Here is a 54909-nt window from a genome sequence, read left to right on the forward strand (position 1 = left end):
ACGAATGACGAGCCCGTCATCCTCAAGGGTCACATCAATCTTCGCGTCCGCGAAAGCCATGATGCCACCGTCGACTGCCTGCATAACGGCGTCGAGCCCGTTCTGAAGATATTCGCGAATAGCGCTGCGAGCCTCTCCGTAGAGCCCAATCGTCAGAGTTTCCAAGACGAAGCCGCCAAAGAATGGGTTGATCTCTATCGGCGCAGGTGTGCCGCCCGCCGGTGCCGCATCAGTCATGATTGGTCTTCCATACTATTTCTAAGATCCCCTTCGGCAGCAATCCCGACGGTACTTCCGAAAGCGACCTCTCGCTCGAAGGCCTCATGCGCCATCAATTGGTCAAACGGTATGCCCAGAGCGTTGCACACATCTTTGACGACATCGCCGAGAACGACGGTCGTTACTCCTGGAAACCGGTTGGCCAAGCGAAGTCCTGCATCTTCCTGAGCTTCCACGATTACGCCAATCCCCCCAATCTGTAGACCTGTCAGGCGGGGCGCGGTGCCGGTAGCCTTCGCAAGTAGTGGTTTGACCGACAGTGCAGGTCGATCCGCGTCTGGCAGATAGACTGGGCGACCGGGCCAATCAGCGACAATGTTCCGGAACGCGTCGATGGCCCCCTTGGCACGCGGTTGCCCTTGAAGCGCTAAGAGCCGAGGCAGCCAAGGTGTGCGGGGAATTGTCTTGAGCGATGACCCATCAACGTAGGCCGACGCCAGGAGGCCAAGGTAAAGGTTAGTTGCTGTCCTCGGCGGCAGCCGCTCGAACACGCCGAGCAAGTCCGTCGTGTAGGTGGTAGCTAGGGCATTGCCCTCGATGGATCTGGTGCCCAGCGATCGACCGAACCAAACAGCCGCCCGGCCGTCCCAGTTAGCCAACGCTTCCTTTGTCAGGAATGCATCTAGGCCTAGTCCTTCCGCATCATTGGCAAGCATGTGATCGAGGAGAGGGCCGGATTTCTCGTTTGCGTCCGAGCTGCTGGCACTGAACGCAAGCCGAAGAGCGAGAGGATTGTCAGCAATGCCAGAAGCGTCATCCACTGGCAGGTGCTTTGGCGTGTCTCTCTGTGGCTCTATTCCGCTCGCGACGGAAGTTCTGCCGGTCGCTTGGTCACGCGCTTGCTTCCGAATGGCCTCGTCTTCTCGGTCAGGGGAGGGAAGCGTGACGTCGATAGCCGAACCAAAGAACCTGTCACTTGGGACGCCGGTGCGGCGCAAGTAGATCGCGAGATATTTCCGATCTACCAGCATCAGTTCTTGAACACCGGCGGACGCTTTGGCCTCATATTCAAGCATCGGTTGCGGCCTTGGGATCGGGGGTAGCTTGCTCGCGATCACCTTAAGTTCCGCATCCAGGTCCGGTTGATCTAGCCCTCCCATGACCCAATCGTTCTTGCCGTCGTTGCTGATGACCACGACGCCTCGAGCGCGCCGTTGACCAGCGTGATGAAGGATCTCTTTCCAGAACATCAGATCGCCGAAGCTGTTGGCTCCCCCTCCGTTCGCACCAGACTTGTTCCGGTCCTGGAAGCCTGGGGGTATGCGGCCTTCGAAACGGGCCTCCTCTACGGATTGGATGTCGCCCATCCAGTCGAGCATCGGTGCGCTTGGAAGGCCGCACTCATTGATGAATTCGATAATTGCTTTAGAATTGCTGTCATAGTGCTGCTTCGTCCACCGCCCGGCGATGGCGGCGACGCGTTTGACGTCAATAAGCACTGACCTCGTCGCGGCAATGATTTCTGCTGGCGACCGGCTGTCGCCTGTGAATGAGGTATCGATGTACGGCCGAAGGTCGTTGAAGGTATTGTTGGCGAGATCGTTCAACGCGGTTTCGATGCCCTTCAGCTTCTTGCCGTGCAGATTCCCCATGTGGTGTCGCAGGTATTCGTGCGCCGCCCACACAGGGACATGCACCCGACCTGCCGCTACTGCCCGCAGCCATCCTGTGAATTCGTTGCGGGCCTCGCACCCGAGGGCAGTTAGCCAAACCAGAAACGAGGTGTCGACATACACGTGGGTTCCGGGCGCACGGATCAGCGCATCCAGACTCGCTATGTATCCTTCGACAGTGTCCTTCTCGAACGGGATTTTCAACGGTGCCGCAGAGTTGATTTGATGCTCGCGAGAACGCCCGGCAGTCAACCAGTGGGTTCCCTGTCTCGCTGCACGACGTAAGCGCTTGATCAAGACGTCCCCCTTAAACCGCCAGCCAACTTAGCTCGTGCGTCTCCGAGGGCAAGAGAAACGGCACATTATAAAAGTCGGAAGATGAAGTCGCTGAGGGTGGTGGCCAATTGGCCTGCCTCAGCTCGTTGGTCGGCTTGCAGTCTTGATATCAATTCGGGGTCCAATTCGGCGTACTGCTTGATCAGATGGCGCAGATGCAACAGCGTCGGTATCTGTCCTGGCTTCGCGCCCTCCCAGGTCTTGAGTTCAGGATCATGCCCCTCTTTGCAAGGGCCAAACACGATCACGAAGAAGGTGCCGAACCCTGCATCCCATCCGACCGCGACCTCAAACAAATCCGCGCGATGGGGCAGCGGCTTTAGCGAATACCGGCTCATCGCGTCACCAATCGCTCGCCAGCATGATGGTCACGACGCGGAAGCTCTGCTGAGCGTCCCAAGGCGTCTCCGATCCCCAGGCGAACGTGCCGTCGTTGGCGTAAACGTCGACCTTCCAGAAGATCTTGTGACCCTGGTATTCCACCACGCCGAAGTCGCGCTCGCCGTGCGGGTCGTTGCCGGGATCGATCGGTGTCTCGTTGATCAGCCGGCGGAGGGCACCCTGGCCGATCATCAGGTTGAGCTGCCGGGTACCCGGATCGGGGTCCTCCCCGGCAAGAATATCCGCGAGCGCCCGCGTGAACACGGTCTTCGAGGTCACAAGCGACCCCGCGCGGGCGGCATCGTTGAGCGCGGCAATCTCGGCGGTGTGGTCGGTGTCGGCAGGGGCGGCTTGGGCAAGTTGGGTCATCAAACTCTCCTTTTGCAATAATCGACCGATGCGCCCCCCTCTCCCCTCCGCCTGCCGGTTGACGGCGCTTGAGCGTTCACGCTACGTTCTTATCTGAAAGGAAATTTCCGATGCCCATCGGCGCCCACACCGACCATTTCGATCTCGACATCACGCTCCGCGATGCCTCGTGCGACCTCAACGTGCTGCCGGCGCGGCGCGCGATTGCAGCCCTTTGCATCGGGGTCGGGGTCGATGACGCCTACTTTTCGGTCCGCGAACTGCGCGAAGCGGTGTCGTTGGTGCATGAAAATGCGCCCGGCGGGCGGGCAAAGCTCGCATCGATCCTCAGCACATCGTGCGACGATTTCCAGCGGGCGATCTATTACAGCCTCGCCGGGCGCGGCGTGGTCGAGATGGCCGAGGCAATGGATTGGCTGCTGGGCATGCTGAAAGCGCGCGGCCGGACCGCGGCCTGGCTCAGCCGTTCGCGGGTACGCCGGAAGGATCTGGTCTCACCCTATGTGGCGGAGGGCCCCGATGGCCCGCTGGTGTCGCCGAACCCGGATTTCGAGCTCGGCCAGTCGTGGTTCGTCGAGCGCGGGCCGGAGCCCTACTGACCGATCAGGGCTCGTCATCGTTGCAGGTAACGACCCGCGAGACAGTGCGGCCCGGCGCGGCCTTGCTCGCCAGCACCACGCGGAAAGGCTGCAGCGGGTTTCCTGTCTTCACGACCGCCGTGTCGGTCAGGATATGCTCGGCAACGCGGGTTGCCACCCGGTTGGCGTTTTCAATGCTGCAGAGGCGCCCACGTTTAGGTGAGCGTTCGGGGGGTGGCTGGTCCGACATGGCGGTGCAAGCTCGCGAGCCAGTCACGTCGCCGAGGGGGCGGCGGGGGCCGGGACAATCGTCCAGGCACGGCTCATCAGCTTGCTGATCTTCACGCCCATCCCATCGTTCATCCGGCGCAGGATGGTCTTCCGGCCCGACTGGACCACCCGGAAGCTGCGCTCGCTTTGCCCGTCAGTGAACGTGAGCGGCTCGGCCAGCACCAGCGTGTCGCCCGGTCGCGGCTTGCGGCGCGAGGTCAGCGCGAGACGCGCCCGGCAGGCCTCGCGCCATTTGGCGGCATATTCGTTGCCGGGAGGGCCCAACAGGTCGAGGATCGAGGCCGGACAATCGTAGTGATACGGCCCCATCGTTTCGGTCAGTTGGGTAGGAGTGGTGCTGCTCCGGGAGTCAGCCCTGTTCCCCCCACCGAACCGCACGTGCAGCTTTCGCTGCATGCGGCTCTCCATTGCGATAATACCATTCATGTTCTCTGCTCCGGTAGTGGGCCACCATGGATCGCCTTGTGGCAAGGGACGCACAGAACCTTCGTCTTGCGCGCTCTGGCTATGGCTTTCCTCGTGGCTTGGTCTCTGTGCGCAACATCGGCCATTCCCCTGACATGATGAACATGGCAGGGGAGGTCGGATCGGCCGCACGCTTCGCATTGCGTGGCGTTCTGCCGGTCGACCCAATCTGTTCGCGAGCCGGAGAAGATTTGCGTCCAAGGTTGGACGTCCACCTTGTCCGGGTCTATCCGGTCACGGTTCAGATCGGTCATTTTCCAGACTTTGACTGATCGGGGCTGGCCGCCGACTTCATAGCCGGCGAGGTATTCCAGCCCTTGCCTCATGCGGGCGGCAACAACTCGCACACTGGATTTGTGCTTGCTTGCCAAGGTTTTGAACATGCTCCAGCGCTGAAGGTATTCAAGCCGGTTGAGCTTGAATTTCACATCGCGCGCCAGAGCGTAGTAGTTCGCGAACCCTCGCAGTTCGGCGTTGTAGGCAAGGACAATCTCGACATCGCTACAGCTTAGAAGGTGGTTGCGGTGTTTGGCCCTCAATCGGGACCATTCTCCGTATGCCTTCCGGGCAACAAACGCAGTGACCCTATCCCACGGAACATTGAGTTGCATGACTTCCGATGGCGGGCGCCGCTTGAAGTGCTGTGTGCCGTTCTGGCTTCGCACTGTCCATTGGCGTCCCGTGTAAGTCCGCACCTCGTATCCGAGGAATTTGGTACCATCGCTTGCTTTTCGAATTCCGCTCTTCTCCTCGGATACGGTCAAGGCCAGTACCTCGGTCAGGAAGGTCCTGACTTCGGCGAAGACCCCTCTCGCATCGTCCTTGCTGCCAATCACACCGATAAGAAAATCGTCGGCGTAACGGCAGTAGCGAAGTCGGCGAAACCCGGCGTCCATGGCGTCTCTCGACGGCAACGAACGCATCTGCTTTGATAAGGTGTTGATTTCGGCCAAGATGGCCTTCACCGTTACCTGATCAGCGTTGTCACTGGCTTCCAGTCGTTTGAGCCGTTCTCGCCGTTTGGCGATCCGGCCCGCCAGTCTCCGGTATTCCGGGTTCGTGGCGCGGGTCTTCCCTTTTTCAAAGGCCGTGATCCGACCCGCCATGAACTCATCGAGTTCGTGCAGGTAGATGTTGGCCAGGATCGGGGAGACGATCCCGCCTTGTGGTGTGCCGCTATAGGTCTGGGTGTGAGCCCTTCCCTCCATGACTCCTGCCTTCAGCATGTCGCGGATCAGGTCGATGAACCTTTCGTCATCGATCCTTTTCCGGAGCAGCTTCAGCAGAATGTCATGGTCGATGTTCTCGAAGAACCCGGCGACATCCACGTCGACAAGCCATTTGACGCCCGTCCAGACAGCCTTCACGTGCTCGAGGGCCGTATGACACGATCTTCCCGGTCGAAATCCATGCGAGGCCTTCGAGAAGACCGGCTCATAGATTCGTTCCAGCAGTTGGCGTGCCACTTCCTGGACGAGGCGGTCGTCTCGCGTGGGAATCCCCAGCGGACGCCGCTTTCCTTTGCCTTTCGGGATGAACACCCGACGCACAGGTTTTGGTTTGTAGGCTCCGGTCGCAACGCTGGCGATCAACGGAGCGAGACGGTCGGGACCGAAATCCTCGAATGTCTTGCCATCGATGCCCGGCGTCATCGCCCCCCGATTGGAGGCAATTTTCCGAAGTCCCTGCTCCCAAAGAAGCGGGGACCTCATCAAACGATGAAGCCCATTTACCCGTTTGCCCGACGCAGAGATCGTCGGAATGGCCTCCAACCGGGCCATCACAGTATCTGGTAGCATCAGCACACCCCATGATTTGCGGTTGAAGTATCGCAACTGCCGCCCTTCTCCCGGTGGTCGCCGGTTTCGGCCCGGTCGCCCGGTCCTTATGCGGTTGCACCGTCTCCCTTCCGGGAGCTGTCCCGGGCATTACCCCGGGCATTTGAATACTATGGCGGCTCCGTACCCATGCAGGTCAGCCGAAGCCGCCTGTTTAGGGCATCCCGTAGTTACGCTGAACGGAGATGCGACGCGTTTAGGTGTCCCTTTCGCCTGCTGAACCCCTGGACAAGGGGCGCACCGGACGGGTTGAGAACAAACGGCCAAGACATGAGACCGTTGCCAACGTCCGGATCTGGCGTGTCAGTCGCTTTCGCCAGCTTCGCGTACATAAAATGCTGCAGACTAGGATTTAAGCAGTTTAGCTTTCACCATGCGCGTCTTGCCCTGACCGGCATCATCCCTTTGCGACTGGGATGCATTCGGCCTTGCTCCAAGCATGCTATGGTCCCCCGTTCCTTTCGGAATTTCAGACCTTTTGGGTCCGAGGTAAGCTTGGCGGGCAGAGGTATCTCAACTCACCTCATCATCTTTGATACTCCGTTTCAGCGCCGCAACGGCGCACTGTCTTTGTAGCCAAAGTTCTCGCCGCTGCGCGCGCCAGGGTTCCATTTGACCAGGCAGATGATCGCGAAGGTCTCCTTTGGACCTTCGGCGTCGTAGCTCTGGCAGGCGGCGTAATAGGCACCGGACCGGACCGTCGATTTGAGCACCCGCAGGCCGGTCTCGCGGCCTTTGTCCAGATCGGGCGGATAGGTGCATTGGTTGTCGAGATAGGCCTTCGGCGTGGCGAAAGGCGACATCCCGCCGCGTGACATGAACAGCCATCCCATGAGGTTTTCTCCTAGAGCAGCGCCTGGCTGCGTGGGTTGATGGAAAGGCCGGTCTCGCGGACGACCAGCGCGCGGAAGCTATGCGGAGCGGCAAGGACGGCGATGTCGCAGAAGTGATTGCGGTCGCCGAGGTAGTCCTGACGGCCCTTGCAGCGGCGGAACATGACTTCGCGGCCGGGCCGGATGCAGGGGATCGAGACCTGAACGTAGATCTCGTCACCATGAAGGGTGATCTCGCCGGAGACGGCGGGCCCGGCGAAATTGCTGCGCAGGTCGTACTGGTCCGGGTCGAGGCCCAGATGGCGGGCAGCGACCCGGAGCGCGGAGCGGGCCTCGCGGTGGAAGGCGCGCTTGGCTTCGGGGTCATAGCCGATCCCGCGCCGGGCGAGCGCGACCATTGCCGGCTTGGACTTCAATTCATCGATCTTGGCGATGCACTGGCGGCGAAGGGCCGTGTCCTCAGTGAACGTCTGATCGGGAGCATGACCAAGCGCGAGGCGGCCAACGTGGCGGGCGAGCAGGATGGTGGCCGGATCGGTCGCGGGATCGATACCGGCGTTGCGGGCGTCCTGCATGGCATCGACCACGGCCTGGGTCGCGGTCGGGATGGTCGCGAGCCCGTCGGGCTGCAACGCGCGGCGATAGCGGAAGTCGAGATCGTAGTTCATGGGCGTAGTCTCCATCGCGCCCCATGGCGCGCCGGGTCCTCACCCCCTCCCCTTCCCGCTCGCCGCGCGAGAGGCCCCAGATCACCGTCAGGCCGCCTCCTTGAGCTCGCCTGTCAGGGCCGGATCGAACTGGCGCAGCCATTTGACCGCCTGCTCAGCTTTGGCTGCGGCATGGAGGATCGCGGTCTTGTCTCCGCGCAGGATCTTCATCCAGTGATGGATGTACGAAGCGTGGCTGTCGTGGAGTTCGTTGGGCAGGCCGTATTCGGCGCACAGCGTTGCCTGGCAAAGTGAGGCGACATATCCTGACAGTCCAGCCCTAATCTGACTTCCACCGCCAATTTTCCGGACGCACGTCATGCCGCCAGCTCCTCGGGCTGAGGTTGCTGGGCGTGCATCCAGTCGGCTGCGGCCTGTGCCTTGCTTGCGGCGGTGAAGATGGCGCGAGGGTCGTCCTTCAGCACGCGCAACCACGATGCCACGTATGCGGCATGATCGGCGCGCGGATGGTGGGCGATCCCGAGGTCGGCGAGCACAAACGAAGCTGTCAGTTCGGCGCAGATCTCCTCAATCGCCAGACTGTCGCGCTTGAACCTCTCGGCAAAATTGCGGTCGAGCCTGTGCTTTGCGCCCGTAGCGTGGCCGGCTTCGTGCAGAAGGGTGCCCATCTGCGCCGTTGCATCCCGAAACGCGGAAAAGGTTGGCATGAAGATGTGATCGAGATCGATCCGGTAGTGCGCATCGTAGGCGCCTTCGGTGATCGGAATCTTCAGAGCCGCCACGAATGCCTCGGCATGTTCGAACCGCTCGCTCTCGGTCAATACCGCGACAGGAGCGGGCTCATAGCCCTCGACCTGTGCGAGGTTGAACACGGTGAAGGCCCGGGCGAACATGCGGCCGGGGCCGGCTTCGCCGTCGTCATGATCATCAACGGCGCGCGATGCAGCCTGCTTCCAGAACACGACGGTGGTTCCGCGCTCACCCTTGCGGACTTGTGCACCAAGAGCTGCCCACTGGCGATAGGTCCCCCAAAGACCACTGGAATAGCTGCTGGCTTCAGCGGCAATCCAAAGCGCCAGCACATTGACACCGCGATAGCGGCGGCGGGAGGTGACGTTCTGCGGCCTGGTCGTGGCAGCGCCATCATGGTGCCAAGGCATGCGCCAGTCGTCGGCGCCTGCTTCGATGGCAGAGACAATCTCGGTGGTGATGCGCGAATAGACGTCGGCTCGCGGCGTCACAGGGTGGGATCGGGACATGGCGGGTCTCCACGACGGGCGGAGGGAAACTCTCTTCCGCACCTTCAGCCCGTCACCCGAAAACCGGCCTCCTCTCCCTCTCCTGCCACACCGGTCCTAGGTGTGGCGGCACTGGGCGCGATCTGTTCGAGGACACGCTCAATCCTTGCCACCTCGGCCTGAAGCGTTACCCGCTGCGGTTCTGGAAGCCGCTTCTCGCGCAGCAACAGCCGCGCCTCGTCAGCTCCGCGCTGCCAGGCCGGGCGATGCCGTTCGGCAATACAGGCATTGGGGCAGCGGACCGGCTCGCACATGGCGATCATTGGGCCGGTCGCACCCGGTTCCGAAATGCGGTTGAGGCACAGGGCAGTTGCCGGATCAAAGAAGCAATCGGCCAGCGGGCCGACATGCAATGTCCGCGCGAGACTGCCGAGCATCGTCCGTAGGCGTGGCCGGTCGGCAATCATGGCGGGTAGCGGCGCCAACTCGTGGGCGGCAGTATCGAGTGCGGCTCCGATCCTGTTCGCGGCAGGTCCGCCAAGGCGCGCACCACCTTGCCGATCGTCGAAGTAGACGAGGATATCGTCGATCTGGCCAAGCGCGCGCTGGGCTTCGATCTCTCCCCGAAATCCGGACCGGCTGCTGCCGGCATAGCCTTCGAACGCCGCAACGCTGGCGTGCTTGTACTGGATCATGCCGGCAATCGTTCCAAAGGGCCGGTTGGCGATGTGCCAGGCAATGGTCCGGCGAAACTGGCGTGTGGTCAGACGCCAGGGCGCGCCATTGGGGCCGGCAGGAATGATCGGTGCCTGCGCCGTTCCGAACCGGTCGTTGAGATGATCGCGAAATCGGTTGAGTTGCCGGACGATCTCCGCAGAAACATGCGTCTTGGTGTTTACCCGAAGCGCGAGGACCGGCCACAAAGTCGTTGTCCCGCGCGCTAGGCTCGCCCGCGCGGAAAGCCGTTCGAGGACGGCGATGGCTTCGGCAACTGGTGCGATCGTGACCCACTCGGTCTCCTCGCCGCCTCCGCGCTTGCCCTTGTAAGCGGTGGACTTGATGCGATGCCGCAAGATCGCACCGTCTTCTGATCTGGTGACGGACAGGCATCCCCGCTTCATCGCCTGGATCTCGCTGTCCCGCATGCCTGAGAGATAGGCACAAACGACGTAGGCTGCCGACTGCAGCATGACCTCTTCGAGAGCCAGGACCTTGGCATCGAAGCGGGTGCGCCAGGGCAGGCCAGTATCGGGATCGGCCGAAATGGGCGTATCCATCCCGCCGATCTCGGTGCCGAGTTCTGCGATGACGGCGGCAATGAGGTCCGGCGCGCCGGTGGTGAGGCCAAGGTGCATGGCAGGTTCGGCCTGCGCATCGATGCCGGCATGGAGGTGGATCAGGTGGTAGTTGATCGGCGGCGTGACTTCGCTGCTTTGCAGATCTGTCCGCGTTGTGCCGTTGTGTGGGGTGGTCCAGATCGGAATCCCGCGCCGTTGTCGCCGCAAGGCGGCAATATAGGTGTTGAGGCGTTGGCGTTGCCGCGACCGTCGATCCGCATGATCAAGACCCGCCTCAGCGGCAACCAGACGGTCGCGCGTTGCTTCGAGGCGATCGAGTTCCGCCCGCGCGGCGAGGATGTCATCTGCATAGCAGGTCACGTAGCGCAGCGACCAGGCGAGCAGCGGGGTGATGATCGCTTCCGGAATGCGCGGCGTCCGGTTCTCTCCGGCGATATGCTTTGCTCCCGCCACCGAAAACGGGCTGCGGCCGGGCCATGGCTCAAAGGATAGGCGTGCGGTCGTCAGATGGTGGCGCAACTCGTGCAGGTCGAAGATCACGCGCAGCCGGGTAGCGACTGCAGCCGGACGCAGCCCGGCAAGGCGCAAAGAGCGGGCGTACCGATCGGCCAAAGGCTGATCGACCCGGCCGAGATCGAAACGACCCAGCTCTGCCTTCACGAAGTCGAAAAAGCGCAAGGTCCGGTTGGCCTCGCCGCGCACCCCCGCCGGCTCAAGCCGTGAACGGTGGCCGGGTAGATCGACATTGAGACGCGCATGAAGAATCTGGCGCAGGGCATCGGCGATGGATGGGTCGTCGATACCGTCAAAATGTACCGTGATATGGCAGCGCCGGGCGTTGTCGCGAAACACGCCGGGAGCCAGATCCCAGACCGGATCGCCGTATCGCGAGATATGCGCGCGATCGAAGCCGGTGCGCAGCGGTGCGGACAGGAGCACCGGGAGGGCATTACGTTCATCGCCGCCCTCCGCCAGAAGCTGAAGAGCCGTCATGCGCGGGCCTCGGGCGGCAGATAGACCGTGGGAGGTTCGGCCGCGACCTGCACCCGGGCCCTTGCCACAACGTCGTCGCCGAAGGCAGGCAGGATCTGCTGAACAATCCGGTCACGGGCATGGCCGAACTTGGCTGCCCAGTCGGCCGCGCTCAGGCCGGCTCGCTGATCATCGACGAAGGAGAGGAACGCGAGGATGGCGGGCAGCTTGCGCGCGGTGATGACCGCGTTGCGGCAATCGAGGCAACCCCAGAAGGGTGTGGGGCACGCGGTACCGGCAGATGCAAAGGGACTGGAATAGAAGTTGCCGCAGCTGGCAAGCCAGACGTCCTGTTCGCCGTCGAGAAGTGCGCGCGAGACGCCTTCATCATCCGGCGCGGGGCTCGCCAACGCGCCGCGCAGACGCTCCTCGTCGGGAGGAGGAAGGATCCTCGGGCCGGTCAGCGCTTCTTCGAGGGCGTCCGCCACGGCCTGCTCATGCAGCGGTCTGAGTGCCGGAATATCGGCGTAGTGTCGTGCCGCGATCTCGACGGTATGACCAACAGCGAAGCGGGCCATGTGCCCTTCGGTCTTGAGGTACCACAGGGCCTTGTGGGTCTTGCGTAGCTGCGAAAGGCGCAGGAGTAGCGGTCGACCGGCGTCATCGACAATGCCGTGACGCAGCGTCCACGCGTCGATCGTCGTGCGCGGATGGCGGATACCAGCAGTGATCTCGTTGGTCTGATAATAGACCCAAAGGTTGTCGCTGGAATTATGCACCCTGGCCTTGGCGGAGAGTGCGATAATCCGCCGGATCAGGCCGCCCGGTGTCGATGAGCCGCCATCACGGACCCGGATGGTCTTGTGCTCGGCACCGTGGGCGCGAAGCTTGGTGTAGGCGACATCGACGGTGCCGCCCGAAGCGTTGCGCAAACAATCGATGGTGAGCGACTTGCAGCACTCCAGCTCAAGCCCCGTCTCCAGCGAGAGCAGAACGAGAAGCGGCACGACGTCGCGTGCAGTAAGGTAGTGGGCAGCATGGAGGCCCAGGTTGAACCTTGCGCCGCTCAGTTCGCGAATCCACCGCAGCTTATACAGACTCTGACATGCGGGATCACGGTGGTGCAGCACGCCGCGCGCTTCGATGGCAGCGTGGGCTTGGCGGTAAGCGCCTTCTATCTCCGGCACCTCATCGAAACGCGACCCCGACCGCAAGCGCGCCTCGATCGCAACAAGATCGGCGCGTGCCGCATCGCGGAGTTGGCGAGCGACATACGGACTGTAGGCATCGCGTGGACGGGGGCGAACGTGGGGGTGCGAGCTGATGTAGCGCAGCCGTTCCCGCAAGCCAGGATCGACAAGCTCCGGACCATCGGCCGCAATGCGGCGAAGGACGGAGACGACCTTGGCGACATAGGTCGGCGCGTGCACGCGCGACTTGCCCTTCGCGGCGAGCCACCTCTCGAACCCGTCGATATGGTCGGCGCGAAGGTCTGCCGGGCCGTTGATCCGGTCGCCTGTCCCGGCAAGATAGGCAAAGAAGCTCGGCAACTGTGTGACGTATGTCTTGATCGACGAACGCACCATGATGGGGCCACGCGGAGCGACCAGCATGAACAGGCCCCGTGCAAAGGCGAGAGCCAGGCCACGGGGCCGCAAGCTGGTGAAATCCACGAGCAACTCGCCGCCGTATGGCGGATCGATCAAGAAGCGCAGCGTGCTGATCTGCGACCATGGATCGGCCTCGGGCGCAGTCGCGGCGGCCTCGAAACTGACCTTGCGCCCTTTGCGTGGAGCAGCGGTCATGATGGAAGATAGCCCGGTACGAGTGCCAACAGTTCTTCGACCGCCGCATCGATGGTATCGGCACGCGTGGCGAGGTGATCGAGATAGATCGAGGTCGTGGCGAGGCTTGAATGGCCGAGCAGTCGCTGGACTTGCTGAAGCGGATCGCCGACCAACTGGCGATAACCTTCCATAGCGCCCACCGGTGCCGCCGCCTCGGCAAGGCGGCGCTGGATCAGCATGGCCAGCATGTGGACCGCGAACGAATGCCTGAGCTGATGGGGGCTGACCCGGACGGGGATGCCGGCATCCATGGAGCGGCGGCTCGCCCGCGCGAAGATCGCTTCCCACGAGTTGGGAAGCACCGGATGCCCGACCTCGGTCAGCCAGAGCACCGCTGCTTCGCAGGGCGTGCCATCGTCAGCGCAAATAACAAGCCTTGCGCGTTCATCCGGTGTGACGACCTCCATATCCATCGTGCCACCGCCAACCAGCTGCAATGCGCGCAGCCCGAATGAGGGGCGGTGTATGAAGATCGGGCGGTCGATGGCTTCCCAGCCACGGCGCCTTGCGAACTTGGCGACGGCTGCGGCTCGCTCCACGGCAATATAGGCGTCAAACATCGGCAACAAACGGCGCGGCAGCAATATGCCACGCCCCCTGTCCCCCTTGGTGAGTGCCGCCGGAAGTTCGACCCGCCGCTGCCGTTCCGCGCGGGCGCCGCCAACCGGAATCTCGGCGGCGAGCAGAAAGGATGCCTCTTCGAGGCGCAGGCCGGTGGTGACCAGCAGATCGGCGAACAGCGCATTGCGCGCGCCATTGCGGTCACGTGCTCCAGGACGCTCGGTTCCCTCTACGGTCAGGCCGCGCAGGCCGACCTCGCGGAAGGCGCGGTAATCGGTGAGATCGATGAAGCGAACATCGGACCGACGGGCCGCGCGTTCATAGGCGTCGTTGCGGCCCGTGACGGCCGCTCGACGCCCTCCGTGCGAACTTCGCCAGACCTGACGGTGGGTAAATGGTGTGCGCTCGATCAGGCCTTCCCGCTCGGCCCATCGATAAAGCTTGTCGAGCGAGGCAATCGCCCGGTTCCATGTCGACGCCGAAACCCGGAACTCAGCGTCACTACGCCGACGTGCCCGATGATACGCACCGACATCATCGGTATCGGCTTGCCAGACAGACTTGCCGCGCGCGGAGGCGAGGAAGCGAACCCAGACCAGGACATCATAACCGTGGGCGCGCAGCGAATGGCGCGAACGCGCCCCGTTCAACGGCAGATCGAGGAAGTAGCGGTCGAGGTCTGGATCGTAGATCTCTCCACCTCGCAGGATTACCGGGATGTAGGAGTCCAGGCCATCCGCCGCCCGGCGTTCCTGAATGACGATCAGCGTCTCTGAAGTATCCACAGCTTGCCAGTCCCTCCCCCGGACCCCCTCCCGAATCCAGATCGCGCACGTTGCGCGTCTGCGGGACGGTGGCCATCAGGCCGGACTACGCCAGCTTATGGATAGCGCTTCATCCGGCCTGATGACCCCCTGCGTTGTGCCAAGAACATACCATTCAATGGTGCGTCAGGCACGGTGCAGACTGTCCAGATAATGCCACGATCTCTTCGAAGGCATAGGCATCGTCGCCGAAGCGCTTGCCGAACTGGCGGTTGAGCCGCTTGGCAGCGCCGGTGGCGTGGCCAAGCTCATGGCAACGGGTCGAGAAGTAGGCCTCGATCGAGTGGAACGCGGAAGGGTTAGGCAGGGTGACCGTATCGGTCCCCGGCGAATAGTGCGCGCTATCGCCGCCATGGACGACGCGGATCGGGATCGCATCGAGAAAATCGCGCACTCCGACCGACAGCTCGCCGATCGCGGTCGGATCGGGAGGCTCTGGGTAGTAGTGCGGCGGCAGGCCATCGATCTGCGACGGTAGGGTAGGCCCGCAATGTCTCGGAGAGAACATCGCTAGGCCCCCCTCCGAACCGAACGTGCACCTTTCAGCGCATTCGGCTCTCCACGACTGCGTGCTGTCCGCCGTTGGCGGTCGGTCGGCTGTCCGGCATGGACATCGTTGTGGCAGCGGGAGCACAAGACCATGCGTTTACGCTGACGGGCGGCCGCCATATGGCGACTGAACCCGGCATGCTGCAATTCGCCGATCCTGCGGACGTGATGAACCTCACAAGGTTGGTCATTGCTACCGCAACGCTCGCATTCGCGGGCGTTGAGCCGCTCGACCAGCTCTGTCCTGCTGAACACGAACTTTGCTGAGGAAGGGATATCGATCCCGCCCCAGGTGCGCGTGTGTCGCTGGAGGTCCTTCAACTGCCACAGTTTTATTGTCCGGGTGGTGTCTCCCACCTCGTAGCTGATATAGAAGTCCGTACCGCGACGCAGTTTGGCGAAGACTCTGCGAGCCGATGTCCTGTGCTTTCCGGCGATGGTTTTCACGCATGAGAGCAAGGCGAAGTAACCTGCCTTGTTCAGCTTGCGTTTCACGTCGTCAGCAATGGCATAATAGTTCGCAAAGCCGCGCCATTCGGCGTTATAGGCTAGGACGATTTCCACATCGCTTGCGAAGCGCAAGGCCGCCCTCCCAACAGGTCTGAAGCTGTCGTAGTCGCCCCATTCCTTTGAGTTGACGAACCGCACGACGCGGTCCCTTGGCACCAGAAGTTTCATCCGGTCGGCCAAGCCTCGCCGCACTGCCGGACGACCATCGAAGATCGCCTTGTGCGGATTGGGATTGGTCATGGTCCGGACTTCGTATCCGAGGAACCGTGCCCCATCCGAAGCCTTGTGGATTCCGCTTTTCTCGGCGGACACGGCCAACTTCAGGTGATCGGACAGGTAGGTCCTGACCTCCTCCATGATTTGTCGTGCTTCCGATTTGCTACCAGTGACGCCGATGATGAAGTCGTCGGCGTATCGGCAGTAGCGCAGTCTCCTGTAGTTCGGATCAAAGGCGTCGCTGGCCGGAACGGCAAGCCGTTCCGCCTTGAGCCGACCGATCTCTTCCAAGAAGGAAGTGACTCTGGGATCGTCGCCGCGCCCTTTGGCGCGAAGTTGATCCACTGTGCGGCGGACATAGGACAGGCGGTTCCTGATGCGCCGGGCATCAGGGGATGGTGATCGCTGCTTCCCTTTGTCGAAGCCAGCCATCTTGGCCTGCATGAACATATCCAGTTCATGCAGGTAGATGTTCGCCAGCATCGGGGAGACGACCCCGCCTTGGGGCGTTCCGCTGTAGGTCTTGTGAAAGACCCAGTCTTCGACATACCCGGCCTTGAGTAGACCCCGGATGAGCCGCACGAAGCGACGATCCGCAATCCGTTTTTCGAGCAGGGATACGAGGACATCATGATCGATGTTGTCGAAGAACCCGACAACATCGACGTCGATCAGCCATTTCACCCCGGTCCAGATGGCGCGGATCGATTCCAACGCCGTGTGGCATGAACGTTTCGGGCGGAACCCATGAGAGTGTCTGGAAAACAGCGGCTCATAGATTTGCTCGAGGATCGTCCGCACCACTTCCTGGACCAACTTGTCTTCCGTGGTCGGCACGCCAAGTGGCCGTTTCTGGCCATTGGCTTTCGGGATATACACCCGTCTTGCCGGTTGAGGTCGATAGGTCCCGTTCGCAAGCCGTTCGATGATGGACCTGACCTTGTCGGGCGAGAAGCCGTCGAATGTCTGACCATCAACTCCGGGCGTCATCGCCCCTTTATTCGGGGCGATCCGCTGGTAGGCATGCTCCCAGAGGAGCGGGCTTTTCAGCAGGCGATAGAGGCCATTGACCTTCCGACCCGACCTGATGACGGTCGGGAGTGATCTGACGGCCCTCTCAATGGTATCTGGCAGCATTAGCACACCTCCTTTTGAGGTCGTCTGATCGCAGTCGCTGCCGCCCTTCCCCCGGTCGGTTAGGCTTTCGCCCGGGTCACCCCGAGCTTATACTGCCGACCGTCCGCCGATTGCTCGGCGGCTGTCCCGGCCATTACACCGGGCATTTGAGTAATATGGCGGCTCCGTGCCCATACAGGTCGCTGGTCTTCCCAGCGCCTGCTTCAGGGCATCCCGTAATTACGGAAATTGGAGATACGACGTGGTTAGGTGCCCCGTTCGTTCACTTACCCCTCCCTATAGAGGGTGCGTCAGAGAGGCTGGCGCGCTCGCGGAAGTCCCGCTCGCTGTGGAGGAACTCAACGCCCTTTCCTCCGTCTCTCCGATATGCCGCGTCAACCATTCTGCGACATCGCCACGTTATCAGCCGCTGCAAACTGGGGTTCAGGCAGTATAGCTTTCACCATACACGTCTTGCCCTGATCCCTCGCGCCTCAAATGGCTTTGGCGTTTCGGGACCTTTTCTGAACATGCTATTGTTCCCCGTCCCTTTCGGGATCGCAGCCATTTCTGGCCGAGGTTAGTCCAGTGGGCATGATCTATAGCCAGCAAGATCAACTATCCATGATAGCACTCCTTAATTTCCGCCGTTACGGCGCACCGTTGAAGACGTGGTTCCACTTCATGAACCGGATCGTCTTCTCGGTGGCCTCACCGGTCAGGCGATCGGTGTCGGTTTTGCGCGCCGAGGCATAGAACACGCTAAACGAGCCGCTCTCGCCCTTGCGGACATGCGCCCCGAGTTCGGCTGCCTGCCGAAACGTCATCCAATAGGGACTTGTGAACCCGCGGCTCTCGGCGACGGCCCAAAGGAAGAAGGTGTTGATCCCCGTGTAGGAAAGTCCGTTATGGCGCAGCGGCCGCGTGGTGGTCGCAGACCAAGGCTTGAGCCACGGCGCGGTACCGGCGGCGATCTTCTCAAGGATCAGGTCGGTGATGACCTGGGCGACATCGGGTTTGGGGTGACGAGTCATTGGTTGGCGCCCTCCCCCGCGACGACAAGGGTGAGGTCATTGCCGCTGCTCGACCAGGTCAGCTGCAGCTTGCGGCCATGCGGGATGCGCCAGGCAACACGGTCGGCGAAGGCCATGCGGATGCCAGCGAGAATGGCGGCGTCATCGCCTTCAAGGATGGCATGGGCCCGCACGGCAGCGTCGTGGCGAAAGCGGGTCTCCTGGGTGTCGTAGCTGTCGGCATCGGAATCGTCCGAAGGCGAGAACACCGCATCGATGATGAGGTCGGTGAGATCGTTCGGATCGAGTTCCGAGCCCCGGGTAACTGCAATCACCGCGCAGTCGGGATCGCCCCAGGAATCGTCGCCCTCCTGGATGACGAAGTCGGTCTCGACGTCGAGGCGGTTGCCGTGCTGATCGGTCAGTTCGATCCGGATAGCGTCCGGCCTCTGGGTCAGGGCATCGGGCTCACTCGCGGCCGCCTGATCGCCGTCGTGCGTGAGGCACTCGCCAGTGCGGATGAAGCAGGACAGGGCGTCATACCACGGATAGCCGATGAAATTGGTGATCGGCTCATGGAACGCACGGGGGTCGGGTCCGCCGAGCTTGTGTGGTTCCCCGCCATTCGAGCGCCGGAGCGCGCGGCCGAACGTCACGGAATCATAGGAGTCCGTGTCATCGTAGATGGTCGCGCCCGGCTCGAGATCGGCGAAGGCCGGGACCTGGCGATAGTCTTCGCGGGCGGTGGACGGCGACCAGAGCGGCAGTTGCCGCGCCGCTTGAGGGAAATCGTCGGAGTAGAACCGTGCCTCGAGCCAGTCCTCAAAACTCAGCCTGTGCAGCGGCTCGGCGTAGATGACCGAGAAGATCGCACGGCGGCACAGCGCGACGAGATGGTCGAGCGCGGTATTGCGGTAGATCTCCTTGCGGGCGGGCAGGACGAGAACAAGGTCCGGGGCATCGACGATATCGACCTGGACGCTCCACTGGGTGTGGTGGACTTCCTTGATCACCGGGAACGCGTGCTTGAGCGTCACCCCGTGGAAATTGAGCGTCGCGACGTGCGGCGAATGCCGGTCGCGGAACACCCCGATCCGGAAGCCATCGCGCTCGATGATCTTGTAGGCATCGGCGAGGAAGTCGGCGCGGGCGATATCCTTGCCGTTGTAAGTGACCGGCAGGGGGAAGAACCGCGCCGCTGCCTCAACGGTCCGCTCGAGCTTGCCATCCGGTCCGGGCGGAAAGTGGAACGCGATTGCCGTGCCGCGCGGACCATCCCACGGCAGCACATCAATGTCGGCCTCGCCGGTCCAGGCATCACCTGCGATCGCCAGCCAGAACGAGCCAGCAGCACTGGTGGAACTGACCACCGTGTCAAGCCCGGCGAGGCTGAAGAAGCCCATGCCGGCAGGGTCCTCACGTGACCGGCATTCACCGGGCCAATCGGATTGGCCGAGCGAGACGAGATCGATGGGATCAGCAATACCTGCGCCGTCGTCATCGACGGTGATCAGGCAGGCATCGTCCAGGTGCTCGGCCGTCACCGCGACGCGTGTGGCGCCGGCGCGCCGGGCGTTCTGGAAGAGTTCGGCGAAGATGTCGTCGAGGGTCCCGTTGAAGATACGGGTCACCTTGGTGATCGCTTGCGGTGAAACCCGGGCGCGCAATTTGGTCAGCGTGGTCATTAGGCATGTCCTGTATGCGGGAGACGTGCAGCCGCAGGCGCATCGGCCTGCGGCTGCTTCGTGGGGGCTGGATCAGGCGTCGACAGGCTCGGCCGCTTCGGCGTCCTGATCTTCGCTGGCCTCCAGTTCATCGCCCTCGCCTTCCGGCGCGGGTTCGCCCCCAGCTTCGATCGGCGCCTGCTCGTCGTCGGTCTCGCTGGGAGAGATGGCGCGGAACCGCATCGCTTCGGGTACCCAGGCGAGTGCAGCTTCCTTGACCTCGGGCGCGACGATGGTCTCGCCGGCGAACAGTTTCTCGCACGACGCCGAGAGGTCGCCCTTCTTCGAGCCCATGAAGCTCGCCGCCATGGTTGGACCGCCGACTTCGCTGACATGGGCGAGCAGCGTCTGCTTGCTGACGCGGTCGAAGTAGTTGGCCGAGGTCGGCCGCCAATGGCTGGCGACATTGATCCCCATCAGCGTCGCAAGGTGATCGTGGAGGTCGATCGGTTCGGGACCGGACTGGCCGACTTTCTTGTCGATGCCCAAGCTCGCTTCGAGTGTCTTGGCCATGCACCAGGCAAGCCAGCTCGCCTTGGCATCATCGTCGAGCGCACTGAACGCGGCGAACCTGTCGACCGTGCGGCGGTGCTCGGTCCAGGAAAGATCGAGCGTCTCGCGCATGTCGGCCATCAGCGTGTGCGCCGGGCTCTCAGGATAGTTGGTGAGATAGAGCGAGGGCGACGGGGCGCGCAGTGTCGTACCGAGAGCCTGGGCGCTGTAGAGTGCGCGAGAATCCGCGATCGCGAAGATCAGGTAGTCGAGCGCGATCGCCGGGTTGGAGGCGAGGTTGATCGCGAGGATGTCGCGGCGCTGGACGGCGAGTTCCTCGACCAGCTTCTGCGACAACGGCTTGGGTGCCGAGGCGGCGCCTGCGCCCTCCCCTGCCCCGCTGTCTGCGCCGCCCTGCGTATCTGCACCGCCGCGCGCCTTGCGCTTCTCAAGCGGCTTGTCGCTGTAGAGGCCGCTGGCCACGGTCGGTTCGCCGTCGGCGCCGATGATGACGAAGCAGCCGACATTGGCCTTCATCTCCTCGGGGATCACCGGCGGTTTGTCGTGGAGCGCATCGTAGGCATTGGTTGCGGCGTCCCAGCGGGCCTGGAATTCGGCGGCAGCCGCTTCATCGTCCTCGTCGACGCCGTCGCTTTCCGCTTCCAGCGCGGAGATCGTCTCCATGAGGCGGTCGGCTTCGGCCTGTTCCTCGTCAGAAAGCGGTGCGGGTTCGAGGTGGACCTGGTGGAGGTCTTCGGTTGCGCCATAGGTCACGCGGGTCTCGAGGATCGGCCGCACCCAGGCGTAACCCGAGGTTTCGGCGATCTGGGTCGCGAAGGCCTGCAGCTTCTCGCCCGCGATGCGCTGGGCAATCTCGGCATCGATCCAGGTCTCGCCGCCATCCTCGGTGAAGAGGTCGCGCTCGATCTTGCCGCCGGCGGCGAGGTAATCTGCTTCGCTTGCGAGCTTCGCCATCGGCGAGGACGAGCGGATCGCGCTGTGGGTGATCATCCGGCGGATGGAATCTGCCTGGTTGCCCTGCCAGGAGTTCGAGAGCTCGTTCCACACCAGCATCTGGCGTTCGTGGTTGGGGGTCGTTGCGTAGGCCTTGGCGACATCCAGGGTGATCTTGCCTTCCTCGAGTGCGGCGAAGATCGGATCAGCGAGGTCGGCGAGGCGCAGGCGGCCTTCGATGAACCGGCGGGTGCGGCCAAACCGCTTGGCAATCGCGTCGAGGTCGCTGCCCTCATTGACGAAGTGCTTGTAGGCCCGGATTTCATCGGTCGGGGTCATGTCGAGCCGGATGACGTTCTCGATCAGCGAGAGTTCGGACTGCTCGGCGGCATCGATGTCGAGCACGCGGCAGGCGACGGGGTGATCCTTGGCGAGCTTGCCCGCCTCGAGGAGAAAGTTCAGTGCTCGCAGGCGGCGACCACCGGCGGTCACATCAAACATGCCCCGCTTCTTGGCTGGCGCCACGATCAAGTTCTGAAGGAGGCCCTTGGCCTCGATGTTGGCGGCGAGTTCCTCGATGCAGAGGTTGCTGTCATTCTTGCGGACGTTGGCCTCGGACAAGCGTAGCTTGCCAAGCGGGATCATCTCGATGTCGTTCATGGGGGGTGCTCCTGAAAGCTGGATTGACCGAGCCCTTCGGCTCACCCCTTCCAGCCCCCCTCCCCTCGACATTTCAGGAACGGCCCCGGGACTTCAGGCCCATGGTTTACGGCGATATGCCAGAGCTGCGGAACCCGGAGCGGAGAATTTGGTTGCGTTTATTGCGAATATTCGATAGTGAATATGGCCATCACGGAGAGAGCCAATGACCCTGCCAGCCAACGCCTTGCCCTTTGGCAACAGGCTGCCCTCGGCCGATGACCGACAGATCGCCAACCAGCTTCGCCGAATTCTTGCCGCCCAGAAGGCCGGCGAGGCGAAGCTGCGCGTGCCCGATCCGAAAACCAGAAAACCCGTTGAAATCGCCCTCACACCGGCGATGTCGGATCTGTTCCTGGAATTGCTGCGTCACATTGGCAGCGGCGATGCCGTCACGCTCGTTCCGATTCAGCAGATGCTGACCACACAGCAAGCGGCGGACCTGCTCAATATTTCGCGGCCCTACCTCATCAAGCTGATCGAAAAGGGCGATATCCCCCATAGCATGGTTGGTAGGCATCGTCGCCTCAAGGCAGAGGATGTGTTCGCCTACAAGGCTAAGCGTGATGAAACGCGCGCCAAGGCTATGGACGATCTGCTTTCGGGCGACGCGGACCTTTATTGATCTCCGGCCGCCATGTTCGCCAATCGCTACACAGCTCTGGTAGATGCCTGCACACTGGTCAGCGCCCCTAGGCGGGACCTGCTCCTCACGCTGGCCGAAGCGGAGTTCTTCCGGGTGCGATGGTCGCAGCGGATTCTCGATGAAACGCAAAACGCACTGGGCAGGATTTTCGCCGAGCGCGGCATCGAAGATTCTGCCTCGCGCGCGGCGCGCTCGGTCGGGGCCATGCACCGCGCCTTCCCGGAAGCGCTGGTAATGGCTCCCACTTCGCTTGCGTCGATGACCTTCGGTCTTCCCGATGCGAACGACGAACATGTGCTGGCGGCAGCCGTCCAGACACAGGCCCAAGCGGTGGTCACGGAGAACAACGCGGATTTCCCCGAGGCAGTCCTGACGCCGCTCAACATCGAAGCACGAACTGCAGATGAGTTCATCGCCGACACCATTGCTCTTGATGAAGGCAAGGCGGTTGCCGCGATCCGAACATTGCGCACTCGGCTTACGCGACCGGAAATGTCTGCAGAGGGCTACCTGAGGTCGCTAGAGGCGCATGGGCTATTCGTCACTGCCTCACTGCTCAACAACCACATCGAATCCATCTGAGGTCCATTCGCGTCTCGATCGCTGACGTGAGGTAGGCCGGTCTAACAGCACAGTCCTATTTAACATCGCTGATGTTAAATGCGCTCAAGGCACCCCTGCGCCGATCAAGGCCTCGGTGAAGCGCCCCCAGCACTTGCGCTCGGAAATCGGCGGCAAGCGCCCCGTGAGGCATAAATCATGGCTTTATGCCTCATAATGAGCTATCGAGTGAGTTATAAAGCGGGAACGAATGCCTCATGAAGTGGAATTGGCAGCAGCCGGACTGGCCTGATTTTCGCTGGAATAGCGAAGCCCTGGCCGTGCACGAGGCCCGTTTCCTGCAGCAATCCGGGATCATGATCGGCGTGGTGAAGCACCTCGGCGATGAGGACCGCACCAGCGTCGTGCTCGACGTCATGACCGACGAAGCGATGAAGACCTCGCAGATCGAAGGCGAACTGCTCAATCGCGACAGTGTCCAGTCTTCGCTGCGCCGCGAGTTCGGTCTCGAAACCGAAGCCCGCCGGATCCCGCCTGCCGAACGCGGCATCGCGGAAATGATGATGGCGCTCTTCCGGGACTTCGCCGCTCCACTGACCGAAGAGGTCTTGGGCGACTGGCATCGCCTGGTCCTGAGTGGGCGCAGCGACATCGACGTCGTTGGCCGTTACCGTGAGCACGAAGATGCGATGCAGGTCGTCTCGGGAGCCTTGCACAAGCCCACCGTCCATTTCGAGGCACCACCGTCGCGCGAAATGGCGGCGGAAATGGCGCGGTTTCTCGAATGGTTCGCGGCTACCGGCCCTGGCGGCGCTACGCCCCTACCCGGCCTAACCCGGTCTGGCCTCGCGCACCTCTACTTCGTGACCATTCACCCGTTCGAAGACGGCAATGGCCGTATCGGGCGCGCGATCGCGGAGAAGGCACTGTCGCAGGCAATCGGGCAGCCAAGCCTGATCGCGCTGTCGCAGACCATCCAGCGGCGGCGCTCGGCCTATTACGACGCACTCGAAGCGGCGAACAAGTCCAACGAGATCTCCGACTGGCTCGCCTATTGGGCTGAGACTGTCCTTGATGCGCAGACCCACAGCCTGGCGCTGATCGACTTCCTGCTGGAGAAGACCCGGTTCCACGACCGGTACCGGGGGAAGCTCAACCCGCGGCAGGAGAAGGTCATTGCGCGCATGTTCCGTGAGGGGCTCGACGGGTTCAAGGGCGGGCTCAGTGCTGCCAACTACATCACGATCGCCGACACCTCGCGGGCCACGGCAACCCGCGATCTTCAGGAGCTGGTCGCGCTCGGCGCGATGGGGCAAACGGGAACGCTCAAGGCCACCCGTTACCACCTGATCCTCGATGCTGTTGCCGGGACAAACCCGCCGGTCAATCAGGCGTAGTCCCTGGGCCCGTCATCGCCTGCAGAATGGCCTCGGCCTTGTCGGTTGGCACGAACACCCGGGTTTTGTAGGCGATGATCTCGGTGAAGCAGCCCATAGCCTTGAGCTCGGGGATGCGGGCCGCCTCGGCGCCGACGATCTCGATCCGGCGCGCCCCGTTCACCCGGGACGTGCGAACGGTGAAGTTCAGCGGATGCGGCGCCTTCCACGTGCCACCACCGAGAATGGCTTGGGCGATCTTGGCCGGGTCAGTCTGCGCTTTGCGCGAGACGCCAAGCTTCTCGAGCGTCGCATCGACGTAGAGGTCATGGATGTAGATTTCCGCTGAGAAGTGACCCGGTAAGGGCATAAATTTCCATTGAGAATTGACCCATGTTTGAACCCGCCCCTGGCTGACCAGTCAGGGGTATCGGGAGTGATCGACATGGATTTATTGAGTGTAATTCGCCGGTGGCGCCTTCGTGATAAGATCCCGCTTCGTGAGATTGAGCGGCGCACCGGTTTGTCGCGCAACACGATCCGCAAGTATCTGCGCGCGGATACGGTGGTGCCGCAGTTCAAGGTACCTGACCGGTCGAGCAAGCTGGACCCGTTTGCTGAGAAGCTGACGGGTTGGTTACAAATCGAGGCTGGCAAATCGCGCAAGCAGAAGCGCACGGCGAAGCAGATGCATGCTGATCTGGCCGTATTGGGCTACGAAGGGTCCTATAATCGTGTCGCTGCCTATGTGCGGGATTGGAAGGCAGGCCGTCTCTTGGCACAGCAGGCCAGTGGCCGCGGAACATACGTGCCTTTGGTTTTCCAGCCAGGTGAGGCGTTCCAGTTCGACTGGAGCGAAGATTGGGCAATTCTTGGTGGCGAGCGTGTCAAGCTGCAGGCGGCCCATACCAAACTATCACACAGCAAGGCGTTCATCGTGCGGGCCTATCCGTTACAGACGCATGAGATGCTGTTTGATGCACTGACGCAGGCATTCCGCGTGCTGGGTGGTGTGCCGCAGCGCGGGATCTTCGATAACATGCGAACTGCGGTCGATAAGATCGGCAAGGGCAAAGCCCGACAGGTCAACGCGCGCTTCACCGCAATGGCCAGCCACTACTTGTTCGAGCCTGCATTCTGCAATCCGGCCTCGGGGTGGGAGAAGGGCCAAGTCGAGAAGAACGTGCAAGATGCACGGCGGCGGCTGTGGCAGAAGTTGCCGAGCTTCCCGGATATCCATGCGCTCAATGCCTGGCTCGAGGAACAATGCATCGCGCAATGGGGTGAGATCCAACATGGCAACTTGCCCGGCACCGTAGCCGATGTACACGCCGCTGAGGTTGGTAGTCTGATGCCGCTGGGGCGGACCTTCGATGGTTTTGTCGAACACACCAAGCGGGTGTCCCCGATCTGCCTCATCAGCTTTGAACGCAATCGGTACAGCGTCCCGGCATCCTTTGCCAACCGCCCGGTCAGCATCAGGATCTACCCCGAGCGGATCGTGGTGGCGGCCGAGGGGCAGATCCTTTGCGAACATGCCAGAATCATTGACCGATCCCACCACACTGGCGGGCGGACAATTTATGACTGGCGGCATTATCTGGCAGTAGTCCAGCGCAAGCCGGGAGCACTGCGCAATGGCGCGCCATTCTTGCAGCTCCCAGAGGCCTTCAAGCAGCTGCAAAGCCAGCTCCTACGTCGTCCCGGCGGAGACAAGGAGATGGCGGAGATATTGGCGTTGGTGCTGCAACATGACGAACAGGCAGTGCTTTGCGCTGTCGAACTGGCGCTGGATGCGGGCGTCGCCACCAAGACCCACGTCCTCAATATCCTGCACCGCCTGATCGATGGTAAGGCTCCACCGGCAGCGCCGATTGACGCACCGCAGGCTTTGCGCCTTGCGCAAGAGCCGTTGGCCAATGTCGGACGTTATGATGCCCTGCGTGAGGGAGGGCTGCGTCATGCGTCATGACCCCGCCAGTGCCGCCGTTGTCGTCATGCTCAAGGCGCTGAAGTTGTATGGCATGGCCCAAGCAGTGGGGGACCTTATCGAGCAAGGCGCCCCAGCCTTCAGTGCCGCAGTGCCGATGGTCTCCCAGTTGCTCAAAGCCGAGATGGCCGAACGTGAGGTCCGCTCGATTGCTTATCAGATCAAGGCCGCCCGGTTCCCAGCTTACAAAGACCTGGCCGGGTTCGACTTCGCATCCAGCGAGGCCAACGAGGCCCTGGTTCGGCAACTCCATGGTGGCGAGTTCATCGACGGCGCTGACAACGTAGTACTGATTGGCGGGCCCGGAACCGGCAAATCGCACATCGCCACTGCGCTGGGAGTTCAAGCCGTCGAACATCACCGCAGAAAAGTGCGCTTCTTTGCCACGGTCGATCTGGTCAATGCGCTCGAACAGGAAAAAGCAGCCAACAAGGCGGGGCAGATTGCCGAACGTCTGCTCAAGCTCGATCTCATCATCCTTGATGAACTGGGCTATCTGCCGTTCAGCCCATCAGGCGGAGCTTTGCTGTTCCACCTGCTCAGCAAATTGTACGAACGCACCAGCGTCGTGATCACCACTAACCTCAGCTTCAGCGAATGGGCCGAGGTATTCAGCGATGCCAAGATGACCACAGCCCTGCTGGATCGGCTAACCCATCATTGCCACATCATCGAAACTGGCAATGACAGCTTCCGGTTCAGGGCCAGCTCTGCCTCACCAAAACCACGAAAGGAAAAATCACCAGCTTGACCCAAAACCCGCTCTGCGGGACATACCATCACCCGGGTCAATTCTCGATGGAAATACCGGGTCACTTCTCAGCGGAAATCTACAGAATGGCCGCGGATCGCGCTCGACAAGCGCGCGGCGCGGCGCATCCGTTACAAGCAGGCACCGGATGACCCGCGCAACCGGCTCTACGCTTCGCGAGAGGGCGCCAACCGGGCGGCGCCTCCTGAGGCCTTGGCCGCGATGATGGCCAGGCTCGATGAACTGCCTGCCCCTATCCCGGTAATCTTCATGATCGGGATCACCACCGGTGCGCGAGCCGAAGACCTGCATGCCTTGCTCTTCGACTGCCTGCGGCCCGATCCGCACGACAAGCGGTTCATGCTGTTCACGTTCTGGCAGAACAAGGTCAGCCGCTGGAACACCAAGCCCTTGCTGGCGACCGATCCCGCGCACCGGGCCATGATCGAGTTGATCGAAGCCCAGCAGGATCGCGTCCGGCAGCGTTACGGGCGCGCCACGAAATACCTGTTCCCCGTCTTTTACGGCAAGCGGGAATCGTTCCTCGGCTACAACTGGACCTTGCAGGAGCTCAGGATGCTGTGCCTCAGGCACGGGATCGTCGATGGCGAAGGCAAGCCGTTCGACTTCTCATGGCATCCGTTGCGCCACCATCGAGGGACACAAATGGCGGCCGAAGGCCACGACATCCTGAGCATCATGTTCGAGCTCGGCCATGCCTCGCCGGATATGGCGTCGATGTACGTCAACAAGCGTCTCGATCTCAAGAAGAACGCCTTGCTGCGAAAGGGTGGCGGCCAGTTCTTCACAATCGCGGGCAAGGTCGACGAAGCGGTCGGCGATCTCCTGCTGCGCAAGGAAACCATGCTGGCCACGCGGGTCTGCGGCGGCGCCTGCACGCTGCCAGGGCAACTCGGCGAATGGTGCGAGCACGCCCACGCCTGCCTGACCTGCCGGTTCTTCCGCGCCGATGGCGGCGACGTGGAGCACTTCCGCTGTGAACGGGCCGGACTTTACGCCGCGATCGAAGGGCTCGAGCAGGAAGCGCAGAACTACGAGGAAGGCGGACAGACCCGCATGGCCGACATCACGCGAAAGCGCCTGCAACGCAATAAGGATGCGGTCCACAACACCGACACCATCATCCGCTCCATCGAGGAGCACGGCCTCTACAAGGGTGAAAAGCAGCGCTACAGGCCGGCCACTGCTCGAGAGGAAGCGACGTCATGACCATGGGACCGGATCTGCGGATCGCAACACTCAACGATGCCCGCAGCCGTCGTAGCGCAGAGAAGCGCGCTGCAGTCGAGGATGCGATCATGCGGCTGCGCGACACCAGGCAGGCTGTGACGTTCGTCTCGGTGGCACGTGAAGCAAAGGTCAGCCGCCAGTACCTCTACAACAACTTCGCCGACGAGATCGGCGAGGAACGCGTCGAAACCCGCGCGGAAACCGAGGTGATAGACGGCAAGAAGGTCCCGCTGCGAACGCCCGAGGAATATCGGCACATCGAAGCGGCACTCCGCAACAAGATCGAGCGCCTTGAGACCGAGCTCCGGGATGCCCGTGCCGAAAGGGCTAAGGCGGACCGAACGGCCGAGCGTGAGCGCGGTAAGGCGGAACACTGGCGTCAGCTCTACACGGCTGTCCTAGCTCGCGTATCACCGGGACAGTCGCCCGAGCCGCTGCCCTCCTCTGAAGACTGAACCGTCACGCTGCGATCGGGTTACGATCAAGCGAGTAGGAAGTGAGCCGCCTACGGCGTCTTGCACTTCCAACTCCCTTGATCGTCCAAATTATGAGCGAAACACAATGGACAGGTTTATCGCCTGCAAACCATTGAAACTAGGACACAAGACACGAATTGGTGTTGATATATGTTAAATGAAATCAAGGACTTAGCCTGATTTCAGGCGCTATCCGGCATCGGTAGCGCCAAAGGCAACGCCAAGTTTCTTGCGCGGCTTGGCCGTCTTTGCGGGTTCAGCCTTGGCCTTCGGCTTCTGTCCGGGCTTGCGGCCGAGCCCGATCCGGACCGCGAGTTCCTTGCGCTTGGCGGCATATTCCGGCGCGACCATCGGATAGTCTGCCGGCAGGTTCCAGCGCGTGCGGTACTCAGCCGGGGTCATGCCATGGTCGGTGCCGAGGTGGCGCTTGAGCATCTTCATCTTCGCGCCGCAGTCGAGACAGGTCACGGCGTCGGGCTTGACCGACGCGCGGACCGAGACTGCAGGCGTGAGCTTTTCCTCGAGCGGCTCGGGAGCCTGGCCGAGTGTGGCAAGCGAAGTATAGACCGACTGGATCAGGCCCGGCAGATCATTGGCCGAAACCGAATTGTTGCTGACATGGGCGGAGACGATGTCGGCAACGTGGTCCAGCAGGGTGTCGTCAGCCATGATCTTTGCGCTTCCTCGAAGTGGCGATGCCAGACCCTATGGGTCCAAGCGAGGAATTGCCAGTTCATGGGCGCGTATTCACGCGGCCCATGAACAAAAAAATGGGGCCAGCATTGCTGCCGGCCCCGTGAAAGTCTTGGGAGAGGATGCCTGAAAGGCAAGCCTGATATGGGTCGCGGGCACCTATGCTGCAAGTGCGAAAAGAGCCGCCGCCGTTGAATTTTTCGCACCGAGCTTCGTCCGAGATGCCCGAAGGGAGGCGGCAGTGCCGCCTCCCCGGCTCGGTTCAGAGGAAGAGGACTTCCTCGGAGACGATCTCGACCGCATAGCGCTCGACGCCTTCCCGATCGGTCCACTTCGAGTAGTGGAGGCGGCCCTGGACCTCGACCAGATCGCCCTTCTTCTTGTGCTTGGCGACCGAAGTGCCGAGGCCGTTGAAGGCGGTGATGCGGTGGAATTCGGGGATGGTCTCGGTGTAGCCCGCCTCGTTCTTGACCGTCTTGCCGTCGACCAGCTTGGGGCGGTCGGTAACGAGGGTGAACGAGGTGATCGCGGTCTCGCCGGCGTGGCGGGTTTCGGGGGCGGACGCGATGCGGCCGATCAGGATGACGAGGTTCTTCATGGGTTGTCTCCGGTCTTGAATTCGGCGGAACCGCCCGCCGATGACCCAGACAGGCGGCGCCGTTAGGCCCGGGCCCGCACCGAACGCAGAGAGGGAAACCCAAAAGCGAGGAGTGGTGCGGCAAGCCCGAAGGGCTTCACGGTCCGCTGCTTTTGGGTTGCGGCCAGGGACTGGCGCCGCAGGGTTCATCGGCAAACGAAGGGCGGTTTCGTCAATTCATGCCGGAAATCAGCAAGACCCTGGCCCCGTCAGCTTTGGTCGCCTTCCAGCACCGCCCCGATCTGCCCACGCGGCGTATGCGCACCCCGCCCTCACCGGCCCCGCCGCCCAGCCCGGCGGCATCGTCAGAACGAGGCGCTCCGACCACAGCCCCATACACCAACGCCGCCTCGGCCCTTGGCACCGGAGCCGCACAAGTGCGCGCGTTTCGAGGTCCGCGCAGCCGCCCACCGCAGTGGACCTTCAGCGCCAGGGCCGCGCGAGACCCTGCGAGATGAGGTAGTCACCGGCGTCCACGCCACCCACCGACACGGTGGCCAGCGTCCGCCCGTAGGGATCGGTCCCGAGCCGTTCGATCATGACCCGGCCGCGCGACAGCAGCCGGACGAGCGCGACGCGCGAGGCTTCGCCCGCGGCAAAGTCACACCAGGCATAGGACCGGCGTCGGTCCTGACATTTGGGGCTGTCGGGTAGCTCCGGCGCGTCGATGTTGGCGATCCGCACCCGCTCGCGGCCGCAGCGGATCGTGTCGCCGTCGTGAACCGATGGCGAAAGGCACAGGACGGCGGCAGCGAGAACGACAGGCATGGTCGGAACCCTAGCAACCTCTCCCGTCAACGCCAATGGCCCCGATCGTCACCCGCAGGGCCGGCATCCCATGCCGGCTTGGCTAGGCTGGCGGCGGCGCGAAAGCGTCGCCGGCCGCCAGCCAAGTAGAGCGGGTTGCCCCAAGCCCGCGCGGGGCGCGGGCGCCGGGGTGCCCCCTTCCCTCTGCAATTTCCGCCTACAGCTTTCCAGAAATCCGCAGGCCCTTCTGCCCGGCAGGATAGACCTCGACCGCGCTGGCGCGGGAGCGTAGTCTGGCTGGACCGCCGCGGTGTTCGCGGAGCGGAACCGCACGGGAGTGGGCGATGGCCGCAGAACCACAGATGCCCAGCGCGCTGCAGGTGGCCGAAGCGCTATCGCAGGTCCTCCAGAAGAAGCTCGGCGACCCGGCTGCCGAACAGGTGGTGCTATCCCGCGAGGAAGCCGCGCTGTGCCTCGGTCTGGTCAACGGCGTGGTCGAGAACCTTGAAACCGAGCAGCGGAAGCCCTGAAAGGCCCCCCCCCGGACCGTGACAAAGTTTTTGCGCGGGGCCCGCGAACCGTTTTGCCAAAATGCGCCCTCTTGCCTTGTGAGGAGCGGCAGAACGCCGGCTCCTGGCAAGCCAAGAAGGAGCTTGAAGCCGATGTTCTATTCCAAAAACGTGCCCGGTTGGGAACGTGTCCTGCGCCTCATGATGGGCATGGGCGCGCTCGCCTTTGCCTGGATCAACTGGCATGTCTCGCCGATGGCGGTGATGGCGGGCGTGATGGGCGCCATGCTGGCGATGACGGGATTGATCGGGTTCTGCCCGGCCTGCGCGATGGCGGGCCGCAAGCTCGAGAAAGCCAGGCTGGACAAGAGCAAGTAGCGATGGGCAACAGGCAGCAAAGCGAGACAAGCCGCGGCGAGTTGATCCTCGCCGCGCAGGGCGGTGACAGTGTCGCCATCGGCCGCCTGCTCGCCAGCTGCCAGAACGACATCCGCCGCTATGCCCGGCGGCACTGTGCCGCCAGCGACATCGACGATGCCGTCCAGGAAACCCTGCTGGTGATCACCCGCAAGGTCGCGAGCCTCAGGGCCGCGGCGGCGTTCACGGGCTGGCTGTTCACCGTCATCCGCCGCGAGTGCCAGCGGCTTGCCCGCGCGATGCTCAGCCAGGGTGCCGAACCGCTCGATGTGGCCGAACAGCGGATCTGCACGCTTCCCGACGAAACCCTGCGGCTCGATGTCGCCGCCGCGCTGGAATCGCTGCCGGCGCACTACCTCGAGGTGATCCTGCTGCGCGATTTCGAGGAACTGACGATCGCCGAGATCGCCGGGCGGCTCCATGAGCCGGCAGGGGCGATCAAGAGCCGCCTGCACCGCGCCCGCGCGCTGGTGCGCGAATACCTCTCGCACGAGGCGGCAACGCCTTAGCGGACCGACAAACCGAGTTCGCCAAGCAGTTGCCCGGCCTGCTCGCGCGAGATCGTCGCCCCGCGAAACAGGTTGGCATCGACCAGGCGCAGCCCGCCAAGATTGGCACCGCGCAGGTCCGAGCCTTCGAAGCGCGATCCCGCGACCATCGCTTCGCGCAGGCTGCATTCCTCGAACACCGTCATGCGGAAGTCGCCCTTGCGCAGGTCCGCACCGGAGAGGTCGACCCGGCGCAGGGTCTCCTTACGGAACGAGAAGCCGGGCAGCTTGGCGCTGACCAGCAGCACTTCCTCGAAGTGGATATGCATGGCCCGCGCTTCGGAGAAATCCGCACCGGTGAGCTTGGTCCCGACGAACTTCGCCGAGGTCAGCGTCGCGCGCCGCCAGACGGAATTGTTGAAGTCCCCGCCAGCGAACGCAGCCTCGCTGAGATTGGCACCGACGAAACTCACAAAGGGTGCCCGGCAGCCTTGCCAAATCGAGCCTTCAAGCTTGGCAGCGCTGCAATCGGCCTTGCGCAGATTGCAGCGTTCGAAGCGCCAGCCCGTGAGGTCGAGCCCGGAGAGGTCGGCCTCCTCGAGGTCGCAATCAGTCACGACCTGCGGCGCGCCGCCAGTGAGCGGTGCGAGATCGGAACGCGTCAGCGTCAGCCCCGAAAGGCCGCGAGGAGAAAACAAGTCGTCCATCCCCCTGCCCTAGCCGCCGGTAGCCAGGGCCGCTAGGCTCCGCACCATGACCGAAATACGCGGCAATCTGCCGATCCTGCTGTTCGCAGCCCAGGCTGCGTTCGAGGATTGGCTCGCGCAGCAACCGGAAGGCGCCCCCGGCGCATGGCTGCGCTTCGCGAAGAAGGGCGCTGCAATCACCAGTCTGACCAAGGCCGAGGCGATCGATGCGGCGCTGTGCCACGGGTGGATCGACGGCCAGCTCGACAAATACGATGCGGAGAGTGTAGATTTCCGCTGAGAAGTGACCCGGTAAGGGCATAAATTTCCATTGAGAATTGACCCATGTTTGAACCCGCCCCTGGCTGACCAGTCAGGGGTATCGGGAGTGATCGACATGGATTTATTGAGTGTAATTCGCCGGTGGCGCCTTCGTGATAAGATCCCGCTTCGTGAGATTGAGCGGCGCACCGGTTTGTCGCGCAACACGATCCGCAAGTATCTGCGCGCGGATACGGTGGTGCCGCAGTTCAAGGTACCTGACCGGTCGAGCAAGCTGGACCCGTTTGCTGAGAAGCTGACGGGTTGGTTACAAATCGAGGCTGGCAAATCGCGCAAGCAGAAGCGCACGGCGAAGCAGATGCATGCTGATCTGGCCGTATTGGGCTACGAAGGGTCCTATAATCGTGTCGCTGCCTATGTGCGGGATTGGAAGGCAGGCCGTCTCTTGGCACAGCAGGCCAGTGGCCGCGGAACATACGTGCCTTTGGTTTTCCAGCCAGGTGAGGCGTTCCAGTTCGACTGGAGCGAAGATTGGGCAATTCTTGGTGGCGAGCGTGTCAAGCTGCAGGCGGCCCATACCAAACTATCACACAGCAAGGCGTTCATCGTGCGGGCCTATCCGTTACAGACGCATGAGATGCTGTTTGATGCACTGACGCAGGCATTCCGCGTGCTGGGTGGTGTGCCGCAGCGCGGGATCTTCGATAACATGCGAACTGCGGTCGATAAGATCGGCAAGGGCAAAGCCCGACAGGTCAACGCGCGCTTCACCGCAATGGCCAGCCACTACTTGTTCGAGCCTGCATTCTGCAATCCGGCCTCGGGGTGGGAGAAGGGCCAAGTCGAGAAGAACGTGCAAGATGCACGGCGGCGGCTGTGGCAGAAGTTGCCGAGCTTCCCGGATATCCATGCGCTCAATGCCTGGCTCGAGGAACAATGCATCGCGCAATGGGGTGAGATCCAACATGGCAACTTGCCCGGCACCGTAGCCGATGTACACGCCGCTGAGGTTGGTAGTCTGATGCCGCTGGGGCGGACCTTCGATGGTTTTGTCGAACACACCAAGCGGGTGTCCCCGATCTGCCTCATCAGCTTTGAACGCAATCGGTACAGCGTCCCGGCATCCTTTGCCAACCGCCCGGTCAGCATCAGGATCTACCCCGAGCGGATCGTGGTGGCGGCCGAGGGGCAGATCCTTTGCGAACATGCCAGAATCATTGACCGATCCCACCACACTGGCGGGCGGACAATTTATGACTGGCGGCATTATCTGGCAGTAGTCCAGCGCAAGCCGGGAGCACTGCGCAATGGCGCGCCATTCTTGCAGCTCCCAGAGGCCTTCAAGCAGCTGCAAAGCCAGCTCCTACGTCGTCCCGGCGGAGACAAGGAGATGGCGGAGATATTGGCGTTGGTGCTGCAACATGACGAACAGGCAGTGCTTTGCGCTGTCGAACTGGCGCTGGATGCGGGCGTCGCCACCAAGACCCACGTCCTCAATATCCTGCACCGCCTGATCGATGGTAAGGCTCCACCGGCAGCGCCGATTGACGCACCGCAGGCTTTGCGCCTTGCGCAAGAGCCGTTGGCCAATGTCGGACGTTATGATGCCCTGCGTGAGGGAGGGCTGCGTCATGCGTCATGACCCCGCCAGTGCCGCCGTTGTCGTCATGCTCAAGGCGCTGAAGTTGTATGGCATGGCCCAAGCAGTGGGGGACCTTATCGAGCAAGGCGCCCCAGCCTTCAGTGCCGCAGTGCCGATGGTCTCCCAGTTGCTCAAAGCCGAGATGGCCGAACGTGAGGTCCGCTCGATTGCTTATCAGATCAAGGCCGCCCGGTTCCCAGCTTACAAAGACCTGGCCGGGTTCGACTTCGCATCCAGCGAGGCCAACGAGGCCCTGGTTCGGCAACTCCATGGTGGCGAGTTCATCGACGGCGCTGACAACGTAGTACTGATTGGCGGGCCCGGAACCGGCAAATCGCACATCGCCACTGCGCTGGGAGTTCAAGCCGTCGAACATCACCGCAGAAAAGTGCGCTTCTTTGCCACGGTCGATCTGGTCAATGCGCTCGAACAGGAAAAAGCAGCCAACAAGGCGGGGCAGATTGCCGAACGTCTGCTCAAGCTCGATCTCATCATCCTTGATGAACTGGGCTATCTGCCGTTCAGCCCATCAGGCGGAGCTTTGCTGTTCCACCTGCTCAGCAAATTGTACGAACGCACCAGCGTCGTGATCACCACTAACCTCAGCTTCAGCGAATGGGCCGAGGTATTCAGCGATGCCAAGATGACCACAGCCCTGCTGGATCGGCTAACCCATCATTGCCACATCATCGAAACTGGCAATGACAGCTTCCGGTTCAGGGCCAGCTCTGCCTCACCAAAACCACGAAAGGAAAAATCACCAGCTTGACCCAAAACCCGCTCTGCGGGACATACCATCACCCGGGTCAATTCTCGATGGAAATACCGGGTCACTTCTCAGCGGAAATCTACAGTCATGGACGTGCCGACCGAGCCACGAGGCGCCGGACTTGTCGACGATGCGGTTGACCGTCAGGTCCTCTTTAGGAAGCGCGCCCCAGATCGGCAGCAATAGCCCGGTCGCAAGAAACACCGTCTCGGTCACCAGCTGGTTCTCGTCAGCGGCGTATTCTGCTTCCCACAGCGCGCTGAACTTGGTCTGGGCGACAGGCTCCCAGGCGGTCTCGTCCAGCCTGCCCGCAAGGATGTATTCGCTGCGCAACGGGCGGACGAGTTCGAACCGGCGGATAAGCTCGCCCTCCTCGTCCATGTGCGACGGCGCAGGGATCGCGAGCGCGACCTTGCCCGACTTGGCGTTGCGCAGAAACAGCGGCTTGTTCTCGTATGAGGCCATTTTCAGCACGCGCTCGAGCGCGAGCAGCTTACGCCGCTGGGTCAGCGACAGTTCGAGGAGGTGCGAGGTCGCCCCCGTCACCGGATCGGTACGGATCACCGTGTCGGAGAGCACCTCGCAGGTCTCGGCCGCGACGGTCTCGACGCCGATATCGAAAGTCCCGGCCTCCTTGGCCGCCGACACCCGCGTCTCCACCAGAGTCAAGAACTCGTCGAAGATGGCATTCTGGACGGCGATCTTCATTGCCAGGATGCGATTGAGCCAGCGCTGGATCGGCGGCAGGTCCTCGCGCAGCACTCCGTCTTGGTCGGTGAGTTCAAGCCCGCTCATGGCCTGGAATTCTTTCAGCGACGTGCTCTTGAGTTTGCCGGTGGCCAGCAGCCCGTACCAGTCGTGCAGCGCGTGCTTGGCGTAGGCGCTCTCGAGGTTGTCTGCGGCATCGAACATCCCCTGCCCGCCGGTCTGGCGCTGGCCGCGCGTCAGCGCACCGAGCGCATCGAGCCGCCGCGCGATCGTGCTGGTGAACCGGGCTTCGCCTTTGCAGTCGGTGGTGACCGGCCGAAACAGCGGCGGGCAGGCCTGGTGGGTGCGGTGCGTTCGTCCAAGCCCCTGGATCGCGCGGTCGGCTCGCCAGCCCGGCTCAAGCAGAAAATGCACGCGGCGCTGCTGGTTCTTGGCATCGAGGCTCGCATGGTAGCTGCGGCCCGTTCCGCCGGCATCGGAGAACACCAGGATACGCTTTGCCCCCGTCATGAACGCGGTGGTTTCGGCAAGGTTGGTGCGCGGCGAGCGGCTTTCGAGGCGCTGCTGGCCGCTGCCATCGCGGACCAGGCGTTTGGAGCGCCCAGTAACTTCGGCCACCGCGCTGACCCCGTAGTGCTCTAGCAAAGCGTCGAGCGCGGTCGGGATCGGCGGCATCGCGCAGATATGCTCGATCAGCTGCTCGCGAGCGGCCTCGGCCTGCGGGTTGTGGACCGGGTTGCCGGCTTGGTCCCACATTGGCCGAGAGCGAACGTCGCCGAGTTCGTCGACGTATTCCTCCATCTGCCGGGTCGGGAAAGCGCGGGTGAGGTAGTCCACGATGGCCTCGCGGGGCGACAAGTCCAATTCCAGCGCCTCGCGCTCCTCGGGATCGAGCTCATTAAGCCGCCGATTGAGGATCGATTCCGCCGTGCTGACCAGCTGCACCACCACGCTTTCATCCTGGGCGAGGTGTTCGTCGATCGCCGGGAAGATCGAAGGCAGCTTCAGTGAGAGCAGCACCTGCGCGAAGAAGCGCTGCTTGGTGCCTTCGAACCGACTGCGCGCCGCCGCCTTGGCGCCGCTGTTGAGCGTGCGGTTCTCGAGGCCGTCGACCACGCCCGTCAGTTCAAGCGCGGCTTCAAGGTTCTGGTGGATGATCGTCCAGGCCTCGCAATAGGTGTCATAGATCGCGATCTGGTCGATGCTGAGGTCGTGGCGCAGGATGTCGTACTCGATCCCGGCGAAGCTGAGCGCGCGGGCGAGATAGAGCCCCGACGCCTTGAGGTCGCGCGCCACCAGTTCCATCGCCGCAATGCCGCCGTCGCGGATTTCGGAGATGAACTGCTCGCGGTTCGCAAAGGCCGTGCCCGGTCCCCACAGGCCAAGCCGCACCGCATAGGCGAGGTTGTTGACGTCCGAAGCACCGGTGGCCGAGGCGTAAAGCACGCGGGCGCGCGGCAGGGTGTTCTGCAGCAGCACTCCAGCGATCCCCTGGAGCGAACCCTGTTTCTGACCGAGAGCCCCCTCCCCGCCAGCGACACCGCCCATTTCATGGGCTTCGTCGAACACGATCACGCCTTCGAATGCGGGACTGGCCCAGCGCACAATCTGGTCGAGCCGGGTATCCTCGACACGGGCAGAGCGAAGGGTTCCATAGGGGACGAACAGGATGCCCTCGGGCGCGGTGATTTCCTCGCCGATCTTCCAGCGCGCGAGATCAATGATGTCCGATGGCAGCCCGCCGATCGCGGTCCAGTCGCGCTGCGCATCCTCGAGCAACGGTGCGTTCTTCGAGATCCAGATGTGCCGACGATTGCCCTTCAGCCATTGGTCGAGAATGCAGGCCGCCGCCTGCCTCCCCTTCCCCGCTCCGGTCCCGTCGCCTAGGAAGAAGCCGGTGCGGTAGAGCTGACCCTCGGGGTCTTCCTTGAGCGCCACCTCGCCAGCAGTTTGGCTGAAGCGGCCGTGGAGATCGCGGCTCCAGGCTTCGCCCGCGTAGATCACGGTCTCGAGCTGGGCCGCCGAGAGCAACCGCGCGGTCACCGTCCGCTCGGGCAGGCACGGAATGTAGCCGGGCTTGGGCGCGGCGATTGACGCCATGGCGGCGGATTCGACCAGATGGGACGGATGCTCACCTGCTTCGGGGATGACGACGCGCGAGGGGCGATAGTCGGCATAGACCCCGCGTTGTTCGCCCATTGCCGCGGCCTCCTCGAGCACTTGGTAGGCGACAGGCCTGACCTCGTTGGTCTGCGGTGCCCGCACGATCACCGGACGCGCCGGGCCGCTTTTCACCGATCGGAACAAGCTGAGTTTGGGCCGAACCACGGCAGCCGGACTGGCCACGCGCAGCGCAGCGCGTGGAGGAATAGGTCCTAGCGCCGCGAACAGCTCGCTTACGGACGCTCGATTGATCGTCGAAACCGAGGTCTCGCCCGGAACCTTGTCGATTACCAGCAACCGCACCGCAATGCCGGTGCCGTGCTTGGCGTAGCCGCCCTTGTCGAGCCGCAGCGACATGACGACCCGTGCGCCTTCCAGAGTACGGCGATAGACTTCGCCACCTCGTGCGGATTCAGCAAACCAGTCCGGCATGATCGCCACCACCCGTCCGCCGGGCAACAGATGGTCGAGTGCTGCGCGCAGGTGCCGTGCCGCTGTGTTCTGATCTTCGCCGCGCGACTGCGACACCGAGAACGGAGGGTTCATCACGATCACGCTCGGCCGAGCGGTCCCGGCGAGCAGCGCGGCAATCTTGGCGCCGTCGTGGCGATAGACTGAAGAGCCCGGAAATAGGCCTTCGAGCAGCTCAGCGCGGGTAGGTTCGAGTTCGTTGAGAAGGAACTGCTTCACCGCGCCTCTTGCCAGCGCAGCGATGATCCCGGTGCCGGCGCTCGGTTCGAGGAAGATATCTTCGGACCCGAGGCGCGCGAGATGGACGGCAAGGCACGCCAGCGCCGGCGGGGTAGAAAACTGCTGGAAAGCGATCTGGTCTTCGCTGCGCACCGTGTGGGTCGGTAATTCCCGAGCAAGCGCCTCGAGCGTGCCGATGGCAGCACCGGCGTCCATTCGGCCGACCAGTTCCGGAATTGCCATGGCCAGCGCCACCTCAAGCGCCTCGAAACTCTCGCGCTGGGTCCAGGCTCCCGCAGCATCGTTGCCGCCCGAGCTCTCGGTCATGGCCTCCGTGAGAGCCGCTCGATCGATGGGAATGGCGAGCAGGAGCTTGGCAGCAAGCGTTCGCGCAGCGCCGAGAATGGCGCTGCTGCCTGAGATCGTAGCGGTCATGGAGGTCTCCGGGAGAATTGTGAGGTCTGCTGCCGACCGGCGGCACATCCCCTGCAGCCCCCCTCCCCTCAGCGCTTCAGGAGCTGCGCCCAGTCGTTCATGCGTCCCGGTGGCCACTCGGTGTTGATCGCAAGGCCCGGTCGGGCCAATGCTTGCCGCGCACGGGCTTCGGCGCGGCGGCCTTCAGGGTCGTTGTCAGCAAGCAGGAACACGCGCTCAACGCTGGCCGGGATCTCGACCTGGTGGAAGCGCTTGGCGCCCATGGTGGCCCATGCCTGGATGCCGGTCAGTGAGGTGTATGCCGCGGCAGTCTCGAAGCCCTCGCAGAGGCCAATCGTTTTGCCCGGTGGTCCGTTGGTCCAGGCAGCGCCGATCGCTCGCCCGAGGACGAGCTTCTCGGTGTAGTGGGCCGTCGTTGGATCGAGGAATATCCGCTGGATCGCGACGATCTCGCCCGCCTTGCGCATCGCGACCAGCAAGGCTGGCTCAAACTGAACGAGCCTCCCCTGCCCTTTCGGACAGCGCGGATGAAATCGCAGGTCTTCAAGCGGTGCCCAGACGTTGCGGACTTCGCGGACATAGCGCTCGGCCAGCGTGCCCTCGATCTGACGAGCTGCCTGCCAAATCGCAAGAAAGGCTGATGGCTGGTGAGCCTGTCTGCCAACTACCTCAGCGGGGCCAACGCTTGGCAGGTCGGCGATCCTGCGAAGCGCTCGAAGAACATCGGTAGCATCACAACCGGCATGGCAGGTCACGAGGATGCTGCGATCGCCTTGCCTGATCGCCAGTGACGGCGTTCGGTCTGCATGGGACGGGCAACGACACATCGCGGTGTTGCCCGTCCACTTGCCACCTAGGCGGGCGACGAGGGTTCGGAGATCCGATGTAGGGTGATTGCTGATGAGGGGCATAACCGCCCAGCTCAGCCCTACTCCCCTCCCCCGACGCGAATCAGCCGTCGGCGATGTGCTCGGAAATCATCGGTCAGTTTGCGCCTGCCTGAGCGCGCCGGTCAGCATATTTGATAACGAAGGCCTCCCAGACCCTGAGCCACTCGGCATCAGTGCGCGCTTGCTTGATGCCAGGGAAGCCCGCACGAAAAGCGTTTGCCATGGTATCAACACACCACGGCTTACCTTTATCGAGACCGATCGCCCGAAACTTCGTCTCTCGGTCGCCGTATGTCAGGCTACCGCCCGGAAAATGCTGCAGAGGTTCGGTGGTCTTCGTTTCGCGAAGGGGCGTGCGAGCCATCTTCGGGACCGATGATCTCGGTGCGGTTTCCAACGCTGGTGCACCAATGACACGCAGGTGCGGACCGACGAGCTTTCGCTCCAATGGGGCTGGCGAAGGTCGCAACACCACCTTGCGACCGCTGAAATCGACATCTGCGTTGGGATACACCGCCGAAACCAACTGCATGGTCTCTCGCACGGTTTGCCGGAAACGCTTGCTGTCGGCGTCATTGCCCAAGTGCTTGGCCAGTTGATCCCAGGAGATTACTTGCCCCCGGTCACTGCCGATCCGTGGCAGTCGATACGCAAGGTAGGTATAGAGGTCGAGCGCAGTTGGGGTGCCCTTGAGCTCTCGAATAGCGACCTCGTTAAGCGGTACGGCATGATCAAGCAGGTGGCTGTAGAATGCCTCTGACATCCGAATTTCACGCGCAAATGCGCCGTTTTTCTCAAGCGATCCGGCGTACTCGTTGGAAATCTTCACATCCCGAACAGCGAATGCGTTGTCCCCACCCTCGTTACCCTCCCAGCGGATTTGCCATTCGCAGGCAAGCAGCCGGTCCACCTGCTCCCTCATCAAATTGGCGGTACCGCGAGGTCCATAGGAAACTGTCTGATAGCCAAGACGGCGCATCCACTCAGTGAAATTGCGACCCAAGTAGACGTCGCGCGAACGCTTCGTGACTGCTTGCGACAGCAGATAGATCAGCGCGACGCGCGGATAGGCCCCATACGGTACTCCGAGGCTTCGAAGTGTCGGCTTGCCATCGACGGTTTGCAATATGGGCCTGGGGTTGATCGCCAGCGCATACTTTCCGTCTTCGCGAAGGATGGGTTGCGTATCATCCTTCGGCCGCTTCGTGGGCAGGGACATCGCGCAAAGCGCTGAATGCAGAAATGCCGGTACGGGCTCTTCATCCTGAACCCTGAGAAACGCATCCATGGTCAGCTGAGTGCCGGCAGACTGCGCTAGTGACCTGACTCGCTCTTCACCACCGCCTAGCATTGCTAGAGCGTATTGATGTCCGATTGGACGCAGTGTGTCTCCGCTCATTGAACCGTCCCTTCCCGACTCATTGGAGCCCCGGGTTGGTCGTTAATCAACAGGTTTGATCTTCGAAAGCAAGGCCATTGGCAGTTTTGACGGATTTCCGGGCCTGAAACCTCCAAACACGCCGATGATCTCGGAGCGGTTTGTCGGCGCACAACAAAATCCAATGACCAAAATTCAAAAACGATTCGCGAATCGGATTTTCTTAGGAGATTCCTTTAGTAGGTATGGGCTCCGAGATCATCGGTCTCAAGAGAACCGAGATCATCGCTTAAATGCACTGAATTCATCGGTTTGCACCGAGATCATCGGTGATTGTCCACAGGGGGCCAAACTAGGCACACACGTCCTTGTGCGACCGCCGATGCGCGTCACAAGATTGAACTCCCTGCTCCCTGGCGACCAGTGACTTTTCGATCCGTCCTACCCCTCTGATTCGGCGCTAGCCTGAAAAGAGCACGGAGATCATCGGTCACTTTGTAAGATTGGTGGCCAAAGTTTGCTCAAAACTGCCAAGAGTGCTAATTCGCCCGCTCAATCTCACAAAGCGGTGACCATGGCCAGCGAAGCAGCGCTCGACGCACAAACCGATGAACTCCTGGAAGACGGCTTGGGGACCTTACATCGAAAGGCCCTCACCATCCTTAAGCGTATTCGCGATGGAGCCCTGGATCCGGAGACCGGCCAAAAGGTCGGGCCGTGCTACTCAATCTCGAAGGCGGCCGCGCTCGTCGGCCGAACTGCCTCTGCAATCCGTGAGGCCGAGCGCGATGGGCGACTGCCGCAACGCGATCGAACTGCGTCCGGCCATCGGGTCCAGTACACCTTGGAAGAGCTCGATCAAATGCGCGCCGTTTTCGGAACTCGCCCCTGGCGAGAACCAACCGACACGCCCGCGGTTATCTCCGTGTCCAATTTCAAAGGTGGTGTTGGGAAATCGACAGTCGCGCTGCATCTCGCTCAGCATTTCGCCATTCACGGTTACCGCGTTCTGTTCATCGACTGCGACAGCCAAGCCAGCTCGACGATGATGTTCGGATATCGGCCCGACGTGGATCTGACCGAAGACGACACTCTCTACGGGCATTTTCATAATCCCGAACTCCTCGGGGTGCGGTCCATCATCCGCAAGACTCACTTCTTTGGCCTCGACCTGATCCCAGCCAACCTCAAACTCTACAATCTCGAATACGAGATCGCGGGCTACCTGGCGCAGAATCAGAACTTCGACATCATCGATCTGATCGCCGAAGCTATCGATACGGTGGTCGACGACTATGACGTCGTTGTCATGGATCCGCCGCCGGCTCTCGGCATGGTCTCCATGGCGGTACTTCAAGCAGCCAATGCGATGGTCATTCCCGTACCGCCGAGTGTGATCGACTTCGCGTCTACCGTGTCCTTTATCGACATGGCTCGCACCACGATGAAGCAGCTTGAGCAAATCGCGGGCAGGGTGAAGCCAGCTTACAACTTCATCCGCCTGGTTGGGAGCAGAGTGGATGAAAGCAAGTCTATGCACCGGGAAATCCTGTCGATGATGCGGCAGGTCTTTGGCGGTTCAATGGCGACATCTGTTCTGAAAACCAGCGCGGAAATCGACAACGCCAGCTCACGCATGAAGACCGTTTTTGAGCTCGACAGGCCAGTGACCTCGCATGAAGTTCACAACCGTTGCATGAAGCATCTGAGCGACGTCTGCAGAGAGATTGAGACTGACGTCCTGCGCACTTGGGCGAGCAGGGCAGGGGAGGCGGTTTAGTCAAAGTTGCCACGTGGCAACTCGGGCATAAAACCGCATATTATCAACGTCATGTCAGTGAAATTTGATTGGTTGGTATGAGGCTTGAGGCGTGGGATTGAGGCAGTTTCTTGGGAATGTTGCCACGTGGCAACTTACCAAATCTGGCGGCCTCACAGCGGCTCATGGAGGGCAGTTGCCACGTGGCAACTATGCCTCCGGCGAATAAAGAAGAGAGGTTCGGGATACGATATGGCCAAGGGAAATCGGGGCTTCGGAAGCAGCCTGACGGAAGGGCTGGATGACGATATCGAGGTTGGCGCGCCGGCTCCCTCCGAAAGCATTATGGCAAGCCGCAGTCAGAGTTTGGCAAGGATCGCGGCAGGCAAAGTCGTGACCGACCGGACGGAGTGGGTTGATCCCGCGCGCTGCCGACCTTGGCGCCTTCATAACCGCGACCTCGACCATCTTTCCGAAGATAGCTGCCGCGATCTAATCGACGCATTTCTCTCCGCTAAGAAGCAGCGAATCCCGGCAATCGTCCGTCGCCTCAAGGACGACCCTGATCACGACTTCGAGATCATTGCGGGCGTTCGTCGTTGGTGGACGGTTCAGTGGCTGCGTACCCACCACCATCCCGAATTCGAATATCTCGTAACGATCCAGAACGTCTCCGACGAAGAGGCATTTCGGGTTTCCGACATTGAGAATAGGTCTCGGAAGGATATCTCCGACTGGGAGCGCGCGAAGGAATATTCCCGCGCGCTCGACGAGTTTTACAACTCAAACCAAAGTGAGATGGCCGAGCATCTGAAGATATCGAAGTCGTGGCTCAGCCGCCTGCTGGACGTGGCGCGGCTACCATCAGAGATCGTTGCTGCTTTCCCGGACACCCATGGCATTACCGTGCGGGTGGCGCGAGACATCAAGCCACTGACTTCTGACAGGCGCGCACTGGATCTCATGATCGCCGAAAGCCGTGCGATCGTGGCTGAGCGCGATGATCTTGGAACTGCGCTTCCCGCTCCAGAGATTGCGAAGCGCCTCATCCGCGCAACGGTCGCTCCAGTGAAGTCATCGAACTCCGATGCCGAAGTGAGGGGGGCGAATGGCAAGGTGATCTTGCGCTATGCGCATTCGGCGAGGGGAGGGCACACGTTCAAGGTTCCTGCTCGAAGCGGTGCATCAACGGCTGAGGTTCTGAAGGCGATCGAGTCCGTCTTGCAGAAAAGCTGATCCAAATGCCCATCCTGACCGCTTGGGGGCGGTGCCCGAGATAAATCGCCTGCGTGAATCACTGAGACTCGACTGATTCAAAATTCCCGTTGGATTGCATGAATCCTCGTGCGGCATTTATGCGCGCATGGACACCCCGACCCACGGCAGCTTCATTTGGCTCGAAGCCGTCTGCGCAGAGCGCAATGTCGCCCGGCGCTATACCGTCGCGGTGAGCCGCGACCTGTTCGGGGCCTCGATCGTCGAGTTCGCCTGGGGGCGGATCGGCACTAAAGGGCAGGGGAGGGCGGTCTCGTTTGCCGACGAAAACGAAGCCGCACGCTTTGCCCGCCAGTTGCTCAAGCGCCGGGCGTCAGCCCCCAAAAGGATTGGCGTGCCCTACCGCGAGGTGTCGTTGGCGCCGTAACGCGCCTCAGGAGGCCCTGGGAGCCGCAATGGGGGCCAGGGCATGGTCACCGGGGCGCAGGGTGGCCAGATCGGCCCTGTCGAGCGCTGCGGCGGCCTGCGAGGCCGTTCGGCGGGTCACATCAAGCGCGCGGGCCAGTTCGGCGCGGGTGAGGGGTCCCAGGCTCAGGATCAGCTGCCACACCGCCGGCGCCTGCGATGAGGCGTAGAGCCCCGCCAATCGTTCGTCGCCCAGCGCAAGCGCTGTACGCACTGCGGCCAGGTCGGTTGCCACATCGGTCGCGGCCGCATCGATCGCGGAGGTCAGCAAGGCGGAAAGGGGCCTTTCCAGGTCCGCCTTGAATAGGCTGCGCGGGGCGAGACCGGCCAAGGCCAACGGTGCGGCGCCAAGCCCGAACACATGCGGGCGCATCGCCGCGGCGAGCGAGGCCGCCCAGGCGCTGCCCCGCGCCGCAAACCGCTGGAACACCTTGCCCTCGATCACCACCTCCTCGCTGCCCAGTTCGAGGAAGTCGATCTCATCGTCGCGCAGTTGCTCGAGCCATTCTTCCAGCGTCGCCAGCGGATCGCGTGCCGGCAGCAGCGCATCAAGCCGCGCCAGCGCCCGATCTGCCGGATCGCACGCGCTGGTGAAGCTCTCGGTCGTACCTTTGGCGGCGAGCGCGAGGCGCGCTGCGCGGGCGAGGGGAGGGGACCCGCGCCTTCCGATCCACGACAGGAAATCGCGCCGTTCGTTCGCGTACCACGAGCGGGTCAGCTCGGCCGCCTCGAGCCCGGGATTGTGCTCAGGGCCTTGGTTTTCCTGAGGAAAATCGCGGACATGGACGCGCCACAACCGCCTGAGCGAAGCCAGCGCCAACCCTTGCCCCACCTCCGCGCCCAGGAACGGCAGCGCCCCCTCGAGCCGTGCGAGCGCCAGTTGCCACGGGGGAGGGGAGGGTGCCATCACTGCCAATAATATAGGAATGGATCGAAAAGTATACTCTGCATTGAGGCCTTATTCTGGCCCCTTCCACTGTCCGATAACGGCCCATCACGGATACCTGCGCCGGCGTGATTTTCCCTGCTCGTTGGTCCCAATACCGGCGGAAAGCCGCGGAATCACGTGGTTGCTCGGCACTAGCCAAGAGCGACAGAAGATTATATCTAACGGGGGCAACCGTTCTGATGGGACCATTAAATGGAATGTGACAAATAGCATTGATCGGCTACGCCCGCGTTTCCACGGATGAGCAGGATACGGTCGCCCAGCAGGATGCCTTGCGCGTGCAAGGTTGCGTGGAGATCTTCGAGGACAAGGCGAGCGGTGCCAGCAAGGAACGTCCAAACTTAGCACGTGCACTCGGACGGGCGGGGCAGGGCGATACCCTGCTGGTCGTAAGGATTGACCGCTTGGCTCGTTCGCTGTCGCATCTGCTGGAGATCGTCGAGACCCTGCGAGGAAAGGGCGCATACTTCCGTTCGATCCACGACCCGATCGACACGTCGAGCGCGCAGGGCATGCTTATGACCCAGATGCTTGGTGCGTTTGCCGAGTTTGAACGAGCCCTTATCCGGGAACGGACGCGGGCAGGCATCAAGGCTGCCGTCGCCAGGGGAGCGAAGCCTGGCAACCCGAGAATGCGGGAACGTGATCCCGTGGCGATCTCGAATATTCGCGTCAGCCACAACGAGCGACATCTGAACGAACTGCTTGATGGCAGGCATCGCTGGCTGCCGACAGTCGAACGCCTCCGCCCACATTTGCCATGGGCATTGGTTCTGCGTCAGGTGCTGGCGATCACGCCACCGGTCCGTTCGTTCAGCGAGCGAACTCTGGTTAAGGCGTGCCGTAATTTGGTGCGTGCAAGCGTTGCCAACCCCGCGATTCTGCAGAAGTCACCGCGATTGCCGCCCGATACACGGGTGGCCCGCCTTGTTGCCGACCGTCTCAACACACATCCCGATGCAACTCTGCGCGACATCGCCACTTGGCTTTCTCGGGACTTGAGGGAACCGACACCCCGAGATGGCCTTTGCTGGACACCCGAGAGCGTTCGTCGAGTCATCTCGCAAGCGCGAGCCTTGCATCTCGTTGCTTAATCCTTGCCATACTACCGGGCGATTCAAGAGTGGCCTGTGTCGCGCAAAACCGAGAGTTCGAGCCGGTGGAGCTGTGCGAGCATCCTGTTCACGTGGATGACGGGCCACAGCGCGAGCTTGATCATCAAGGACATGATGAGGAGCACCGCGGCAGGGATTCCCCACTTCACAGCAGTAAGGGCATCGGCAGCGGCGAAGAAACCAATTGCGGCCCAGACACCGGCACCGAAGAGGACGAGTTGCGCGGTCATCATCATCATGCTTACCCAACCGGTGCGGCCCGAGAAGATTCCGATAAGTTGAGACAATTACGGAGGTTCTTGCTCGGTGCCTGCGCACGTGACCGCATCATCCCGCAGATTGGAGGCAAGAGCGCGGTCCGTTTGATTGCTCGCGATGAGACTGGCGCAGCGTCGCGTCACGATCCGATACGACCACGCCGGGAACGCACGCGCATCGCGCAGGGTTCGGATACCTTTTGCGATCTTGACCCACGCGGATTGTGCTGCGTCCCTGGCTTGTTCACGGTGGCCAAGCAGACGGCAGGCGTGCGCAACCAGTTTGGGGTGCCACTGCCGCGCCAGTCTTTCGAAGGACGTGTGGCAGCCGTCAATCGCGCGTTGCGCGATGCGAACTTCCTCTTCGCGATCAGGCCTGTTCTCGTGCGAACCATGCATCATGCAGGTAAGGTGGTCTGGATCACGCATTTGGTTCAATTGTCAGAGGTCCGACATTTTTGGCGATCGATCGATGGTATCAACGGCGGCAGGGCCGCCCCTCATATTGTCGGCGATGAATTACGTATTCGCGCCCATTCCAGCGCTCGACTGGGAAACACATGCCGGGGCCACCAATTTCGACGTCAGGCCAGCCTCCGGCGCCTTTGGTTGCCAGGAATGTCGCGATACCGGTGCGCGATGCGACCAGCCTCCAGGACCCATTGGCTTGCTTGCTGACGATATTGAAAACGACCCCCGTGATCCCGAAACAGAAGGTGCTTCCCTCGGTGATGACTGCCTCCGGGCGTCCGTCGCCGTTGAGGTCCTTCATCTGCTCGATCGCTCCCGGCGTATAGCCTGCCGTGCTGGGGTCTTCGCATTTGCGCCATTGCCCGCCTGACTTCTGGCCGACCCCAAGGGCCCACTCCAGCGCATGGTCAATTCTCCCCGGGGGTGTTGTCCATCCAGACCAAAGTTCGATGGTCGGCCGCCACTCGCTGAAGGGATCCGGGGAGACTAAGGCCGACCATCGAATTGAGTTGATCGTTGCTTCGGCAGGGTGGCAACGAGTCCGGGACGATTTTCTCCGTGAGCATGTATTGTTTACCGCAGCTCGGCGCCAGCGGCACCTAAAAAGGTCATAATAGAGATCACGCGACACTGTCGGTGGCCTGATTATGCATCGTTACGAGATTGGTGATCGGCTTGCCTGAGGAGGAGGCGAGACCGCCATTGGCGCGCCAGCGGCGGCCGCCATGCGAGGTGAACCGCGCCAAAGCCGACAGCGGCCGAAACGGTCGCAAACAGGAGGAGACCGGCGATTATGGGCAGCGTGGTCCCCATCACCATGCTGAGCATCGATGTCGACAGGTCATTCACCGCTGCAGGCATTGCGCCGGTCCCGCCAGATGAGCCAAGGAAATGGTTGCCTACGCGAAACGCGGCATAGTAGATCGGCGGAAAGGTGAACGGATTTATGACCAGCGTCGCCAGCGCTGCAACGAGGGGTTCCCGCGAGCAGAAGCAGCGAGAAGGTCCGCGACGACAATCTGCCCGATCGGCAGGACAAATCCCACGAAAAGCCCCAAGGCAACAGGGAAGGGCAAATCCTCTGTTCGGTTGACAATCGATGGCTGATCACTGTCTCGCGAGTTGTGATAGACGCGATCGGTGCCAAGACTACAGATTGGCGGACATACTGGCCAGGAGTCGCTTGAAGGTGGCAATGTCATTAGCCGATATGCCAGCGAGCAACCGTTCGTAGACCACATCGGCTTCCGCCCTAAGCGCGGGCAGGATGCCGATGGCTTTTGGGCGCAGATGCAAGGTCCACACCCGGCGATTGCCTTCGACAGCGCGGCGCTCGACATAGTCCGCCTTTTCGAGCTGGTCTATGACATGGCCAACGCTTGCACGCTCCAGCTCCAGGCATTTGGCGAGTTCGGTCTGGGTCAGACCGGGTGTCCTGAAGATATAGGCGAGTGCGCGCCATTGGGTGCGGGTTAGCCCGAACTTCGCGGTCGATGCATCGAACACGCGGCGGAGCTTGCGCGGCACCTCCTCGATCAGGAACACGAGCCCATCGGCTTCGGTAAGGTAGCTTTGCTCGTCGGACGTCTTCGCCATGGTCGTCGCTCATAGCCTTCGATTGCTCAAAAGGACAGTCTTTACTGTAAAATATCTTATAGTAAGATATAAGCATGTCGAATCCGCACGTCACACTCTCCGGCCATTCCGGTCATGCCATAGCCGCACTCACCGAAGGACCTGAGCAAGGATTTCCGGTACTTCTCGCCCACGGTGGAGGGCAGACCAAGCGGGCGTGGAAGCAGGTGACGGCGATGCTGGCCAGACATGGGTTCCGCGCCATCGCGCTGGACCTGCGCGGTCATGGCGACAGCGCCTGGGCCGATGACGGTGCCTATGACATCGTGGATTTCGCTGGCGATCTGGTCGCCATCGCCGGGTCGCTCGACCGCAAACCCGCGCTGATCGGAGCATCGCTTGGCGGGCTGGCCGGGATCATGGCCGAAGGTGAGGTCGCCCCCGGCAGCTTCGCCTCGCTGACCCTTGTGGACATCACCCCGCAAATGGAGGCGGGCGGCGTAACGCGCGTGGTAGGTTTCATGGCGGCGCACGCGCGCGAAGGCTTTGCCTCGCCCGACGAGGCGGCGCGGGTGATCTCCGAATATCTCCCCCATCGCCCAAGCCGCAAGGCGTCGTCCGGTCTCGCCCATTACCTGCGGTTGAAGCCGGACGGACGCTACTACTGGCATTGGGATCCCGCCTTCATCGATGGCATCATGCGCCGCAACGCCGAGCGCGGCGATGGCAGCGACTATGGACGCGGCGAACTGGGCGAAGCCGCTGCGCGGCTTGCGCTGCCGGTCCACCTGATCCGGGGCGGATCGAGCGATCTGGTCTCGCCCGAAGCCGTCGCGCATTTCCGCGCGCTGGTTCCCCACGCCGCTTACAGCGACATCGCCGATGCGACGCATATGGTGGTCGGCGACCAGAACGACGCCTTTGGCGATGCGATCCTCGACTTCCTGATGCGGACACACGGAACGGAGATCGCGGCATGAGTGAACCTGCAGCGAAGGTCGACCTCGAACAGCTCCGTGCGATGCTGCTCATCGCGCCGTTCCACCAATGGCTGGGGCTGGATATCGCCGAACTGACAGACGAGGCGCTGATCCTCGAGATGCCGTGGCGCGAGGAAATCGTCTCCAACCCGATGATCGGATCGGCCCATGGCGGTGTCCTCTCGGCGCTGATCGACCTGACCGGGCTTTGCACCATCAACGCGCTCGGCGGATCGGCGCGCGCGACGGCTGACATGCTGGTCGATTTCCACCGACCCGCCACTTCGGGGCCGCTGCGCGCGATCGGGCGGGTGGTCAAGCTGGGCAAGCAATTGAGCGTTGCCGAAACCCGGATCGAAGATGCCGGGGGCAGGCTGCTGGCCAGCGGACGGGGTGCCTATGTCGGCTAAGCTCTTAGCTGCTCCGGGAGCCTTGGCAGTACTTGCGCTGGCGGGTTGCGTTGCGGTTCCCGACGCCGGAGTTCGTCCGGTCATGGAAACCGCCGACACAATCGAGGCTGCGCAGACGTTGGCCGCGCGCGGCAATACGACCTGGCCGCCAGACCAATGGTGGCGTCTGGCGGGCGATCCGCAACTGACTGCGCTGATCGAGGAGGGCCTTTCCAATGCACCGCAGGTTGCGGTGGCGGTGGCGCGGGTCAGGCGCGCGGAAGCCGAGGCGCAGCGCGTCGGGGCCGCGCGGTTGCCAACGATTGGGGCGGAAGCTGAGGGCGGTCTGCGCCGCCAGAGCGGCAACAACGGCATCCCCGCACAGTTCCTTCCCGATGGGTGGCAGGACTATGGACAGACCTCGCTGAGCTTCGGCTTCGACCTCGACCTGTGGGGTCGCAACCGCGCGGCCTATGCTGCCGCGACATCGGAGGCCCGCGCGGCGATGGTCGATGCGGCGCAGGCTCGCCTCGTGCTGTCGGTCGCGATAACCGCCGCCTACGCAGAGCTCGGGCGCCATTACCGCGAGCGCGACAACGCAGCGGCCACGCTCGCCAACCGCCGCTTGATGCGCGATCTTGTCGCCCAGCGCCAACGCAACGGGCTCGACAACCTCGCCAGCCTGCGCCGCGCCGATGCCGAAGTTGCCTTGGCGGAGCAGGATCTGGCAGCCGTCGATGAGAACATCGGCATCCGCCGCAACCAGCTTGCCGCGCTCCTGGGTGCTGGCCCGGATCGGGGAACGTCGATTACCCGTCTGCCGCTTGCACCCTCGACACCCGGCGGGGTTCCCGCCGGTGTCACCACCGACCTGCTTGGCAGGCGGCCCGATATCGTCGCCGCGCGCGAGCGCGTGGAAGCGGCGGCGAGCCGCGTCAAAGTGGCGCGGGCCGGGTTCTTCCCGTCGATCAACCTCAGGGCGCTGATTGGCCTTCAGGCGCTCGGTCTCGGCAATCTCGTCGCTTCCGGCTCCTTGTTCGGAAGCGTCGGTCCGGCCATCAGCCTGCCGATCTTTCAGGGCGGCGCGCTCAAAGCGCAATATGGCAGTGCCGAGGCCGCCTATGACGAGGCCGTCGCAAACTACAACCAGACCGTTGTCACCGCGTACCAGCAGGCTGCCGACGCGGTGACCCAGCGCGACGCAGCGGACAAGCGGCTTGGCGCAACCCGCACGGCGCTGGCCGCAAGCGAGGAAGCGCTAGGTCTGGTGCGCACACGCTACGAGGCCGGGCTTGCCAGTTACCTCGACGTCCTCGCCAGCGAACGCGGTGTGCAGGACCTACGCGTCGCGGTCATCGGCCTTGAGACATACGAACGCGGCGCGACGCTGGCGATGATCCGTGCACTGGGCGGCGGGTTCGACGCGGGCACTACCCAACCATCAGGACAGACCGAGCAATGAGCGATACTGCGACACAAGCTGCCGAAGTCGATCCGGAACTGTCCGCCTTTCGCAAGGCACGCCGGACGATGTGGCTCAAGCGCCTGGCCATCGTGCTCGCAGTGGTGGCTCTCGCATGGGGTGCCTGGTACGTGCTGGTCGCCCGCAACTATGTCAGCACCGACAACGCCTACGTAAATGCGCGAATGGCGCAGGTCACGCCGCTGATTGCTGGATCGGCCATCGAGGTGCTGGTCGAAGATACGCAGCAGGTGAAGGCGGGTGATGTCCTGGTCCGGCTCGACCAGGCCAACGCCAAAATCGCCGTCGCGCAGGCCGAAGCCGATCTTGCCGCCGCCCGCCGCAAATTCGGGCAGGCTGTCGCGACCAACAGCGCGCTGTCGGCCCAGATCGACACCTCAAGCGCCGGTCTCGTACAGGCCCGGGCGCGACTTCGCACTGCAGAGTCCGAGTTCGACAAGGCGCGGATCGACTTGCGGCGCCGTGAGGCCGTCATTGCCAGCGGCGCGATCTCGGGTGAGGAACTGACCCAGGCGCGCAAGGCCTACGCCTCCGCCAACGCGGCGCTCGAGGCGGCCCGCGGGGGCATCTCCGAAGTCACTTCGGCCCGACGGGTCGCGCAAGGGCAACTTGCCGCCAACGACGCCCTGGTGCGCGGCTCCAGCGTAGATACCGACCCAGCGGTTCAGGCGGCCAAGGCCCGGCTCGATGCCGCCTTGCTCGACCTCCAGCGTACCGAAATTCGCGCGCCGGTTTCCGGGGTGGTGAGCCGCCTGCAGATTCAGGTGGGACAGCGCCTGAGCCCCGGTCAGACTATCATGACCATCGTCCCGATCGACAAGCTCTACGTCGATGCCAACTTCAAGGAAGGCCAACTCGGCCGTGTCCGTCCTGGCATGGCTGTAACCCTCAAGTCGGATCTTTATGGCGGCGATGTCGTCTACCACGGCAAGGTCACCGGGCTGGCCGGCGGTACGGGATCGTCGATGGCAATCATCCCCGCCCAGAACGCCACCGGCAACTGGATCAAGACTGTCCAGCGCCTGCCGGTGCGGATCGAGCTTGATCCTGCCGAACTGCGCAAGCACCCGTTGCGCGTCGGGCTGTCGATGGAAGTCGAGATCGATGTTTCCGGTGAGTGAAACCAGATGAGCGAGACCGCTTCATCAGGCGCAGGAATAGCCCCGTCCCGGCAGCTTGTTGCCGGGCTCGTGCTTGCCCTTGCCAATTTCATGGTCATTCTCGACCTGAGCATCGCCAATGTCTCGATCCCGCATATCGCGGGCAATCTGGGCATCACGCTTGAACAAGGCGCATGGGTCATCACCTCCTACGCGGTCGCCGAGGCGATCTGCGTTCCCTTGACCGGATGGGTCGCCGGACGCTTCGGATCGGTACGCACCTTCCTGTTCAGCATGGTCGGGTTCGGGATCTGCTCATTCCTGTGCGGGATCTCAGTCACGATGGGCATGCTGGTCGCCAGTCGTATCGGACAGGGAATTTTCGGCGCCTTCCTGATGCCCATGTCGCAAACCTTGCTGCTCAGCGTGTTCCCGCCCGAGAAGCGCAATATGGCGATGGGACTATGGGCTGTTACACTGCTGATGGGACCTGCTCTTGGTCCGATGATCGGTGGCTATCTCACAGAAAATTATTCCTGGCATTGGATATTCCTGATCAATGTGCCCGTCGCCATCCTGTGCATCGTGGTTGGTTTCGCGCTGCTCAGGCCGATCGAGACCGAGCGGCAGATCCTGCCGATCGACTATGTCGGCCTTGCCTTGCTGGTGCTTTGGGTCGGCTGCCTCCAGATCGTGCTTGACCTTGGCCGTAACCACGACTGGTTCGCCGACCCGATGATCGTGGCGCTAACGATCACCTCTGCTGTGGGTTTTATCGTTTTCATTATCTGGGAGTTGGGCGAGGATCACCCGATCGTCGATTTGCGAGTTCTGCGGCACCGTGGCTTCAGCGTCAGCCTGACTGTTCTGTCGCTCGCATTTGCCGGATACTTCGCGGCGTTTGTCGTTGTCCCCCAGTGGCAGCAAGCCTGGCTCGGATTTCCTGCGACAGCAGCCGGCTTGTCCTCTTCGTTTTCGGCCATGGGCGGACTGATCACCGTTCCGCTGGTGGCTTTCCTGATGAGCCGCCTCGACCTGCGTTTCCTTGTTTCGTGCGGCGTTACCTGGATTGCGGCGATGACGCTCGTGCGCACAACCTGGACAACAGACTCCGATTTCTGGACCCTCAGCATTCCGCAGTTCGTTCAGGGGCTGGGCACTCCCTTCATGATGCTTCCTCTCATGACCCTGACGCTCAATACGGTTAAGGAAAACGAGGTGGCATCGGCCGCCGGCCTGCAAAGCTTCATGCGAACCATCGCCACCGCCGTAGCGACTTCCATCACTCTGTCTTATTGGGGT

56 protein-coding genes and 1 pseudogene (2 of these 57 running past the window's edge) are annotated in these 54909 nt (G+C 62.4%); 24 read left to right on the forward strand and 33 right to left on the reverse strand.

The genetic code is table 11. The features are described from left to right. From ACZ1JX_RS21130 to ACZ1JX_RS21145, 4 genes are all read right to left on the reverse strand, one after another. Positions 1-237, reverse strand: partial view of an ATP-binding protein gene (locus ACZ1JX_RS21130; RefSeq protein WP_010890922.1) — the beginning only. 1365 nt of this gene lie to the left of the window's left edge; only the first 237 of its 1602 coding nucleotides appear in the window; the start codon lies at positions 235-237; the stop codon falls past the left edge of the window. Continuing rightward, positions 234-2189 carry a PIN-like domain-containing protein gene (locus ACZ1JX_RS21135; protein WP_010890921.1) on the reverse strand — a complete coding sequence of 652 codons (1956 nt, stop codon included), beginning with the start codon at positions 2187-2189 and terminating at the stop codon, positions 234-236. The genes ACZ1JX_RS21130 and ACZ1JX_RS21135 overlap by 4 nt, the downstream gene beginning before the upstream one ends. A gap of 65 nt (positions 2190-2254) precedes the next feature. Then, positions 2255-2566, reverse strand: a complete 312-nt coding sequence (locus ACZ1JX_RS21140) for a hypothetical protein (protein WP_011906621.1) — start codon at positions 2564-2566, stop codon at positions 2255-2257. Positions 2567-2570: 4 nt separating this feature from the next. Further along, positions 2571-2978, reverse strand: a complete 408-nt coding sequence (locus tag ACZ1JX_RS21145; protein ID WP_011906622.1) for a DUF3768 domain-containing protein — start codon at positions 2976-2978, stop codon at positions 2571-2573. Between the two features lie 110 nt (positions 2979-3088). Here ACZ1JX_RS21145 and ACZ1JX_RS21150 point away from each other — a divergent pair, with 110 nt between their 5' ends. Then, positions 3089-3577: a hypothetical protein gene (locus ACZ1JX_RS21150; RefSeq protein ID WP_010890919.1), complete on the forward strand. Its 489-nt coding sequence runs from the start codon at positions 3089-3091 to the stop codon at positions 3575-3577. A 4-nt stretch (positions 3578-3581) separates the two neighbouring features. Here the strand turns inward: ACZ1JX_RS21150 and ACZ1JX_RS21155 are convergent, their stop codons facing one another. The 15 genes and pseudogenes from ACZ1JX_RS21155 to ACZ1JX_RS21225 all read right to left on the reverse strand — a co-directional run bounded on the left by ACZ1JX_RS21155 (position 3582) and on the right by ACZ1JX_RS21225 (position 21625). Continuing rightward, complete coding sequence (locus ACZ1JX_RS21155) at positions 3582-3734, reverse strand: hypothetical protein (RefSeq protein WP_324608756.1); 153 nt, start codon at positions 3732-3734, stop codon at positions 3582-3584. Positions 3735-3829: 95 nt separating this feature from the next. Then, positions 3830-4156: a DUF6927 domain-containing protein gene (locus tag ACZ1JX_RS21160; protein ID WP_041551543.1), complete on the reverse strand. Its 327-nt coding sequence runs from the start codon at positions 4154-4156 to the stop codon at positions 3830-3832. A 113-nt stretch (positions 4157-4269) separates the two neighbouring features. Next, positions 4270-6111 carry a reverse transcriptase domain-containing protein gene (locus ACZ1JX_RS21165; protein WP_011906624.1) on the reverse strand — a complete coding sequence of 614 codons (1842 nt, stop codon included), beginning with the start codon at positions 6109-6111 and terminating at the stop codon, positions 4270-4272. Positions 6112-6695: 584 nt separating this feature from the next. Further along, complete coding sequence (locus ACZ1JX_RS21170; RefSeq protein ID WP_010890914.1) at positions 6696-6983, reverse strand: hypothetical protein; 288 nt, start codon at positions 6981-6983, stop codon at positions 6696-6698. 11 nt (positions 6984-6994) lie between these two features. Further along, positions 6995-7651, reverse strand: a complete 657-nt coding sequence (locus ACZ1JX_RS21175; RefSeq protein ID WP_010890913.1) for a hypothetical protein — start codon at positions 7649-7651, stop codon at positions 6995-6997. An 87-nt stretch (positions 7652-7738) separates the two neighbouring features. Continuing rightward, positions 7739-7951 (reverse strand): annotated as a pseudogene (locus ACZ1JX_RS21180) (zincin-like metallopeptidase domain-containing protein); the annotation flags it as partial. Positions 7952-8007: 56 nt separating this feature from the next. After that, a complete protein-coding gene (locus ACZ1JX_RS21185) occupies positions 8008-8910 on the reverse strand; it encodes an ArdC family protein (protein WP_010890911.1) in 903 nt (300 codons plus the stop codon). A 44-nt stretch (positions 8911-8954) separates the two neighbouring features. Beyond that, positions 8955-11180: a site-specific integrase gene (locus ACZ1JX_RS21190; RefSeq protein WP_427468534.1), complete on the reverse strand. Its 2226-nt coding sequence runs from the start codon at positions 11178-11180 to the stop codon at positions 8955-8957. Further along, entirely contained in the window at positions 11177-12964 is a 1788-nt protein-coding gene (locus ACZ1JX_RS21195; RefSeq protein WP_010890909.1) for a hypothetical protein, read from the reverse strand. The genes ACZ1JX_RS21190 and ACZ1JX_RS21195 overlap by 4 nt, the downstream gene beginning before the upstream one ends. Further along, complete coding sequence (locus tag ACZ1JX_RS21200) at positions 12961-14352, reverse strand: tyrosine-type recombinase/integrase (RefSeq protein WP_010890908.1); 1392 nt, start codon at positions 14350-14352, stop codon at positions 12961-12963. The genes ACZ1JX_RS21195 and ACZ1JX_RS21200 overlap by 4 nt, the downstream gene beginning before the upstream one ends. Before the next feature lie 154 nt (positions 14353-14506). Continuing rightward, a complete protein-coding gene (locus ACZ1JX_RS21205) occupies positions 14507-14899 on the reverse strand; it encodes a zincin-like metallopeptidase domain-containing protein (RefSeq protein WP_465126975.1) in 393 nt (130 codons plus the stop codon). Between the two features lie 2 nt (positions 14900-14901). Continuing rightward, positions 14902-16803, reverse strand: coding sequence for a reverse transcriptase domain-containing protein (locus ACZ1JX_RS21210; RefSeq protein ID WP_010890906.1), 1902 nt, complete (start codon positions 16801-16803; stop codon positions 14902-14904). A gap of 629 nt (positions 16804-17432) precedes the next feature. Further along, positions 17433-17816 carry an ArdC-like ssDNA-binding domain-containing protein gene (locus ACZ1JX_RS21215; RefSeq protein WP_465126976.1) on the reverse strand — a complete coding sequence of 128 codons (384 nt, stop codon included), beginning with the start codon at positions 17814-17816 and terminating at the stop codon, positions 17433-17435. Further along, positions 17813-19480 carry an ATP-binding protein gene (locus ACZ1JX_RS21220; protein ID WP_010890904.1) on the reverse strand — a complete coding sequence of 556 codons (1668 nt, stop codon included), beginning with the start codon at positions 19478-19480 and terminating at the stop codon, positions 17813-17815. The genes ACZ1JX_RS21215 and ACZ1JX_RS21220 overlap by 4 nt, the downstream gene beginning before the upstream one ends. A gap of 72 nt (positions 19481-19552) precedes the next feature. Further along, the gene (locus ACZ1JX_RS21225; RefSeq protein ID WP_465126977.1) at positions 19553-21625 is read right to left on the reverse strand and encodes a ParB/RepB/Spo0J family partition protein; all 2073 of its coding nucleotides are present in this window, start codon (positions 21623-21625) and stop codon (positions 19553-19555) included. A 205-nt stretch (positions 21626-21830) separates the two neighbouring features. On the opposite strand from ACZ1JX_RS21225, the gene ACZ1JX_RS21230 reads away from it, so the two are divergent. The 3 genes from ACZ1JX_RS21230 (at position 21831) to ACZ1JX_RS21240 (ending at position 24268) form a co-directional block, all read left to right on the forward strand. Next, on the forward strand, positions 21831-22289 hold the full coding sequence (locus ACZ1JX_RS21230; protein WP_010890902.1) for a helix-turn-helix domain-containing protein: 459 nt from the start codon (positions 21831-21833) through the stop codon (positions 22287-22289). 12 nt (positions 22290-22301) lie between these two features. Next, complete coding sequence (locus ACZ1JX_RS21235) at positions 22302-22892, forward strand: PIN domain-containing protein (RefSeq protein ID WP_010890901.1); 591 nt, start codon at positions 22302-22304, stop codon at positions 22890-22892. Positions 22893-23128: 236 nt separating this feature from the next. Continuing rightward, positions 23129-24268 (forward strand): Fic family protein, encoded by a 1140-nt coding sequence (locus tag ACZ1JX_RS21240; protein ID WP_010890900.1) that lies wholly within the window; start codon positions 23129-23131, stop codon positions 24266-24268. On the opposite strand, the gene ACZ1JX_RS21245 is transcribed toward ACZ1JX_RS21240, so the two are convergent. Then, positions 24255-24617, reverse strand: coding sequence for a hypothetical protein (locus tag ACZ1JX_RS21245; protein ID WP_465126978.1), 363 nt, complete (start codon positions 24615-24617; stop codon positions 24255-24257). The two genes, ACZ1JX_RS21240 and ACZ1JX_RS21245, sit on opposite strands and share 14 nt — an antisense overlap. A gap of 75 nt (positions 24618-24692) precedes the next feature. Here ACZ1JX_RS21245 and istA (ACZ1JX_RS21250) point away from each other — a divergent pair, with 75 nt between their 5' ends. From istA (ACZ1JX_RS21250) to ACZ1JX_RS21265, 4 genes are all read left to right on the forward strand, one after another. Further along, complete coding sequence (gene istA / locus ACZ1JX_RS21250) at positions 24693-26219, forward strand: IS21 family transposase (protein WP_277788710.1); 1527 nt, start codon at positions 24693-24695, stop codon at positions 26217-26219. Beyond that, positions 26209-26988, forward strand: a complete 780-nt coding sequence (gene istB / locus ACZ1JX_RS21255; RefSeq protein ID WP_086740912.1) for an IS21-like element helper ATPase IstB — start codon at positions 26209-26211, stop codon at positions 26986-26988. Before istA (ACZ1JX_RS21250) ends, istB (ACZ1JX_RS21255) begins: the two co-directional genes overlap by 11 nt. 222 nt (positions 26989-27210) lie before the next feature. After that, positions 27211-28218: a tyrosine-type recombinase/integrase gene (locus ACZ1JX_RS21260; RefSeq protein ID WP_465126979.1), complete on the forward strand. Its 1008-nt coding sequence runs from the start codon at positions 27211-27213 to the stop codon at positions 28216-28218. Continuing rightward, the gene (locus tag ACZ1JX_RS21265; RefSeq protein WP_011445585.1) at positions 28215-28694 is read left to right on the forward strand and encodes a hypothetical protein; all 480 of its coding nucleotides are present in this window, start codon (positions 28215-28217) and stop codon (positions 28692-28694) included. The genes ACZ1JX_RS21260 and ACZ1JX_RS21265 overlap by 4 nt, the downstream gene beginning before the upstream one ends. 210 nt (positions 28695-28904) lie before the next feature. Here the strand turns inward: ACZ1JX_RS21265 and ACZ1JX_RS21270 are convergent, their stop codons facing one another. The 3 genes from ACZ1JX_RS21270 to ACZ1JX_RS21280 all read right to left on the reverse strand — a co-directional run bounded on the left by ACZ1JX_RS21270 (position 28905) and on the right by ACZ1JX_RS21280 (position 30813). Beyond that, positions 28905-29384, reverse strand: coding sequence for a Ros/MucR family transcriptional regulator (locus ACZ1JX_RS21270; RefSeq protein ID WP_010890941.1), 480 nt, complete (start codon positions 29382-29384; stop codon positions 28905-28907). A gap of 286 nt (positions 29385-29670) precedes the next feature. Further along, complete coding sequence (locus ACZ1JX_RS21275; RefSeq protein ID WP_010890940.1) at positions 29671-30006, reverse strand: single-stranded DNA-binding protein; 336 nt, start codon at positions 30004-30006, stop codon at positions 29671-29673. A 462-nt stretch (positions 30007-30468) separates the two neighbouring features. Continuing rightward, positions 30469-30813: a thermonuclease family protein gene (locus ACZ1JX_RS21280; RefSeq protein ID WP_010890938.1), complete on the reverse strand. Its 345-nt coding sequence runs from the start codon at positions 30811-30813 to the stop codon at positions 30469-30471. A 323-nt stretch (positions 30814-31136) separates the two neighbouring features. On the opposite strand from ACZ1JX_RS21280, the gene ACZ1JX_RS21285 reads away from it, so the two are divergent. The 3 genes from ACZ1JX_RS21285 (at position 31137) to ACZ1JX_RS21295 (ending at position 32227) form a co-directional block, all read left to right on the forward strand. Then, the gene (locus ACZ1JX_RS21285) at positions 31137-31322 is read left to right on the forward strand and encodes a hypothetical protein (protein WP_011906610.1); all 186 of its coding nucleotides are present in this window, start codon (positions 31137-31139) and stop codon (positions 31320-31322) included. 132 nt (positions 31323-31454) lie between these two features. After that, complete coding sequence (locus ACZ1JX_RS21290) at positions 31455-31679, forward strand: YgaP family membrane protein (protein ID WP_011906611.1); 225 nt, start codon at positions 31455-31457, stop codon at positions 31677-31679. Positions 31680-31681: 2 nt separating this feature from the next. Next, positions 31682-32227, forward strand: a complete 546-nt coding sequence (locus tag ACZ1JX_RS21295; RefSeq protein ID WP_010890937.1) for an RNA polymerase sigma factor — start codon at positions 31682-31684, stop codon at positions 32225-32227. On the opposite strand, the gene ACZ1JX_RS21300 is transcribed toward ACZ1JX_RS21295, so the two are convergent. After that, complete coding sequence (locus ACZ1JX_RS21300) at positions 32224-32913, reverse strand: pentapeptide repeat-containing protein (RefSeq protein ID WP_010890936.1); 690 nt, start codon at positions 32911-32913, stop codon at positions 32224-32226. The genes ACZ1JX_RS21295 and ACZ1JX_RS21300 overlap by 4 nt on opposite strands. 46 nt (positions 32914-32959) lie before the next feature. On the opposite strand from ACZ1JX_RS21300, the gene ACZ1JX_RS21305 reads away from it, so the two are divergent. The 3 genes from ACZ1JX_RS21305 (at position 32960) to istB (ACZ1JX_RS21315) (ending at position 35585) form a co-directional block, all read left to right on the forward strand. Beyond that, positions 32960-33193 carry a YdeI/OmpD-associated family protein gene (locus ACZ1JX_RS21305; RefSeq protein ID WP_465126980.1) on the forward strand — a complete coding sequence of 78 codons (234 nt, stop codon included), beginning with the start codon at positions 32960-32962 and terminating at the stop codon, positions 33191-33193. Between the two features lie 96 nt (positions 33194-33289). After that, a complete protein-coding gene (istA, locus tag ACZ1JX_RS21310; protein WP_277788710.1) occupies positions 33290-34816 on the forward strand; it encodes an IS21 family transposase in 1527 nt (508 codons plus the stop codon). Further along, positions 34806-35585 carry an IS21-like element helper ATPase IstB gene (gene istB / locus ACZ1JX_RS21315; protein ID WP_086740912.1) on the forward strand — a complete coding sequence of 260 codons (780 nt, stop codon included), beginning with the start codon at positions 34806-34808 and terminating at the stop codon, positions 35583-35585. Before istA (ACZ1JX_RS21310) ends, istB (ACZ1JX_RS21315) begins: the two co-directional genes overlap by 11 nt. Here the strand turns inward: istB (ACZ1JX_RS21315) and ACZ1JX_RS21320 are convergent. Then, positions 35574-39581, reverse strand: a complete 4008-nt coding sequence (locus tag ACZ1JX_RS21320; RefSeq protein WP_465126972.1) for a strawberry notch-like NTP hydrolase domain-containing protein — start codon at positions 39579-39581, stop codon at positions 35574-35576. The genes istB (ACZ1JX_RS21315) and ACZ1JX_RS21320 overlap by 12 nt on opposite strands. A gap of 68 nt (positions 39582-39649) precedes the next feature. Then, the gene (locus tag ACZ1JX_RS21325; protein WP_439822786.1) at positions 39650-40282 is read right to left on the reverse strand and encodes a DUF7146 domain-containing protein; all 633 of its coding nucleotides are present in this window, start codon (positions 40280-40282) and stop codon (positions 39650-39652) included. Here ACZ1JX_RS21325 and ACZ1JX_RS21330 point away from each other — a divergent pair. Next, entirely contained in the window at positions 40229-40372 is a 144-nt protein-coding gene (locus ACZ1JX_RS21330; RefSeq protein ID WP_156135851.1) for a hypothetical protein, read from the forward strand. The two genes, ACZ1JX_RS21325 and ACZ1JX_RS21330, sit on opposite strands and share 54 nt — an antisense overlap. A 193-nt stretch (positions 40373-40565) precedes the next feature. Here the strand turns inward: ACZ1JX_RS21330 and ACZ1JX_RS21335 are convergent, their stop codons facing one another. Continuing rightward, positions 40566-41870 carry a replication protein RepA gene (locus tag ACZ1JX_RS21335; RefSeq protein ID WP_010890897.1) on the reverse strand — a complete coding sequence of 435 codons (1305 nt, stop codon included), beginning with the start codon at positions 41868-41870 and terminating at the stop codon, positions 40566-40568. A 553-nt stretch (positions 41871-42423) separates the two neighbouring features. On the opposite strand from ACZ1JX_RS21335, the gene ACZ1JX_RS21340 reads away from it, so the two are divergent. The 3 genes from ACZ1JX_RS21340 (at position 42424) to ACZ1JX_RS21350 (ending at position 45250) form a co-directional block, all read left to right on the forward strand. Continuing rightward, positions 42424-43629 carry an AAA family ATPase gene (locus tag ACZ1JX_RS21340; RefSeq protein WP_011906626.1) on the forward strand — a complete coding sequence of 402 codons (1206 nt, stop codon included), beginning with the start codon at positions 42424-42426 and terminating at the stop codon, positions 43627-43629. 231 nt (positions 43630-43860) lie between these two features. Beyond that, entirely contained in the window at positions 43861-44844 is a 984-nt protein-coding gene (locus tag ACZ1JX_RS21345; protein WP_010890895.1) for a ParB/RepB/Spo0J family partition protein, read from the forward strand. A gap of 127 nt (positions 44845-44971) precedes the next feature. Beyond that, a complete protein-coding gene (locus ACZ1JX_RS21350; protein ID WP_011906627.1) occupies positions 44972-45250 on the forward strand; it encodes a WGR domain-containing protein in 279 nt (92 codons plus the stop codon). A 6-nt stretch (positions 45251-45256) separates the two neighbouring features. On the opposite strand, the gene ACZ1JX_RS21355 is transcribed toward ACZ1JX_RS21350, so the two are convergent. After that, the gene (locus ACZ1JX_RS21355; protein ID WP_011906628.1) at positions 45257-46195 is read right to left on the reverse strand and encodes a hypothetical protein; all 939 of its coding nucleotides are present in this window, start codon (positions 46193-46195) and stop codon (positions 45257-45259) included. Positions 46196-46443: 248 nt separating this feature from the next. Between ACZ1JX_RS21355 and ACZ1JX_RS21360 the strand changes: the two genes are divergently transcribed. Beyond that, a complete protein-coding gene (locus ACZ1JX_RS21360; protein WP_039336903.1) occupies positions 46444-47331 on the forward strand; it encodes a recombinase family protein in 888 nt (295 codons plus the stop codon). Between the two features lie 23 nt (positions 47332-47354). Here the strand turns inward: ACZ1JX_RS21360 and ACZ1JX_RS21365 are convergent, their stop codons facing one another. From ACZ1JX_RS21365 to ACZ1JX_RS21385, 5 genes are all read right to left on the reverse strand, one after another. Continuing rightward, positions 47355-47591, reverse strand: coding sequence for a DUF6768 family protein (locus ACZ1JX_RS21365; RefSeq protein ID WP_011906629.1), 237 nt, complete (start codon positions 47589-47591; stop codon positions 47355-47357). Positions 47592-47639: 48 nt separating this feature from the next. Beyond that, entirely contained in the window at positions 47640-48038 is a 399-nt protein-coding gene (locus tag ACZ1JX_RS21370) for an RNA polymerase sigma factor (RefSeq protein WP_218119692.1), read from the reverse strand. 49 nt (positions 48039-48087) lie between these two features. After that, complete coding sequence (locus tag ACZ1JX_RS21375; RefSeq protein ID WP_011906631.1) at positions 48088-48381, reverse strand: hypothetical protein; 294 nt, start codon at positions 48379-48381, stop codon at positions 48088-48090. 344 nt (positions 48382-48725) lie between these two features. Beyond that, positions 48726-49181, reverse strand: a complete 456-nt coding sequence (locus ACZ1JX_RS21380) for a DUF2062 domain-containing protein (protein WP_143004975.1) — start codon at positions 49179-49181, stop codon at positions 48726-48728. Between the two features lie 48 nt (positions 49182-49229). Beyond that, positions 49230-49676 (reverse strand): MarR family winged helix-turn-helix transcriptional regulator, encoded by a 447-nt coding sequence (locus ACZ1JX_RS21385; RefSeq protein ID WP_011906632.1) that lies wholly within the window; start codon positions 49674-49676, stop codon positions 49230-49232. Between the two features lie 74 nt (positions 49677-49750). On the opposite strand from ACZ1JX_RS21385, the gene ACZ1JX_RS21390 reads away from it, so the two are divergent. The 5 genes in view from ACZ1JX_RS21390 to ACZ1JX_RS21410 are tightly spaced (at most 6 nt apart) and all read left to right on the forward strand, a layout consistent with a single transcriptional unit that may run on beyond the window. Beyond that, complete coding sequence (locus ACZ1JX_RS21390; RefSeq protein ID WP_011906633.1) at positions 49751-50635, forward strand: alpha/beta fold hydrolase; 885 nt, start codon at positions 49751-49753, stop codon at positions 50633-50635. Next, positions 50632-51045: a hotdog fold thioesterase gene (locus tag ACZ1JX_RS21395; RefSeq protein ID WP_010890885.1), complete on the forward strand. Its 414-nt coding sequence runs from the start codon at positions 50632-50634 to the stop codon at positions 51043-51045. The genes ACZ1JX_RS21390 and ACZ1JX_RS21395 overlap by 4 nt, the downstream gene beginning before the upstream one ends. Beyond that, the gene (locus ACZ1JX_RS21400) at positions 51035-52486 is read left to right on the forward strand and encodes an efflux transporter outer membrane subunit (RefSeq protein WP_010890884.1); all 1452 of its coding nucleotides are present in this window, start codon (positions 51035-51037) and stop codon (positions 52484-52486) included. Before ACZ1JX_RS21395 ends, ACZ1JX_RS21400 begins: the two co-directional genes overlap by 11 nt. Further along, the gene (locus ACZ1JX_RS21405) at positions 52483-53628 is read left to right on the forward strand and encodes an EmrA/EmrK family multidrug efflux transporter periplasmic adaptor subunit (RefSeq protein WP_010890883.1); all 1146 of its coding nucleotides are present in this window, start codon (positions 52483-52485) and stop codon (positions 53626-53628) included. Before ACZ1JX_RS21400 ends, ACZ1JX_RS21405 begins: the two co-directional genes overlap by 4 nt. A 6-nt stretch (positions 53629-53634) precedes the next feature. Then, positions 53635-54909, forward strand: the 5' portion of a protein-coding gene (locus tag ACZ1JX_RS21410; protein ID WP_010890882.1) for a DHA2 family efflux MFS transporter permease subunit. The gene runs 255 nt beyond the window's last position; 1275 of the gene's 1530 nt are visible here — the first part of the coding sequence; its start codon is at positions 53635-53637; the stop codon falls past the right edge of the window.

This window comes from Novosphingobium sp. BL-A-41-Hi4A-0G (assembly GCF_055521735.1).

Coding starts and splice junctions, on each gene's coding strand:
- ACZ1JX_RS21140 (WP_011906621.1), bottom strand. CDS start 2,566: ATGAGCCGGTATTCGCTAAAGCCGCTGCCCCATCGCGCGGATTTGTTT.
- ACZ1JX_RS21145 (WP_011906622.1), bottom strand. CDS start 2,978: ATGACCCAACTTGCCCAAGCCGCCCCTGCCGACACCGACCACACCGCC.
- ACZ1JX_RS21150 (WP_010890919.1), top strand. CDS start 3,089: ATGCCCATCGGCGCCCACACCGACCATTTCGATCTCGACATCACGCTC.
- ACZ1JX_RS21160 (WP_041551543.1), bottom strand. CDS start 4,156: ATGGGGCCGTATCACTACGATTGTCCGGCCTCGATCCTCGACCTGTTG.
- ACZ1JX_RS21165 (WP_011906624.1), bottom strand. CDS start 6,111: ATGCTACCAGATACTGTGATGGCCCGGTTGGAGGCCATTCCGACGATC.
- ACZ1JX_RS21170 (WP_010890914.1), bottom strand. CDS start 6,983: ATGGGATGGCTGTTCATGTCACGCGGCGGGATGTCGCCTTTCGCCACG.
- ACZ1JX_RS21175 (WP_010890913.1), bottom strand. CDS start 7,651: ATGAACTACGATCTCGACTTCCGCTATCGCCGCGCGTTGCAGCCCGAC.
- ACZ1JX_RS21185 (WP_010890911.1), bottom strand. CDS start 8,910: ATGTCCCGATCCCACCCTGTGACGCCGCGAGCCGACGTCTATTCGCGC.
- ACZ1JX_RS21190 (WP_427468534.1), bottom strand. CDS start 11,180: ATGACGGCTCTTCAGCTTCTGGCGGAGGGCGGCGATGAACGTAATGCC.
- ACZ1JX_RS21195 (WP_010890909.1), bottom strand. CDS start 12,964: ATGACCGCTGCTCCACGCAAAGGGCGCAAGGTCAGTTTCGAGGCCGCC.
- ACZ1JX_RS21205 (WP_465126975.1), bottom strand. CDS start 14,899: ATGTTCTCTCCGAGACATTGCGGGCCTACCCTACCGTCGCAGATCGAT.
- ACZ1JX_RS21210 (WP_010890906.1), bottom strand. CDS start 16,803: ATGCTGCCAGATACCATTGAGAGGGCCGTCAGATCACTCCCGACCGTC.
- ACZ1JX_RS21215 (WP_465126976.1), bottom strand. CDS start 17,816: ATGACTCGTCACCCCAAACCCGATGTCGCCCAGGTCATCACCGACCTG.
- ACZ1JX_RS21220 (WP_010890904.1), bottom strand. CDS start 19,480: ATGACCACGCTGACCAAATTGCGCGCCCGGGTTTCACCGCAAGCGATC.
- ACZ1JX_RS21225 (WP_465126977.1), bottom strand. CDS start 21,625: ATGAACGACATCGAGATGATCCCGCTTGGCAAGCTACGCTTGTCCGAG.
- ACZ1JX_RS21230 (WP_010890902.1), top strand. CDS start 21,831: ATGACCCTGCCAGCCAACGCCTTGCCCTTTGGCAACAGGCTGCCCTCG.
- ACZ1JX_RS21235 (WP_010890901.1), top strand. CDS start 22,302: ATGTTCGCCAATCGCTACACAGCTCTGGTAGATGCCTGCACACTGGTC.
- ACZ1JX_RS21240 (WP_010890900.1), top strand. CDS start 23,129: ATGAAGTGGAATTGGCAGCAGCCGGACTGGCCTGATTTTCGCTGGAAT.
- ACZ1JX_RS21245 (WP_465126978.1), bottom strand. CDS start 24,617: ATGCCCTTACCGGGTCACTTCTCAGCGGAAATCTACATCCATGACCTC.
- istA (WP_277788710.1), top strand. CDS start 24,693: ATGGATTTATTGAGTGTAATTCGCCGGTGGCGCCTTCGTGATAAGATC.
- istB (WP_086740912.1), top strand. CDS start 26,209: ATGCGTCATGACCCCGCCAGTGCCGCCGTTGTCGTCATGCTCAAGGCG.
- ACZ1JX_RS21260 (WP_465126979.1), top strand. CDS start 27,211: ATGATGGCCAGGCTCGATGAACTGCCTGCCCCTATCCCGGTAATCTTC.
- ACZ1JX_RS21265 (WP_011445585.1), top strand. CDS start 28,215: ATGACCATGGGACCGGATCTGCGGATCGCAACACTCAACGATGCCCGC.
- ACZ1JX_RS21270 (WP_010890941.1), bottom strand. CDS start 29,384: ATGGCTGACGACACCCTGCTGGACCACGTTGCCGACATCGTCTCCGCC.
- ACZ1JX_RS21275 (WP_010890940.1), bottom strand. CDS start 30,006: ATGAAGAACCTCGTCATCCTGATCGGCCGCATCGCGTCCGCCCCCGAA.
- ACZ1JX_RS21280 (WP_010890938.1), bottom strand. CDS start 30,813: ATGCCTGTCGTTCTCGCTGCCGCCGTCCTGTGCCTTTCGCCATCGGTT.
- ACZ1JX_RS21285 (WP_011906610.1), top strand. CDS start 31,137: ATGGCCGCAGAACCACAGATGCCCAGCGCGCTGCAGGTGGCCGAAGCG.
- ACZ1JX_RS21290 (WP_011906611.1), top strand. CDS start 31,455: ATGTTCTATTCCAAAAACGTGCCCGGTTGGGAACGTGTCCTGCGCCTC.
- ACZ1JX_RS21295 (WP_010890937.1), top strand. CDS start 31,682: ATGGGCAACAGGCAGCAAAGCGAGACAAGCCGCGGCGAGTTGATCCTC.
- ACZ1JX_RS21300 (WP_010890936.1), bottom strand. CDS start 32,913: ATGGACGACTTGTTTTCTCCTCGCGGCCTTTCGGGGCTGACGCTGACG.
- ACZ1JX_RS21305 (WP_465126980.1), top strand. CDS start 32,960: ATGACCGAAATACGCGGCAATCTGCCGATCCTGCTGTTCGCAGCCCAG.
- istA (WP_277788710.1), top strand. CDS start 33,290: ATGGATTTATTGAGTGTAATTCGCCGGTGGCGCCTTCGTGATAAGATC.
- istB (WP_086740912.1), top strand. CDS start 34,806: ATGCGTCATGACCCCGCCAGTGCCGCCGTTGTCGTCATGCTCAAGGCG.
- ACZ1JX_RS21320 (WP_465126972.1), bottom strand. CDS start 39,581: ATGACCGCTACGATCTCAGGCAGCAGCGCCATTCTCGGCGCTGCGCGA.
- ACZ1JX_RS21335 (WP_010890897.1), bottom strand. CDS start 41,870: ATGAGCGGAGACACACTGCGTCCAATCGGACATCAATACGCTCTAGCA.
- ACZ1JX_RS21340 (WP_011906626.1), top strand. CDS start 42,424: ATGGCCAGCGAAGCAGCGCTCGACGCACAAACCGATGAACTCCTGGAA.
- ACZ1JX_RS21345 (WP_010890895.1), top strand. CDS start 43,861: ATGGCCAAGGGAAATCGGGGCTTCGGAAGCAGCCTGACGGAAGGGCTG.
- ACZ1JX_RS21350 (WP_011906627.1), top strand. CDS start 44,972: ATGGACACCCCGACCCACGGCAGCTTCATTTGGCTCGAAGCCGTCTGC.
- ACZ1JX_RS21355 (WP_011906628.1), bottom strand. CDS start 46,195: ATGGCACCCTCCCCTCCCCCGTGGCAACTGGCGCTCGCACGGCTCGAG.
- ACZ1JX_RS21365 (WP_011906629.1), bottom strand. CDS start 47,591: ATGATGATGATGACCGCGCAACTCGTCCTCTTCGGTGCCGGTGTCTGG.
- ACZ1JX_RS21370 (WP_218119692.1), bottom strand. CDS start 48,038: ATGCGTGATCCAGACCACCTTACCTGCATGATGCATGGTTCGCACGAG.
- ACZ1JX_RS21375 (WP_011906631.1), bottom strand. CDS start 48,381: ATGAAGGACCTCAACGGCGACGGACGCCCGGAGGCAGTCATCACCGAG.
- ACZ1JX_RS21385 (WP_011906632.1), bottom strand. CDS start 49,676: ATGGCGAAGACGTCCGACGAGCAAAGCTACCTTACCGAAGCCGATGGG.
- ACZ1JX_RS21390 (WP_011906633.1), top strand. CDS start 49,751: ATGTCGAATCCGCACGTCACACTCTCCGGCCATTCCGGTCATGCCATA.
- ACZ1JX_RS21395 (WP_010890885.1), top strand. CDS start 50,632: ATGAGTGAACCTGCAGCGAAGGTCGACCTCGAACAGCTCCGTGCGATG.
- ACZ1JX_RS21400 (WP_010890884.1), top strand. CDS start 51,035: ATGTCGGCTAAGCTCTTAGCTGCTCCGGGAGCCTTGGCAGTACTTGCG.
- ACZ1JX_RS21405 (WP_010890883.1), top strand. CDS start 52,483: ATGAGCGATACTGCGACACAAGCTGCCGAAGTCGATCCGGAACTGTCC.